We start from the raw sequence: 57,671 nt of genomic DNA on the forward strand, positions 1-57,671 counted from the left end.
TATGCCTTATGGACAATCTCTCGCTATATTGTGCCTGTCAGAATATTTACGTAGTTATATTTAATGTATTTTTACTGCCTATTGTATCTTCGTAGCGTTATCCAACTTCCCAATAATGACATCTTATTTTTTCGAAAATTATGATTAATTGATGAAGTTAGAGGGAAGAAGGAACGTAGCGATAACTGCTCCTATGTATAATGAAAAGCTTCGAGGTTTTAGTAAGACAGCTACAGTCCTGAAAACAATTTAATTTGACTAAATCATATTTGGAAGGATTAGTGATTTTTATGAGTGTAAAAGAGCGAAAATTAGAATTTATCAATTATTTTTCTTATGGTATAACCGATTTCATAGGCGCGGGAGCATTTGCATTAACGAGTGCGTGGTTATTATATTTCTATACTACATTTTGCGGCCTAACATTAGTGGAAGCGAGCTCTATATTTGCATTGGCACGTATCGTTGATGCAGTGGCTAGTCCTACTATGGGTTTTATAACCGATAATTTTCATAAAACCCGCCTAGGCAGAAGATTTGGCAGAAGAAAATTCTTTTTATTGATTAGCATTCCTCTGGTAATTTGTTATTCATTCATATGGATGACTGGTTTTTCCTACTTATATTATCTTATGACATATATATTGTTTGAAATTGTATATACCATGATATTAATCCCTTACGACACATTGGCAGCGGAAATGACGTCAAATTATAAAGTGCGTGCCAAGCTTACCAGCGCCAGAATGTATTGTGCTCAGTTTTCGGCATTTGTTGCGGCCTTCTTACCAGGAAGATTAATCAATGCTTTAGGAAAAGAATCTTCTGGATCCTTTCTATATGCTGGAGCCATTTTTACCGGTATTTTCATAGTTGTATTGATACTCGTATATAACTTTACTTGGGAACGATCTTTGGAAGAAATAAAATCTACAGAGTGTAAAGAACCTAAAGTAAGATTGAGCATTGGGCAAAACATACAAAAAATTTATATCGATTTAATCACAACACTCAGAATTCAAACATTCAGAGCTCACCTAGGAATGTACATAGGCGGATATCTGGCACAAGACACTTTCAATGCCGTATTCACTTACTTTATCGTGTTTGCTCTGTTTAAAGATGCTGTATTAGTATCCAATTTGCTGGCTACTATGTATATCTTTCAAATTGCTGGCGTAGGAATAGCCACTTATGTGACATTAAAAGTGAGTCCGGGTTCAGCATTTAGAATAGTATCGTCTCTGTTTATGCTAAGTATTTTTGGCTATTTGGCTATCTATGGGATTGGTGGTGGCAATAGTGTAATTGCCTTGTACGTGGTATCAGCTGTTGCCGGCCTTGGAAGAGGCGGAATTAACTTCATCCCTTGGAACAATTATACTTTTGTTCCTGACGTTGATGAAATTGTATCTGGAGATAGAAGAGAGGGCGTTTTTGCTGGATTTATGTCTTTTTTAAGAAAGGCATCGCAAGCTCTTGCAATCTTCGTGGTTGGAATCATACTGCAAGAATTCCATTTTGTTTCTGGCGTAAAAGAGCAGTCGCATGAAGCCTTGGTAGCTATGGTGGTTATATTGGTAGTAGTACCGTTAGCATTTCTCATATTAGGTATTATCGGATCTTATAAGTTTAAAATCACAGATGCATCCCATTCTATACTCAAAAAAGAAATTGAACGGATAAAAAATGGCGGTCTTAAAAGTGACGTAGATGATGTGACTCGCGCTACTGTTGAGGCTTTAACTGGATGGAAGTATGAAAATCTATGGGGCAATAATCCAATTGGATATGCAAATTGGAAAAAATACAATAAATTAGAGAAAAATCAATCAACCTATGATGCCGCTAACAGGGAAGTCTGAACAGGAATGAACTGTTAAAAATGGATACTACATATAAATGTGAGTCCGTTAAAATCTGATTAATCAGATTTGATGATGAAAAATAGGGGGAGAAAATCAATGAAAATTAAAATGAAACGACAAATTACTCTTACCATAGCGCTGGGATTGACAGCATTCAGCACCGCCTTTGCAGCTGCTGTAAGCCCCTTTGATGAAGTTCCAGAAAAAAATTGGACTTATAATTCAATGAGCAGATTAGCTAAAAGTGGAGTTGTGGATGGTTACAATGATACCTCATTTACCAATGGTAAGATCCTTACACGTTATGAAATGGCATTTCTTGTGGCAAAGGTCATGTCAAAAGTCAACAAATCTGATGCAGCAGTTAAAGCTGAAACGAAAACCGATCTTGAAAAGCTGGAAGACGAATTTTCTGCGGAGCTGAAGAATCTTGGTGTTCGAGTTCCGCGTCAGGATGGAAGTATTTCTGATGTCAAATTTAGTGGTGACGCTCGCATTCGTTATCAAATTAATCCTGTATTAACTGCTACCAATAAAAGCAGTTCAAATCCTTCACGCCTTCAAGAACGTTGGGACTTAAATTTTACGGCACCCGTTAGTGAAAAAATCACTTTTAATGGTCAAATTTGGACAGAAAATAGAGTATTGAGTCGTTCCGTAAATAGTGGAACTTTAGTCTCTGAAAATGCCGGAACTATGTTTGATAAAGGTGAATTTGTTTGGAAAAATGCGAATACTGCTTTAACACTCGGCCGTTTTCAGCCATTTTTAGGTCAAGGTATCATTTTTGCTGGTGGACCAGGTAACTTTATGGATGGTATTTATGGCACATATAAATTAGATCCGAGAACGGCCGTATCCGCTGGTTATGCCGATATGGGTGCCGAATTTGAAAATATCGGTACTAGTGGCTTGGCAAATTTAAACGGGAACCAACAAAGTGTCAAAGTAAGTATGCAGAATGTAAGCTATCAGGTTGACAGTAATGCTACTCTTACTGCTGCTCATATGAAGGTAATGAATCATCCGGTTTTCGGAACAGTTCCCTATAATTTTGATCAATATGCTGTTGGCGGTAAAGTAAAAACTGGCGAGATGACCATTATCGCTGAGGGCGTGGTAAATAATGCTGATAATCTTCCAGCTAATGCCCGAACCAAAGGTGGTTGGGGTAGAATTCAGTGGAAGGCTTCTGATCCCAAAAAACCTGGAACATACCAAATTTCTGCTGATTATTTGAAATTTGGCAATTGGGCCATTGATTCTACCTTCTGGAAAATTGTTCTGCCAGTGCCAGGTGGTAACGGCATTGGGGGCGATGGTGCGAAAGGTTTTGGACTCGATTTTGATTATGTTGTTGCCAAGAATCTTGATGTAGATGTTAAATACTATAAATTAAAACCCTATGATAGTAATGCAAGTACCTTTTCCTCCTATGAACCCTATTATGGTTTTATCACCAATTGGAGATTCTAGCTTATAGAAAAAGCGAAAGTTTTCAAATCAAAATTATAAAATTGCGAAGGTGCTAATCATGATGGACATAACAAAGGGTCAATACGAACAAACGGCAAAATTTATGACGGAAGTATTAAATTACAAAGGCTTTAATACCTATTATGCAAAAGATTTGCAGGAAGCAAAAAATCGCGTCTTAGAAATGATACCCCAGAATGCATCAATAGGACTGGGTGGTTCCGTTACCATCGAAAAAATGAATATTTTAGATATATTACGGTCTAACAAATATAAAATGATTGATCGTTATCAAGAGTGTTCTCATGAACAGCATATTAAATTTTATCAAGATGCACTGCTGGCTGATTACTTTTTAACTGGGGCAAATGCCATTACCAAAAACGGAGAAATTGTATGTACTGATTGTTCAGGTAATCGAGTGGCAGCAATGATCTTTGGGCCAGGAAAAGTGATTGTCGTGGTTGGAGTAAACAAACTTGTGAAAGATCTTAATGAGGCTTTTAACAGAATAAAAAGTATTGCTCCGCTAAATGCAAAAAGGAATCATCATAACACACCGTGTACTGTTACAGGAAAATGTGAACAGTGTAATCAGCCAGAAAGTATGTGTAATTATACAGGGATTATACACAATGGGAAGAGATTTGAGGGAAGAACAACCGTAATCGTTATTGCCGATGAAGTAGGTCTTTAGTAATATTCAGCCCGTTCCTTTATAGGAGCGGGCTGAATAAGGAGGAGATAAAATGCAGTACTGTGGAGATCGGGTGAATGATATTACAATTGCTTATATAGGTGGCGGATCAAGGGGCTGGGCATGGAGACTGATGAGTGATTTAGCTGTAGAAGAATGTATGTCAGGTACAGTTAAGCTCTACGACATTGATTTTGAAGCGGCTCAGGACAATGAAATTTTAGGAAATACACTTTTTGATCGTGAGGACGTAAAAGGGAAGTGGCAGTATAAAGCAGTAAAAACATTGGAAGCAGCACTATCTGGTGCTGATTTTATAGTAATATCTATTCTGCCTGGAACTTTTGCAGATATGGCATCAGATGTTCATTTACCTGAACAATATGGGATTTATCAATCTGTGGGGGATTCGGTAGGCCCTGGGGGATTACTGAGAGCTTTACGAACAATACCTATGTATGTGGAGATCGCTAAGAAAATAAAAAAATATTCACCCAAGGCTTGGGTTATTAATTATACAAATCCTATGGCTTTATGCACCAAGACCTTATATGAAGTATTTCCCGAAATAAAAGCATTTGGCTGTTGTCATGAAGTCTTTGCGACACAAAAACTTCTCGCTTCAGTTTTAAGAGAATTAAAGGGTCTTGATGGAATTGAAAGGTCGGATATTAAGATTAACGTGCTTGGCATTAATCATTTTACATGGATTAGTGAAGCCAATTATAAGAATATAGATGTGTTTGCATTGTATAAAGAGTTTGTGAATGCTTTTTACCAAGAAGGATATGAAGATGGTACTCAAAAAGGGCACTGGATTAATGATTCTTTTTCTTCGGCAAACAGGGTTAAATTTGATTTGTTCAAGCGTTTTGGGATTATAGCGGCGGCGGGGGATCGCCATTTGGCGGAATTTTTTCCAAGTAATTGGTATCTAAAAGATCTTGATACTATTAAAAAGTGGAAGTTTAATCTAACTCCAGTAAAATGGAGGATACAGGATTTAAATAACCGCTGTGAAAAAAGTAAAAACCTAGTCAATGGTAGAAACAAATTTGAATTGAAGGAATCTGGTGAGGAAGGTGTCAAACAAATAAAAGCACTTCTTGGCCTCGCAGATTTAGTTACTAATGTTAATATACTTAATAGGGGGCAAGTAACGGGGGTGCCAATAGGCGCAGTGGTCGAAACCAATGCTGTCTTTACGCGAGATAGTCTTAAACCAGTAATGGCTGGCCGATTACCTATTGCTATTGAAAGTTTGGTAGTGAGGCATGTTTATAACCAAGATACTATTTTGAAAGCTTCCTTTAACAAAGATAAAGAATTGGCTTTAAGTGCATTCTTAAATGATCCGTTGGTAACTATACCAGTTGATGATGCAACTCAATTATTTAATAAAATGATTGATAATTCACGAGAATATTTATCGGAATGGAAGTTATAATTATCTCACCATATAGCGTTTATTCTAGCCCCCAAATGGGCTAGAACTAAATTTCTTATATACATGGATGATCTGGATTAATTTTAGAAAGGAATAATTGCCTTGAAAAACATTAAAATAACTGTTGCTTTCCTCATTCTTGCCATCCTTTCTATTATCGCCGTTATTTCAATTAGCCTTTTTGGCATTAAAATAGTGAATGTGGCTAAACAACTCCAAATAACGATGTATCATGAAAGATATCTTCCTACTAGTAATATATTGGATGTGAAAACGGATTATACTCTTATACGAATAAACTATCTCAAGACACTATATGAAGGATATAAACCTGACAGTGAAAAGGAAGTAGTAAATAGGACCAAGTTAGCCATGCAAAAATTGGATGCCGCAGAAAATTCTGCAGAAAATGAATCAGAGAAGAGGTCCATCAAAGAGCTAAAACAATTATTGCAAAAGTATCAAGAAAATCTTTTGCAGTTAATGCATATAGTCAAAGATGGGCAACAGCTTTCTGAAGAACAAAAGCAGCCTGTATTCTTTATGGGACAAGATGTTGTAAACAAGATTGAAGAAATCGTTAAATATGAGTTAGAAGCAACTGAAACTTTGAACAAACAATCGGAAGTACTGGTTTCACAAAGCAAATCAGTATTTATAGTAACAAGTGTTATGACCATTTTGATATTGCTGCTGTTTTCTGGGATGATAATCTTAAAGATAAAGCGCGAAATGAATGCCATTTTACTGTATTTTGATAAATTGGCAGCAAGTGATTTCTCCGCTGATTTGCCCAGCGAGTTAAGAAATAGTAAAGATGAGATCGGGTATATTACGGAAAAGGCAGATCGAATGGTTACGTCGATCAGGGAAATTGTGCAAAATGTAGTTGTAGAGTCTAAGAATATTAAGGCTTCAGCCGATGGAACGAATACAGAAATCAATCAACTCCACTGCCAAGTTAATGAAATATTGGGTATTACACAAACTTTATCAGCAGGTATACAACAAACTGCCACAGCGGCTGAGGAAATGAATGCAACATCTTCTAAAATTGAAAAATCATTGACAGGATTTGTTAGGCGATCGGCAGAAGGTTCTTTAAGTACAAATGTGATTAGTGCTAAAGCAAGTCAACTAGGGCAATTAGCAGAAGAATCTCACGATGAAGCCAATCATATTTATTCAAGTACGAATGTGAAACTAAGAAACGCTATTGAAAGTGCGAAAACAGTTGATCACATTGATGTCCTCTCAAATTCAATTTTAGCGATTACTGAACAAACTTCCTTGTTGTCTTTGAATGCTGCTATTGAGGCAGCAAGGGCGGGTGAACAGGGAAAGGGGTTTGCTGTTGTTGCTGACGAGATTAGAAAACTAGCCGAAAGTTCCAAGAAGTCTGTCACAGAAATTCAAGATGTGACAAAAACTGTAGTTGAAGCTGTCAAAAATTTAGTCGATAGTTCTGAACAAGTATTGGGTTTTATTGATAAAAGAGTAGTAAAAGATTATGAAAATCAAATTGAAACTACGAAAAATTATACCAATGATGCGCAATACTTTAATAATATTGTCACAGAGTTTCAAAATAGTTCAGAAAATATTTTGAAATCTGTTCAAAACATGGTTACAGCAATTGATGAAATTTCTTTATCAGCCAACGAAGGTGCTGCAGGATCCCGGACTATTGCGAGTAAGACTTTAATTATCGCGGATAAAGTAAACAGTATTATTAAGCAAGCCGAGGAAGAACGGGTTAGTTCAGAGAAACTGCTATCGGTTGTGAATAAGTTTAAAATATAGTTAACCTTTTGGGGATTAGAATAATATTGGTAATGATAAAGGGAATGGAATTACTCTATTAAATAAAGAGTGGTTCCATTCTTTCATATATAAATATTTAACCATTCCTGTATGTATACTAATTTTTCAATGAGGCATAAATTTTTACCCACCCTTCAGCCTATGGAATTTTAGTAGATATCGGTTGCCGTACTAAATGTACCTTGTATAAAGAATGAACGGTATAAAGTAGAGGTATGTTGACAAAGGTAAATATACAGTATATGATTAAAAATTAATATAATCATGTACTGTAACTTTATATATAACATAGCTTCACTAAATCAATTGGAGAGTTGGAGGAGAACATGAACATAATACGGACACTAAAGGCATTAAGCGATGAAACTAGATTAAGAATTATAAATTTGTTATGGGTTGAAAATTTGTGCGTTTGTGAGATTGAAGCCATTCTGCAAAGCAGTCAGTCCAACGTATCTAGGCATTTGGCGAAACTTCGCGATGCAGGAATTATCTATAGCGAAAAAAAGTCTCAGTGGGTGTATTACGGCATGAGTAATGAAGCTATAAAACACTACGCCTTTATAAAGACATTATTAGATGAAGATGTTGCCCAATATCCTCAATATAAAGAAGATATAGCAAAACTGAGGATCTACCGAGAGCAAAATATTACCTGCGCTTCTTTGGAAGATTCGCATTAAGGTTTCTTTGTTCTTTAGAATGAAAATATACCCTTTCCTAACATTTCTGGCGGTTACAAAGAATTTAAAATGGAAGATCAGTAAGAAATATACAGGCTTGTATATTTCTTAATAAAGTGCTATCATATGTGTGAAGACGATTTAACTGAAAACTTAATAAATAGAGATAGGTGCCCTAAGGGGCTTAATAGGGAAGTCCGGTTTCATGCCGGCGCGGTCCCGCCACTGTAATGAGGAGCGAACCCAAGGTATACCACTGAGACGAAAGTTTTGGGAAGGTTTGGGTAAGCAATGATCCAGAGCCAGGAGAACTGCCTATTTGATAATCACCGTTTTACCCACGAGCGATGGGGAGGGGATTAAGTGCACACCAAGGTTGTATTGTACTTATTTCCCGGCGTATATAGTGCCGGGATTTTTATTAGATATAACTAGATGTTCTTAATGTTCTCCCGACTTGTGGTCGGGAGATTTTTATTTGTTATGTGACTATTTCGTATTTGGGTGCGAAATAGCTAACATATGCTTCAAACTTTCAAATCCATATTGTTGTGAGCTGCCCTAGGGAAGGACAGCTAGTTCCGTGGAAGCGGAACTCCTTTTTTCAGTCAAGTGTAATGTAGTGTAGTTGCTTAATTATCCGAGTGCATTACATACGCTATAGTATATAAAAGTATAAAAACTCTTACATTGTATTTAAGTAATTTGGCTGAAGTTTTATCCGATGACAAAACCGCTCTAAGACTCCCATCCTTATCTCGCTAGCAGTCTGTAATTCCCTGCCCTTTATGGTCAGGTAAACAGGCTGTAAACTCGAAATAAGTTCGCTCTAAGGGACTCCGGACCCAAGGATCACTTATATAAGTGGGAGTTAAGAACGGCTAAGTCCTGGATAAGTGCGACTAAGATTCAGGTGGAGTTAAAACTCCTTCTGAATCAAGTCTTCTTTATTTTTGATGAGTGAGGTGAATTAAGCTACTAATCTAATAAGCAGTAAATTTTAATTTAGTAAATATGAAAGGTTAGGTGTAGTGTTATGAATAAAATCATGAGAGTACTTGGAATTTTATTTTTATCCATTGCCATTATTGGAGGCTTTACCATGAGGCAAACAGCGAGTGCTGCAGACTTGACAGATAAGAAGGCTATTTTAGTTGTTAGCTTTGGTACTACTTTTGCGGATACACGAAAAGTAACGACTGATGCTGTGGAGTCTAAAATTCGCGAAGCTTTTCCTGAGTATGAAGTTCGCCAAGCGTTTACTTCTCGAATTATTATCAAAAGATTAGCTGAACGGGACGGTATTAAAATTGATACTGAAAAGCAAGCACTCGATAAGTTGAAAGCAGAAGGATATACGGAAGTCATTGTTCAACCCCTGCATATGGAAGCTGGCGATGAATATGCAAAACTAACTCATGTTGTTGAAAAGTATGAAGAAAGTAAAGCTTTTAATAAAATATCTATTGGGCACCCAGTTCTTTACTATACAGGACAAGAAGGGGAAAAACCGGATGATTATGCAATTGCTATCAAAGCGTTAGAAAATCAATTGCCAAAACTAGGTAAGCAAGAGGCCGTTGCTATGATGGGCCATGGTGGTGTAAATCCTTCCAATGCAGCTTATGCTGCACTGCAAATGAAGATTAACGATGCTGGTCTTAAAAATGTCTTTATATTCACAGTTGAAGGATATCCAACAGTAGAAAATCTTATAACTGAATTGAGAGCAAATAAGATTAAAAAAGTAACGTTAATGCCTTTTATGCTGGTTGCTGGTGATCATGCCAACAACGATATGGCTGGGGATGATAAAGAATCGTTCAAATCCCAGTTGATAGCAGCTGGGTTTAAAGTAGATACTTATCTTCACGGTTTAGGTGAAAATGTAGGCATACAAGATATTTATGTACAACATGTGAAAGATGCCATCGAAGGAAAGTTTGACAAAAGCAAAAGAAGTAAAGACCGCCCAGTGATTCCAGTCATTGAGTAGGAATTTATAGAGTAATAAAGAACGCACCTTACAGCCATGGGATGGTCTGTAAGGTGCGATTTTTTAAGAGTGACTAAAATAGTATTGCTACAATATCTTTTACTTGTTGATTGGCTACCTTATAACAGATTTCTAACCCTTTTCGTTCTCCTTCAATAATCCCTGCTGACTTTAGTTTTGCTAGATGCTGGGAAACTGTGGATTGGGGGAGATTCAGACATTCTTGCATCTTTGTTACGTTACATTGGTTATTAATTAAGCCTCTAACAATACAAAGTCTTACGGGATGGGCGATTGCTTTGAGTACTTCGCTTTGCTGAATATAGTTTCTCATATCTTCCATATTATCACCCTCAATTTCTACTGTATTAGATAAATAAATTGGTATCGGCTAATTCTGCAGCGCTAAGATACGTAGCAACACCGGCGACTTCAATGCCGTCTATTAGCTCCTCTACTTTGATGCCCATTACATCTAGGGACATGCTGCAAGCTACGATTCGAATGCCTTGTCTTTGGGCCTGCTGAATTAGATCTTCTAAAGAAGAAACATTTTTTTTGTTCATAATATACCGTATCATTTTACCACCAATACCACCCATATTCATAGTGGATAAGCCAAGTTTTTTAGATCCTCTAGGCATCATCATGCCAAACATAGCTTCTAGCAGTGTTTTACTAGTATTTACTTTAATTGGTTTTCTAAGAATATTAAGTCCCCAAAAGGTGAAAAACATAGTTACTTTTCTTCCCATAGCCGCGGCTCCATTGGCAATAATGAAGGCAGCAATTGCCTTATCTAAATCACCACTGAAGACAACCATCGTTTTATCATTGTTAGGGGAATTAAGGTTCGTACTTTCCTTTTGTAATGCAGTGCCTTTTTTTATATAAGCTTTGACAAGCTGATTTGAGGTATTTACCTCTAGCAAAAGGTTACCAGTGCTTACGCACCAAGCCTTTATGTCGGAGCCAAAAGCCAGATCAGTAGTTATTACTTCTAAAACTTGACCAAGCTGCATTGTATTCAGGGTATTATAAACTTGCATAATCGGACCAGGACACTGTAATCCACAAGCATCAATGGTAACGTCAACTTGTTTGCTTTGGGGTGATGTGGTGGTTTGCTGTACATTTTCTTTCTGCAATTCTTCATAACGGAAAATATCCCGATTGGATTGTTCTTGCATGGCAGTAGTATAGGTTTTATAACCGCCACTTAAATTTTTCAGATTTGTAAAGCCATTTTGGACTAGGATTCTATAAGCCAAATAGCCTCTTAATCCGATCTGGCAAAAAAGAATGAGTTCTTTATTTTTAGGAATTTCCTGGAGTCTGCCTCTTAGTTCATCGAGGGGAATGTTGATGGCATCTTCTATCGAACCCATACCAAATTCTATAGGGGTTCGTACATCGACTAAAAGAGCATTTTCTTTATCTACTTGCTTGATTTCGTCCCAATGAATAATTTTGTGATCTCCTTTTAATATGTTGGATGCAACATAACCAGCCATATTGACAGGATCTTTTGCAGATGAATAGGGTGGTGCATAAGATAATTCCAATTTCTCTAAATCATAAACTGTCATACCAGCACGAATCGCTGTCGCAATGACATCAATTCTTTTTTCCACGCCTGCCTGGCCAATTGCTTGAGCGCCGAGTATTTTTCCATCGATTGGAGAAAAAAGGAGCTTTAGAGAAATTGTGGTCGCACCACGGTAGTAACCTGCATGGGATAAAGAATGGGTGTAGGATTTTTCATAGGGAATTTGAAATCTCTTTAGTATTTTCTCATTATTTCCTGTAGAAGATACTGTTACATCAAATACTTTGAGTACAGAAGTTCCTTGTGTTCCAGTATACTCATCTTGCCTGCCTAAAATATGATTGGCAGCAATTCGTCCTTGTTTATTGGCGGGCCCAGCTAATGGAATGAGAGTAGGGTGACCGTTTACATAATCAATTACTTCAATGGCATCACCGACAGCATAAATATCAGGATCTGAAGTTCTTAAATTTTTGTCAACTTGAATTCCGCCTCTTTCTCCTAAAACTAAATTCGCTGATTTTGCCAGTTTAGTATCTGGAATAACGCCAATGCCTAATAGAATGATATCTGCTTTAAGCTCTGTATTGCTCGTAAGTGAAACAATGGAATAATTCTCTTCTTGACGCACTGATGTTACGCCATCTTCCAGATAAACTTCCATGCCTTTTTCTTTTAAATATTGATGCACTAAAGCTGCCATTTCAAAGTCGATGGGCCCCATTACTTGATTGGCTAATTCCACTAAGGTAACTTTGATGCCTCTTTCTACTAGATTCTCAGCTAATTCAATACCGATGAATCCTCCTCCTACGACAATGGCTCGTTTGGGTTGATGAGTGTCAACAAAATCTTTAATAGCATAGGTATCCGGAATATTTCTCATGGTGAAAACATTCGCCGCCTCTAAGCCAGGGATCGGAGGTTTAATTGGAGCGGCACCTGGCGAGAGAATTAATTTATCATATGATTCTCTATAGTTAGTGCCTTTTCTAAGATCCTTTACCACAAGTTCTTTTTTCTCAGTATCAATACTTAGGACTTCGCTAAAGACTCGCACGTCAATATTAAATCGTATATTCATTGCTTCTGGTGTTTGTACGACAAGCTGTTCTTTTTCGCGAATAACTTCGCCTACATAATAAGGCAAACCACAGTTAGCAAAGGAGATATGTTCTCCTTTTTCAAAAAGAATAATCTCAGCTGTTTCATCTAAACGTCTTAAACGTGCCGCTGCACTTGCGCCTCCAGCTACTCCGCCAACGATCAATATCTTCATAAATTTCATCTCTCCTCACTTTTAATATCATTATATCTATATATTACGATATAACGATGTAACGTGCAAGAGAAAAACAATTAAATAATATGGAAAATAGAGGAAACTTGCTTTAGATAAGAGTTTGAAGATAAGAGAGGAAGGTTTGGGTTGCAATCGATAAATTTTTTTTCTTATTAAATATTATGCCGATGGTGCGAGACGGAATGGGAGGGGAAACGGGAATTTCTACAAGGTTCCCATTGGCCAGATCTTGTTCAATAAAATTTTTAATTACAACGGTTACGCCTAAGCCAATTTTGGCAAATTCAATAAGAAAATCCATAGTATTAATTTCTATTTCAGGTTTAATAAATATATTATTTTCAATAAAAAATTGATCAATATATTGGCGTGTAATATTATCTGATTCGAGAAGCATGAAAATGGCTTTTGTGAAAATATCGTTAGGCGCCACCACTTGAATGCTTTTTAAATACTCTTTTTCAGCAACAAAGATGTCTTGGATAGTAGCTAATTTGATAAAAGTATAGGAATCCAGATTAAATGGGCGGCTGACAATACCAAAGTCAATCATTCCTTGGTCAATGTGCTGTAATGTATCAAAAGTGGTTTTATTAATAATTTTTATTTTAATTTCAGGATATTGATTCATAAAGGGTTTAAGGTGGGGGAGAAGAAAATGCTTACATAACGTCGTACTAACACCAATGGTAATTACACCTTGTTTTTTGCTCTTAAGTTCCGTTAGGGTATTTTCACCTTCTGAAATGAGATGGAGTGCCTTTTCTATATATTCATAGAAAAGTTTCCCTTCTGTCGTTAAAGTCACTCCCTTTGAACTGCGGGAAAATAATTTAATATCAAGAATTGCTTCTAGTTTTTTTATGGACTTACTTACTGCTGGTTGACTGATATACAATGCCGCTGCTGCATGGGAGATATTTTTATAGTATGCAACAGTATGAAAAATTTTATATAGTTCTAAATCTTTACTCATACTATAACCCCTCGTTATATTAAATATAATTAATATGTATTATTATTATAACACGTTAACTTTTATAATAGTAGAAAGGCTAGAAAGAGAGATGATTAAATTGATTAAAGGTAAGGTATGGAAATTCGGTAATGATGTAGATACGGATCAAATCATTCCGTCCCAATATTTGCTATTGCCCACCGTAGAGGAAATGAAGCAGTATACCTTTGAACCTTTAGACAAAGACTTTGCTTCTACTATATGTGCAGGTGACGTCATTGTAGGAGGAGAAAATTTTGGTTCCGGTTCTTCCAGAGAACAGGCTCCATTAGTACTAAAAGCCTTAGGGGTAAGTGCAGTGGTAGCAAAATCTTTTGCAAGAATTTTCTTTAGAAATGCGATTAATATTGGATTGCCGGTAATACTCTGCAAAGAAGTTTATGATGATGTACAAAATCAGGATACCCTCGAGATCGACGTGCAAAGAGGTAGCATCCGAAGTGTCAAATCAGGTGAAATTTTTACATCTACCACGTTGCCAGCTCACGTGATGAACATATTAAAAGCAGGCGGCTTGATCGGATTTTTAAATCAGAAATAAAGGGGGTACGACAATGGGAATGACGATAGGAGAGAAAATCTTGGCTCGGGCTAGTGGTAAGGATGTTGTGAAACCTGGGGAAATCATCACGGCAAAAGTAGATTTATGTATGAGTAATGATGGTACAACCCATTTAAATATTGATATATTTGAAAATCAACTGAAGGCAGAAAAAGTCTATAATCCAGATAAGGTAGTTTTTATTGTAGATCATAATGTGCCTTCAGAAAGTGCCAAAACTGCTGAGGTACACAAAAAAATGCGAATATTTGCGCAAAAACATCAAATTCCATTTTATGAAGGAACAGGCGTGTGTCATCAGATCATGATTGAAGATTTTGTTGTACCGGGACAGTTGATCATTGCGGCAGATTCTCATACCTGTTCTTATGGTGGGCTAGGAGCCTTTGGCACAGGGGTGGGCTGTACGGATTTTACTTCTGTAATGCATACAGGAGAAATATGGCTGATGGTGCCAGAGACATTAAAGTTTATTATTGAAGGTAAGTTTAAACCAGGTGTATATGCGCGGGATTTGATCTTAAAAATCATTGGTGACATAGGGGCAAATGGAGCTAACTACAAGATTATGGAGTTTGGCGGACCGGCCGTGAAAGATTTTACCATTGATGATAGAGTTGTACTTTGTAATATGGCGGTGGAGGCAGGAGCAAAAAGTGGTCTTATTGCGCCAGATGAAACTACTATTGAATATGTTACCTCCAAAGGGCGTCAAGATATGCATCTATTTACTAGTGATGAGGATGCAGTGTATGAGAAGATATATTACTATAATTTAGATGAATTAGAGCCGATGATTGCTATACCTCACTGTGTAGATGATGTCGTTCCCATAAAAGAGATTTCCGAAGTAAAGATTAATCAGGGATTTATTGGTTCCTGCAATAACGGAAGAATCGAAGAACTTCGTGCTGCCGCAGAAATTTTACGGGGAAATAAGGTTGATCCTTATATGAAACTACTGATTTCCCCTGCCTCGAAAGCAATATACTTACAGGCTTTATCAGAAGGGCTCATTGACATTTTCGTCGAAAGTGGCGCGATGGTACTTAATCCAAATTGTAGTGTTTGCTGGGGAAGCTGCCAGGGGGTAATTGGTGAAGGGGAAGTCTTATTATCTACAGGAACACGAAACTTTAAAGGTAGAGCAGGCCATCCTAATTCCAGTATTTACTTGGCTTCAGCAGCTACGGTTGCTGCTTCAGCTCTTACAGGAAAAATAACAGATCCCAGGGGGGCAGTACAATGAATAGAAAATTTACAGGAAGAGTTTGGAAACTAGGAGATGATATTGATACGGATATTATTATCCCTACCCAGTTTCTTGCCTTGAACTCAGTAGAAGATATGAAGAGATATGCATTTTATCCTCTAAGGCCCAGGTTGCCTGAATTGATTAATCCAGGGGACATTATTGTAGCAGGGAAAAACTTTGGTTGTGGTTCTTCACGGGAACAAGCGCCAGAAATTATCGCAGCATTGAAAGTTGGCTGTATTATTGCTAAATCTTATGCTAGGATATTTTATCGCAATGCGTTTAATAATGGTTTGCTGCTTCTTGAGAATGAAGACCTTTATGATTGTTGCGGAGAAGGCGATGAAGTTTCTGTAAATCTTGAAAGCAGTAAAGTATCCCTAGGGAAAAAAGCATTTAAGGTATCTTCCATACCCAGGGATTTACTAAAGATGGTAGAAGCAGGCGGACTAGTTCCTTTTATGAGAGAACGGAATGGCAAGTAGTGTAAAAAGGAGGTAGGATTATGGGATATACTCTAGCAGAAAAAATCATCATGAAAAATACTGGGAAAAAGTCGGTTACTCCAGGTGAACTGCTCAATGTTAATGTGGATCGGGTCATGGTTCACGACATTTTTGCCCCTTTTGTAGTTGAAAAATTTAGAGAAATGGGCTTTGAGAAAGTCTGGAATCCAGATAAGATTGTTTTTGTCTATGATCATCTTGTTCCCACTAGTTTTATTGAAGATTTTCGCCACCATAAAATAGGGGATGACTTTGCCAGAGAACAAAACATTAAGGCTGTTCATCGTTCTGATGGTGTTTGTCATCAATTGATGCCAGAGTTACGATATGTTGTTCCTGGTCAAGTGGTTTTTGGTACAGATTCTCATACGACTACCTATGGGGCAATTGGTGCTTTTTCTACAGGGATTGGTTATACGGAAATGGCGGCAATTTTTGGAACGGGAGAGTTATGGATAAAGGTTCCGCCAACTCTAAAGTTTATCATAAATGGTGATCTACCAAAGGGCGTATATGCCAAAGATATCATTTTAAGAATTCTTGGGGATATTGGAGCTGACGGAGCTACTTATAAAGCCATGGAGTTTACTGGCTCCACAATTGATGGTTTAAGTATATCTTCAAGAATGACGCTTTCCAACATGGCAGTAGAAGCGGGAGCTAAGGTCGGAGTAATTGCCCCTGATGAAAAAACTTTCGCATTTAGTGGCGTAGATGGCAATAAGTATCAGGATTTAAAAAGCGACCATGATGCAGGGTATGAAAAGGTTTTCACCTATGATGCATCCACATTAAAACCTGTTGTTGCCTGTCCATCAAATGTAGATAATATTAGTGATGTGGAACAATTGTATGGAACAAAAATAGATCAAGGTTTTATTGGATCCTGTACCAATGGCAGGCTTGAAGATTTGGAGATCGCAGCCGAAATACTAAAGGGACGTAAAATTGCCCCTTTTACAAGGCTTATTGTGACCCCTGCTAGCCGCAGTATCTACGCAGAAGCTGTGAAAAAAGGTATTATCGGTATTTTAGTGGAAGCGGGAGCCATTATGAATCCACCTTCCTGTGGCTTATGCTGTGGCAGGAGTGGCGGTATTGTATCAGATGGGGAGAAAGTCATTGCAACGAATAATCGAAATTTCTTAGGCAGGATGGGCAGTCCTAAGTCTGAAATCTTCCTTGCCTCCCCAGCGACAGTCGCTGCTGCCGTATTGGAAGGTAAAATTGTGAATCCAAGAAAGTATTTATCCGATGACTAAACCGCTCTAAGACTCCCAACTTCATCTCGTTAACAGCCTGTAATATCCTGCACTCTGGTTCGGATAACAGTCTGTAAAACTCGAAGTAAGTTCGCTCTAAGGATTTTCGAATCCAAGGCTCACTTATATAAGTGGGAGTTAAGAGCGGCTAAGTCCCTGGATAAGTGCGACTAAGATTCAGATGGAGTTAAAACTCCATCTGAATCAAGTCTTCTTTATAACTACAAAAAAAGCACTAGCTGCCGTTTCATTGGCAACTAGTGCTTTCTTATTGCGCTAGAGAGTATATGTTTTAGAATAGAGCGAGAAAAGAATGATTTAGCTACAGAGGCGCAGAGTCACGGAGGGGAATTTTTTAACCCTATTTATTTTCCTCTGTGCCCTTTGTGTCTCTGTGGTTAAAAATTTGTAAATTTTTCTTTTTACTTCTTACTAAAGGCAATGTCTTTTACGACTTCACCAGCGATGATTAGGCCAGCAACGGATGGCACGAAAGAGATACTACCAGGGATTTGACGGCGAATTGTACATTTTCGGGTAGTGCCTGAGGGGCAGATGCAACCTGTTGTACAACTCGACCCTTCTGTTTCTTTTGGGGTTATTGGCACTTCTTTTGAATAGACCACCTTTAAGGAAGGAATCCCACGTTTTTTTAATTCTTTACGCATTACTTTGGCTAAGGGGCATACAGAAGTTTTGTAAATATCCGCTACTTCAAATTGTGTTGGATCTAGTTTATTACCGGCACCCATGCAGCTTATAATGGGGATATTTTTCGCATTAGCCTTTTGAATTAAATCAATTTTTCCTGTTACTGTATCAATGGCATCTACGATATAGTCATAGTCATCAAAAATTAATTCATCGGCAGTATCTGGCATATAAAATTTTTGTAAGGTTGTTACTTCTACGTCAGGGTTAATTTCTAAAATTCGTTCTTTCATAACCTCAACTTTAGCTTTGCCTACAGTTTTGCGGGTCGCAAGTAATTGACGATTAATGTTAGTTAAGCAAACACAGTCGTCATCAATGAGGACTAGTTTGCCTACCCCTGATCGAACCAATCCTTCTACAGTATAAGATCCTACACCGCCAATGCCAAAAACAGCTACTTTACTGTTCTTTAATCTATTTAATGCTTCCTCGCCAATTAGTAATTCAGTTCGAGAAAATTGATGTAACATCTTGTCACCTATTCCTATTCAATATTTTATGGATGAGCTATGTGAAGAATTCAGTCCAGCCCACTCTATTTAGACTTTGTAACTTAAAAATTTGTTTATAGATTAGTATTCGTAATCTATAATAAAAGGAAATTCGACTCACCAAATCTTATCAAAAATACGTATAAAATTCAACTGTATCTTATATTAAACTCTTTCTTTTAAAGTTATTACTTTTGTACAAGGAAATGGTCGTTTGCATATGGAATATACATAGGAGCAAAAATATGCCAGTAGTATCTGGTAAAACCAACAAAAGGAGTAGTTATTATGAAAAAAATTGCAGCAATGATTGCGTTCCTCTTATTATTTTGTCCGTCTTTTCTACGGGCTATGTCTGAAGTTACACAAAATGAACCAGTCATTAAGATTGACAGCAATCATGAATCGCAGCTTCCTAAAAATTTTAGAACAACAAGTAATTTAGAGAATTTTACAGAAAATATACCTTCTACGTTAGGGCTTACAGAACTGCATGAATCAGGGAGTGCTCAATTTTCAGAAAAAGAATTTACCCAAGTTTTAGGTAAAATATCTGGGAAAATCATTATTGTTGACTTACGGCAAGAATCTCATGGATTTTTAGATGGTACGGCTGTAAGCTGGTATGGGAAAAAAAACTGGGCAAATGTTGGTAAAAGCTTAGAGGAAATTGAGAAAGATGAACAAGAACGATTGCAGTCATCACTAACTACTCCCATAAACATAGCACCTTTTAAAGCAAACGAGGCAGGGAAAATCAGCAATGCACTTACGGAAGCTCAACTTGTTTCTTCTTATGGAGTACAATATTTTCGTATTCCCGTTACGGATCATATGCCGCCTAGTAATGAGAATGTAGATCAATTTATTCAGTTTTATAAGAGCTTACCTCAAGATGCTTGGCTTCATTTTCATTGTCATGCTGGCCATGGCCGGACGACTACTTTTATGGCTATGTATGATATTTTGCGAAATGGGAAAAAGGTTAGCTTTGAAGATATCATGAAACGTCAAGCTTTATTAGGTAATATGGATCTTCGGGAAATACCATCATCTAAAAAAGCTTGGGAACGGAAACTTTATGAAGATCGGGCACTCTTTATTAAACAGTTTTATGATTATGTAACTCAATCAAGTGATGATTTGCCCGTTATGTGGTCTGATTGGATTGGACAGCATCAATAAGTAGTCCTTAGAACAAACTGAACTTAGGACCTAAAGGAGCTATTCATGAACAATAAGGGGCTAAAAGCTAAGCAATTTAATAATACACCAATTACAATTTTATTAGTTCTGCTATATGTAATTGTTGCCATGAGTGATAACTTTAAAGGAATCTTTGTGCCCTTTTTTAAAGAAGATTTTCGGCTTAATAATACGGAAATTGGCTATATGTTAACAGCAGGTCTGTTGGCTTACGCAGTCTTTCAGTATATTGGCGGGATCTTTATTGAAAAAATTGGTTATAAGAAGGTCATAGCTCTTGGCTTTTTAATTGGTATGGCTTCCTTATTACTTTTAATTACCTGTAAAAGCTACCTGGTATTAATTCTTGGTTTATTTGGTTTAAATATTGGCATGGCCATGTTTAATGTTGGGGTAAATACCTTAGGGCCAGTCCTTACCGTTGCCTCAACCGCCGTACTGATGAATTTTGTAAATTTTTCTTATGGGGCTAGTAACACTGTAATTCAAAAAGTCGTTGGTAATCTTTTATCAAAAGGAGTAGAGTGGACCCAATTTTATGTTTTTATGCTGTTTTGTTCCGGGATTTTATTTGTATATTTGCTACTAATAAAAATACCCTATGCACCAAAAAGTGAAAAAGCAAATTATAGTAAAATGGATTTGCTTAAAAATAAAATGCTTTATCTTTATATTATCGCTTTAGGTTTTTACCTTGCCTCTGAATATGGGATAGGAAATTGGTTTGTTACTTACATGGGGGAAGAATTCAAATTAGATGCCGATGGTCGGGCGCTGTACGCAGCCTTATTCTTTGGGGCCGAAACAGTGGGAAGGTTATTTGGTGGATATATCGTTGATAGACTGGGAACTTTTAAGAGTATGCTGCTCTATGGATGTTTTGCTACTTTGTTTTCTACCGTCGGTATACTATTAGGTGAAGCCGGGCTCATTATATTCTCTATCGCAGGGTTATTTTATTCTATAATCTATCCTACCATTATAATGACGGCACATACAGTTTTTAAGGAAGCTGCATCCTATGCCACAGGGCTAATTTTGATGTGTGGAACTCTTATTGCTATGGTCGTTAATATGTTTATGGGTGTAGCGAACGATGTAATAGGTGTTTATTATTCTTATTATAGTATAGCTATCTGCATAGCAATCACTACATTATCAATTTTATTTATTAAGCGCAAAGTAGAAACTGTAGAGGTAAAGGTAGGAGAGAGTATCTAATGGGTGTGCAATTTTATCGTGATAAGGATTTGCCATATTTTGAATTAAAACAATGTGATACAAGTCAACTTTCCTATAAAAAACATGCTCATGAAGAATACTCTCTTGGAATTGTGGATAAAGGGAAGAGTTCTTTTTGGTATGAAGGAAAGTCCGAAGAGGTATCTCCCCGAACAATTGTCTTTATACCACCTGACTTAGTTCACTCCTGCAATCCTGAGCAAAAAGAGCAATGGAAGTATAACATGTTATTTATTAATGCTGCATGGATTGATAGCTTTATGAATAGTGAGGCAAAAGATTTATACCAATATCCAGTTGTAAAGAATATTTCAGATCCTGAAATATTTAGCATGACGAATAAAATGATAGAGAATTTAGTTCAGAATGCAAGCCCGCTAGAGAAAGAAGAAAGTATTATCGCTATTTTTGAAAAAATTGTTAGTCAAATCGATCCAGTAGATAAAGGAAGATGTAAGAAGGAATTACCTAAATTGCAAATCATTAAAGAGTATTTGCAAAGTAATTTCTTTGATAAAATTACTTTGGATTTGTTAGAAAAAGTATCAGGAATTAATAAATTCCATATCATTCGCCTATTTAAGGAGGAATTTGGTATTCCCCCTCATATGTATCAAACCCTATTGAGAATTAATTATGCAAAAAAACAACTACGTAAACAGCGACAAATAACAGACGTAGCATTAGAAGCTGGATTTTATGACCAAAGTCATTTTAGTAAAGTTTTCAAAAGCCATATGGGAATCACTCCTGATCGATACGAAAAATTAATATAATTAACAATTGATACTAACAAATTTGATTTTGATAGTATCAATTTTTTACAATACGCCTAGATTTTTCTTTGTTATGATAAAGAAAAACAGGAGGGCGTTATGAAAGAACAAATTTTATGGTACCAGAGAGGGATTAGTTTTTGTACTCAAAAACAAGTAATAGCCAATTTAATGATGGCCATGGTAGTGGTATTGTGGGGCGTTTCATTTGTAAGTATAAAAATAGCAGTAACTGAAATTCCACCGACTACGATGGCCTTAGTGCGTTTTACTATTGCTTCCTTACTTCTTGGCATTCTGCTGAAAAAAGTAGAACCAAGGGCAACCGTAGCTAACGTAGATCTGCCTAAAATGGTAGTGGGTGGAATTCTGGGTATCACGTGTTATTTTTATTTTGAAAATATGGGGGTTAAGTTGTCGACCGCTGTGAATGCATCTCTCATCGTAACCGTCATTCCGATTATTGCAATTAGTTTGGATGTATTATTTTTTCACAGTAAAATAACTGGATTAAAACTTTTGGCAGTTGGTATCGCGTTAATAGGAACTTATTTATCAGTAACGGCAAATGGGAAAATTGAATTTAACTCTGTAAATTTCAAGGGAAATATGCTCATGATTGGTGCGATGGTATCTTGGGCACTTTACACTTTGCTCAATAAGTCTTTGCAAGGAAAGTATTCCGGAGTATGCATGATAACTTACCAAACCGGTTTTGGAACATTATGTCTGTTGCCCTTAGCTCTCTTAGAATATCAAGAGTGGAGAGTGTTTTCTTTAGTGGCTTTTTGGCATATTTTATTCCTTGCTGTCTGTTGTACTGTTGGTTGTTATCTGTTATATATGTACGTCTTAAAGCATTTAGATGTTGCCATTACGACGATCTATCTGAATGTAGTACCTATTATCGGAGTGCTAAGTGGTCAATATTTTTTAAATGAGAGTGTATTTCCTATTCAACTTGTAGGTGGAATACTAACAGTCATAGCCATATTGGCAATTAATATAGATATGATAATGCAGAGAAAAGAAATTTAGAATCCCTAAAGTGAAAAAACAGCCCACTCTTTTTTAGAGGGGCTTTTATTGTTATGGATAACAATAAATAGATGTAATAGTATTTTTGTGCTAAAATAAGAAAACTTATGCAATAAATAGTGTTTATATCCGTCATATAAATAGTGAAGAAAATTATCAGTAGGTGTGAATGCCTGGGTGAAATTAATAGTTAGCTATTTTAAAATGGAGAAGCTTACATATGGATGAAGAACAAAAATACTTTAGTAAAAAGATTGAACATGAGCGAACAAAATTCATACAATATGTACGCCGCAAAGTAACAGGGATATCACAAATGGATGCTGAGGATATTGTCGCTGATGTCATCTTTAATATATATAACAAAGTAGATTTTCAGCATCATATAGAAAATCTTATTGCATATATGTATCGCTCGATTAGAAATAAAATTGTCGATCATCTTCGTCAATCGCGGCCAGTTTTGTCACTGGATAAGATGGATGAGTCCACAGGTGCGCCTTGGGTGGAAAATATGATTGATCCCAATGGCGACATTGAGACCAATTTACAAAACAAAGAGTTTCGTGAATATTTTTTTGCTGCACTGATGAAATTAGAACCTAGACAGCGAGCGATTTGGATAGCGACGGAAATAGAGGGTTATACCTTTAAAGAACTTTCAAAAAAATGGGGAGAACCAATTGGGACGTTATTATCACGCAAAAGCAGAGCAACCAAATCATTAAAGTATATGCTTACCGATTTTAAATTTTGAGGAGGTTTTATATATGAAAGGAAATTATGATCAATGTAAATCCAAGGGTAAAATTATTCTTATTCATGTTGTTGTAGGTATTCTTATGGCCTTGGGATTTGGTCTAGTTTTTGGTTATTTTGTAATGTTATTATGGAATTATTTGATGCCAGATATTTTTAGCCTGAAGGTCATTACATTTTGGCAAGGAGCAGGCTTAGTATTTATGCTGCGATTACTTTTTGGAACCTATGGGAAAGATATACATGGGCATCATGCAAAGAAATGCCATCCCTATAAAAGAACCACCCAAGGTATTGGAGCGTCTGAAAGCAGTGAGCATTATCAGAGTTGGTGGGAGGAGCAAGGAAAGGATTCGTTTGAAAAATACGTGAAAAATAAGTAAGTGTATGTAGCAGTAAAATTTTTAACCTGCGCTATTTTGCATACACTAGCTTTAATGATTTTATTTATAAAGGGAGTTATCTAATGCGCATTCGCTTTGGTTATGTAGCAATGGCTTTGGGGATTCCAGAGGGATCTCCCAATAAAACGGTGACTGCGAGTACTTTGAATAAGCTTGCTGATCCATTTGATCGTTTTAGTAAGCTCACACGGCTGGTTAAAGAGAATTTATCGACTCAATTACGTGTGCTGCGTTATAACCTTGCCCATGATATTAAAGTCTTTCGATTTACTTCTAAATTAGTGCCTTTAGCGACTCATCCAATAACATCTGGGTGGAATTACTGTGAAAAATTTCAACATGAACTAGTCGAGATTGGCACCTTGATTAAGAAAGAAGGTATACGGGTTAGTGCCCATCCTGACCACTTTGCAATTCTCAATAGTAAAGATGCGAATGTACTGGAAGCAACATTAGCAGACTTATGCTACCATGTAAATCTTTTTGAAGCTATGGGTTTAGGTGTTGAAGCAAAATTGGTTCTCCATGTTGGTGGGGTTTATCAAGATAAACTTCAGGCGTTGCTTCGTTTTAAATCAGAATTTAGTAATTTGCCTAGTAGGATAAAAGATAGAATCATTATCGAGAATGATGATAGATCCTACAATGCGAATGAGGTTCTCAGTCTTTGTGAAGATTTGAAAGTACCAATGGTCTTAGATATTCATCATCATAGTTGCTGTAATGATGGCACGTCCCTTACTGATATCCTGCCTGCGATCTTTGCCACTTGGGGTAACATGATTCCTAAAATTCATGTTTCTAGTCCAAAAGGGACGAACAATGCTAGGGCACATGCAGATTATATTAATGTCGATGAGTTTGTAGCTTTTTTAGATATTGCGAAACAATATAATCAAGATTTTGATGTTATGATTGAAGCAAAACAAAAAGATCTGGCCTTACTTTCTTTAATGAAAGAATTGAAAGACGTTAAGGGAGTTACAATTATCAACCAAGGGGCAATTGAATATTAGTAGTATCTAATACTTGACAAGATAACTTGGTATAATGTAGAATTTGATTAATAATGATAATCATTATCTATTGAGGTTAAAAGATATCCATTAAAACACAATCAATTATATGCGAAAATAATGGAATGATAGGGGAGTGGATATATGACGCTTTTGATAAAAGCAGATGAACAACAAGTTTATATGAATATAAATGGTGATGTTTATTCAGAACATGTCAATTTTTTGCAAGATAGCCTAATAGAACGCTTGCATTATGGGTATCGGCACATTGTTCTTGATGTTAATGATGTTAGCCAATTCGATGACAAAGGAATTGCTATGCTGACATATATTCGTTCGAAGCTACATAAGCTGGGAGGGAAATTGATTATTAACGATAAGAATGGAGCAGTTTCTGACTTGGTTTTTGACAACCACAAAATTTTATGAAATCTAGCTTCCGATAAATTGGAAGCTTTTTTATGTTCTATGTTAGATCTCTATTCTGAAGCCATCAAAGAGTGTAAAGTTGATGGAGCGGGATAGAAAATTTATAAAAAGCTATTGGCAGGGCCAGGCGACTATGTTATTATAAGAGAAATAAAATATTTGTTAGTTGATCAGTAAACTGAAGGCTAAAACGATCGCTGCTGGCGGTCCTTTTAGCTTTTTATTTTTTTCAAGGTGGAGGCGAAAAAAATAGAAAGATCCGACAGCTATTTTAGAAACGTTGGTATTAACTAAAGACGTGATGAATAGAATGGGTTATTCATTGACAGTTTGCTTTTAAGCCCAATGGAATTATTTAAAAGAAAAGGCAGGGGAAATTATGAGTTCTTATTCAACAGTAATTACTAACATTCTAGCAATGCTGGCGCTTGTTTATAGTTTGTATTATATGCAACGTAAAGGAGTTAATTTTGGGATACGGGTTATGGTAGGAATGGTTCTGGGTATTTTGTTTGGTGGGGTACTTCAGAGCTTATTTGGTGGCTCATCGACGATTATAAAACAATTAAATAGTTGGTTCGATTTAATTGGATCCGGTTATGTGCGCTTATTGAAAATGATTGTTATGCCTTTAATTATCGTGTCTATTATTTCGGCTATTACGAATATTAAAGATATGAAAATCCTTGGTAAAGCTGGTGGATTAATCATTGGTATCCTGTTATTCACTACCGCTATTGCAGGTTTAATCGGAGCGGGTTCTTCCTTAGCCTTTCATTTGTCGGCAGAGGGATTGCAGGTAGGAGAAGCAGAATTGGGTGCCACAAAAAGTGTCGAGGGTAAATTAACTGCCTTTCAGACAAAACCAATACAGCAGCAATTAATAGAGATTATTCCAACGAACCCTTTCTATGCATTGACAGGTCAAGGAAGTGCGGATACATTGTCAGTAGTTTTCTTTTCGGCTCTTATCGGCATTGCTGTGTTAAGCATAAAACAAAGCAAACCTCAATCAGCAGAATTTTTTATGAAAGTTATGAAGACTGCAAACGATGTTGTGATGCAACTAGTGGACTTTGTATTATTATTGACACCTTATGGTGTATTAGCACTCATGACTAAATTTGTTTCCACAAGCAATTATGCCGATATTTATAAATTAATTCAATTTGTAGTAGCTTCTTATCTAGCCCTGATTCTTATGTTTATCGTGCATTTAATAATATTATCCTTTATGGGATTCAATCCTTTTACTTATATCAAAAAGGTTATACCTGTCCTGATTTTTGCGTTTACCTCTCGGACCAGTGCCGGAACACTTCCTCTCACCATTGAAGCATTGATCAATAAGTTAGGCGTTCCTTCTGGTTATGCTAATTTATCAGCTTCATTCGGTGTAAGTATTGGGCAAAATGGGTGCGCCGGTATATATCCAGCCATGCTGGCTGTGATGGTTGCTCCGACTGTAGGGATAAACCCACTTGAAATATCCTTTTTGCTTAAATTAGTGATTATTGTTGCGATTGGTTCTTTTGGTATTGCTGGTGTAGGTGGTGGTGCAACTTTTGCTGCACTGGTTGTTCTTTCTACTATGGGATTACCAGTAGGCATTGTAGGTTTACTGATTGCTATTGAGCCATTGATTGATATGGGCAGAACGGCATTAAATGTAAGCGGAGCCATGATAGCAGGTATTGCTAGTAGTAAATTGATGGGTGAAATGGACACTGAGACCTATCATCAGGAAATATTAGAAACAAAACCAATGTAAGATAAAAAAATTACTAAAAAGCTTCCGAGTATTCGGAAGCTTTTTGACTTTTGAAATCGTGGAGCGTAAGACGTTACGATTTTTTCCTATAAATAAGACTAACATAGGAAAAGATCTTTGTGCATAGAGTCTAATAGCATCATTTTTTAATATACTTACAATCTTAGGGAAGTAGAAGAAGTAGATAGTAGGAATTCTACCTATTTTACGGAATCAGAAAGTATAACACTTTCTTGATTCCAAGTAAGAACGGCTAAGGCTTCTGCCTGCGTCCGAGGACTTGGCACAAGCCAAGTCTATTCTTATGAAATAAGAATAGGATCTTAACCAGAAAGGGTGAAAAAAATGAAAATCTTAGTATGTTGCAGTGGTGGGCTTGATAGCAGTTCTATAATTGAAGTGAATATTAAAAAGATACTAAAGGAATTTGAGGTTGAAGCGCAAGTAGATCATACCGATTTATCCTCAGCATCAAGCATAAAAGCAGATGTCTATGTAGGTACTAGAGAAATTGTAGGGCAGCTATTATGTTTAGGCGGTAGAGTTATTTCCCTTAATAATATAATTGACATGAAAGAATTGAGAGATAAATTAAGTGTAGTGTTACAGATACCCCTTCCCTTACCAGGGGAAGAAATTAGTTCATAACTACCCATTCACGATAGTACCGCCATTGACATGAAGGATTTGACCGGACATATAGACAGAATCTTGTGAGGCCAAAAATACGTAACATGGAGCCACTTCCACCGGTTGACCAGCCCGCTTCATTGGGGTATCCTGACCGAACTTGGTTATATCTGGATCGGCAAATGAGGCTGGAATGAGTGGTGTCCAAATCGGTCCAGGGGCAACACCATTGACGCGAATGCCTTGTGGGAGTAAGGAAAGAGACAAAGAACGAGTGAAGGCAACGATGGCACCTTTTGTTGCGGAATAATCAATAAGCTGCTCATTCCCTTTGTAGGCAGTAATAGACGCTGTATTAATAATGACACTGCCTTTTTTTAGATGAGGTAATGCTGCTTTGCTAAGGAAAAAATAGGAGAAGATATTGGTGCGAAAAGTTTTCTCCAATTGTGCGGCGGAAATGTTTTGAAGACTTGTTTGTACATGTTGTTCAGCAGCATTGTTTACGAGGATATCTAATTGACCCAATTTACTTACTGTATCTGCAACTACTTGTTGGCAAAATTGCTCATCACCAATATCACCAGCAAGGGTTACACACCTTTTGCCCGTTTCTTCAATTAGCTTTTTTGTTTCTGCAGCGTCATCGTGTTCATTAAGGTAGGTGATTGTTACATTAGCTCCTTCTTTAGCAAAAGCTAAAGCTACAGCTCGACCAATGCCGCTATCCCCGCCGCTAATTAAGGCTACCTTATTTTCCAGTTTACCACTTGCCCGGTAGTTAGCATCCATAAAAACTGGCAGTGGCTTCATTTGTGATTCAATTCCGGGCTGCTGGTTTTGATGTTGCGGTGGGAAGGATGTTCCCTGAGAACCCTGTTGTTGGCTCATCGTGATGCTCCTTTCGAAATGTTATGATGTCATAGTTTTTCCGAATTGCTGCGCTACAATACAAAAAAGTGTGAAACAGTAATTTACTGCTAATAATTCCTGTAAAATATTTTGCAGGAATTTTGTATTTGGTGGTCAATAAATATAAAAACAGGCAACTATTAATATAAGAAGAGGAAGGGGATGGACAAAGGATGAAAATATATAAAATAGCTGTAATTGCAGGCGATGGAATTGGACCTGAAGTATTAGCAGAAGGCGTAAAAGTTTTAAAAGCAGTGGCGCAGCTGGCTGGAGATTTTAACTTTGAGTTTACATACTTTCCTTGGGGCTGTGAGTATTATTTAAAACATGGAAAAATGATGGATGAAGACGGTTTAGATACTTTAAAAGCTTTTGATGCGATTTATTTAGGGGCGGTAGGTTATCCAGGAGTTCCTGATCACATATCTCTTTGTGATTTATTACTTAAAATTCGTAAAGGCTTTGACCAATACGTAAATCTACGTCCCATTCAACTATTAGAAGGGGCACCTTGTCCATTAAAAGATAGTAGACGTGATCAAATTGATATGCTGGTGGTTCGGGAAAATAGCGAAGGAGAATATGCGGGAGCTGGGGAGTGGTTATTTCGAGGTCAACCTGAGGAAGTTGTTTTGCAGACAGGAGTTTTCTCTCGTAAAGGTACCGAGCGTATTATTCGTTATGCTTATGAAATCGCTCGCAAAACAAAAAAAACATTAACAAGTATTAGTAAAGGAAATGCGTTAGTGTATTCTATGGTATTTTGGGATCAAGTATTTGCCGAAGTAGGACGTGAATATCCAGACGTTGTCACTCACTCTTATTTGGTAGATGCAGCATGTATGTTTTTTGTAAAAGAACCTGAGCGATTTCAAATTGTGGTTACTTCCAATTTGTTTGGCGACATAATTACAGATTTAGGTGCTGCCATAGCCGGAGGGATGGGGTTAGCTGCAGGTGCTAATATAAATCCAGAAGGTAAGTATCCTTCTATGTTTGAACCCATTCACGGGTCTGCACCAGATATTGCTGGGCAAGGAATTGCCAATCCCTTGGCTTCGATTTGGTCAGTAAGCCAAATGCTTGATTTCTTTGGTCAAGAAGAATGGGGAAAGGTAGTCCTACAGGCGATTGAGCAGGTCATGGTAGAAAAGAAATCTCTGACTAGAGATATGGGCGGGACAGCCAATACCCAAGAAGTTGGCAATGAAGTTGTGTCCATACTATCCAAGATATGTGGATAAAGTTTGTTAGAATAATGTAACCGTCAGGAATTTGTATTTGGATGATAAATAGGGTATATTAGATTTATCGCAATTTATTTAATAAGTAAATCTAAAGGAGGAAACAAAAATGAAAGAACTAATTAGAAGTCTAAATCAGCGTTTTTTCTCTTTTATGGATTTAGGCTTGTTAATTTTTCGTTTAGGAATTGGCAGTATGTTTATGTGGCACGGATTCCCCAAAATTACTGGTGGCGTTGAAAAATGGGCGGAACTAGGAAAATCCATGGCGGTCCTCGGTATTACCTTTGCTCCAGCGATTTGGGGGTTTATGTCTGGCTTCGCAGAGTTCTTTGGCGGTTTATTTCTTGCTATCGGTTTTCTTTACCGACCCATGTGCTTACTATTAGTTAGTAATATGTTAATTGCATTTTCCACCCAAATGTTAGAAGGAAAGGGCATGTTGAAGGCGGCCCAATCACTGGAAGATGGTTTTAGTTTCTTAGGAGCATTTTTTGTTGGTCCTGGTAAATATAGTGTTGATGAATACTTGGGTTTGCAGTCATCTAAGCAGAAGGGATATTCTCGATTTTAAAAGAACAGAACTACTAAATACATAATGAAAAAGGCATTGCCATTCTTTTGAGTGGCAGTGCCTTTTTTTATGGTATCAGAACTTATAGGTTTCTAGTTAAAAAGATTGAAACACAAAGACACAATGCTGCTATCGCGGCATACAAAAAAGATGGAAATGAAATGGTTAAAACCCCTTTGTGACCTTTGTGTCTTTGTGGTTCAAAAGGACGCGTAGCGTTTTTTTTATTTACTTATCATATTTCTTCTTAGTAGTGGCAATAATAAAGTACATATGTATCAGGTATAAAATATGGTAAGGAGAATCAAAAAGCATGGAAGAAAGAGAAGTGGAATGGAAAACCCATCCTATAGTCAGAATTACAGGTATCTTAATTTTATATACGATTGTTAATGCAATTATTGCGCTAGTAAGGTTTTAGGCGAAAAAGAAACCGCTCCGTAAGGAGTGGTTTTAGTTTACTTATTTAGTATTTATAGCTTATATTGCGGGTAATATAGGAAATGAGGAGGGAGATTAGTGGATACTAAAAATAGTAAATACAAAATTAAGGACGAAGTGTCCTTTGAAAAGCGTAAACTTTTCGGGAGTTCTTTAATTAGGGGAATTATTATTAGCTCTAGATTGATAAACTATAACTGGGTATATCTGGTGCAATGCTGTGACGATAAAAAACTAATAGTAGTCCCGGAGGATGATATTTGGCTGTTGGAAAACAATGAGCTATAATACATCTGTCATATCGATAACATAAGATAGGTGACTTGTGAGAAGTAAGTTAGCTAGATTGAAAAGTAAAAAAAACTGTCATTGACAAGAATACTTCAATAATAAAGTGTAAGGTAAGCATATCAATGACAGTTTTATTATTATAGATTGTCGTATTAATATTTTTGTATATAAGCCTTTTTATTTTTGCTAATTTGATGTAATAAATCAATCAATATATCAACTTCGTCACTATTATTATATAATCCTAAACTCATTCTAACTAAGCCAGGGCAAGGTACGTTAGGATTTTTTTGAATGTCAGAAAGTTTTTGATTTGTTATTCCCAAAAGCTTTTCTATATAGGGATGAGCGCAGAATAGACCATTCCGCACGGCAATCCCAGCTTCGTGGGATAAAATATTCGCTAATAATTCGTGATGGATTCCAGGAAGGTCAAAGGCTATAATGCCTAGGCGATCTTCTTTGTTTCCAGCACAGCAATATAATTTTATATCGGGAATTGATGTTAATCCAGCGATAGCATAATGAATTAGATTTTGTTCATAGTTATCAATAACTTGCATTCCAATAGAACTTAATGTTTTTATGGCAGCTAATAAAGCCACAACTCCCATAACATTAGGGGTGCCAGCTTCTTCTTTGTGGGGAGGGGTATCCCATGCTATAAATTGATGAGATACTAATTTCACTGCACCTCCTCCCTTACAGTAGGGTTCCTCTCCTTCAAAGGTTTCTTTTGGTCCGATAAGGACACCTATACCAAAAGGTGCATACATTTTATGAGCAGAAAAAACAAGATAATCAAGATGCTCTAGCGATTCATAGTCTTTCATATCAATAGGACAGTGAGGAGCCAGTTGGGCTCCATCTACAAGAATTTTTGCTTCGTATTTATGAGCAAGTTTTGCAATTTTGTAGATAGGGTTTTTGTAGCCAGTTACATTTGAGGCACCAGTGACTGTAACTAATTTTATCCTTCCGCCATAATGTATTAATTTCATCTCTAAGTCTTCTAGGGAGAGCTTGCCAAATTCATCAATAGATACATAATCTACTAAAAACTTATCTCTCCACGGTAAATCATTTGCTAAATGTTCCATATCTGTAGAAAGAATAACTTGTTTATCGTCTTTTTGCTCTAGAATATAAGATAGTAGATTTATTGCTTCTGTTGTATTTTTCGTATAAATGACGACATCTCGGGTGTGGTCTGCATTGACAAATTTCTTTATAACGTCTCTTCCTTCTTCATACACATCTGACGAAAGTATTGATTTATACCCTGCGCCACGGTGAATTGATGAATACCAAGGAGCAAAGTCTCCAAGTTCTTCCATGACGGAATGAAGGGGTGGAGTTGTAGCCGCATTATCAAAATTAATCCCTGTAACATATTTACCATTTACTAAAGGCAGTTTGCGATCCACTCCGACAACTAGATTTCTAAAAGGTGAGTGTATTGCCATCTTGTGTCCCCCAATCATGTTGGATACTCACTTACCATATAGAGTATTTGCGCTATATAATATTCTATGCATTGCTGCAGATCTAGTTCCTTTAGTAGCTACTGTAATCTTACAAAAATCCTTTATCTTTAAAAAAGCAACAATAAGTGTTAATGATTTATTATAATTTTAATAAATTAAAGGAAAAATGTAATTAATGGAAGAATAATTATCATAAAGTAAAAATTTCATTCAAATCAAAAATAATAGTAGAATGCAAAGGAGATTGTTAAACTTTATGGTAACATGGGAAGATAAGTATGCTATAGGAGTCGAATCGATTGATGAACAACACAAAGAGCTATTTGAGATAGCGAATCGGATTTACGATCTTTTAAAGAATGATCTCATAACGGATAAATATGACTCGATCATTGAAATCATTGAAGAACTAAAAAATTATACAATCTATCATTTTGAGGCTGAAGAAGAATATATGAAAAATATTGGGTACAAAAAACTTCTCTCACAAAAGGTTGCACATAATGATTTTTTAGAAAAAATGGAAAGCATTGACTTAGACCAAATTGATAATGGACATAATGAATACTTGCTTGGAATTTTGGATTTTGTCTGTGAATGGCTTGTTGAACATATTATAAAAGAAGATAGGTTGATTGTGGGTAGTAATTAACTTATGCATATAAGAAAAGACTTGGCTTGAGCCAAGTCCCCGGGCGCAGGCAGAGCCTTAGCCGTTCTTTCTTGGAATCAGAAAGTGTTATACTTTCTGATTCCGTAAAAAAAAAGCACTGAAAAATTCCAGTGCTTTTACTTACTAAATGGTGACCCCGGAGGGATTCGAACCCCCGACCTATTGATTCGAAGTCAAACGCTCTATCCAGCTGAGCTACGGAGCCATTTAATTGAATAATTTCAATTGTAGCAAATGTAAAATGAAATGTCAATGAAGGGGGAAATTCGGTACTAAAAGATCGTAACCTTATGATTGACAATTTTTTCATGGAAGGGTAAGATTATTTTAGACGGCAGAGAGGCCTTTACCATGAGAGGTGAAGGCCTCTTTGATATTAAAGAAGAGGCGATGATAATATGACAACTATCGGAGTTATTGCACAGAAACACCATAAATCGGTTATAGAGTTAAGAAGATATCTTCATAGATTTCCTGAGCTTAGTAATCAAGAGTTTAATACTCAGAAGCATATAATAAAGGAGTTAACAGCGATTGGCCTTGCGTGTCATTCCATTGCTAAAACAGGAGTAATTGCCGAGCTTGAAGGCGGTAAACCTGGTAAAACCATTGCTATTAGAGCGGATATGGATGCTTTAGAGATAGTTGATGAATGTGGTAAGTCTTATCAATCTCAAAACCATGGTGTATGTCACGCCTGTGGGCATGATGGGCACGTAGCCATGTTGATTGGTGTTGCTAAGATCTTGGTCGAAATAAAAGAAGAAATTGAAGGGAAAATTCGTTTTTTATTTCAACCAAGTGAGGAACACTTTCCTGGTGGAGCAAAATTTATGATTGAGGAAGGCGCCTTAGATGGAGTCGATGCTATTATTGGTGCTCATCTTTGGGAACCTATGAAGGTAGGCACGATTGGTATTACTTTTGATCGGCTTATGGCTTCGCCGGATGAGTTTACTATTAAGATTAAAGGGCGAGGCGGGCATGGGTCTATGCCGCAACAAACTGTAGATGCATTATTAGTTGGTGCACAATTAACAGTGGCTTTACAGACAATTGTCAGTCGCAATGTAGATCCTCTTGAACAAGCTGTAGTTTCATTAGGCTATTTTAGAGCTGGAGAAACTTTCAATATTATACCGGACACAGCCGTGATCAAAGGAACTGTTCGGTCTTTTGAACCATCGATTCGTGCTCTTATTTTTGAAAGAATTGAGCAAATTACCAAAGGAATTTGTGAAGCTAATAATGCATCCTACGAATTTGAAAAAGTATTAGGCTTCCCTGCTTTGATTAATCATCCTGAATATTCGAAAGTGATTGGTGAGGCAGGCGTCATAGTTCTTGGCAAAGAAAATGTTCTAACCATTAATCCGGTCATGGGTGGGGAAGATTTTTCGTATTACTTAGAAAAAGTACCTGGAGCGTTCTTCTTTATTGGTGTAGGTAATGTTGAGAAAGGAATCATTTATCCGCAACATCATCCTAAATATGATATAGATGAAGATGCTTTATGTTATGGTATGGAAATTATGGCAACTGCTGCCCTTGCGCTGGCTCATAAATAACTTTATATGTAACGATTAAAAAAAGAAATAGAAAAAACACTACGCGCCCTTTTTGAACCACAAAGACACAAAGGTCACAAAGGGGTTCTAGCCATTCCTTCCCATCTTCTTTGTGTGCCGCGATAGCGGCATTGTGTCTTTGTGGTTCAATCCTTTTAACTAGAAACTTATAAATTTTGATACCATAAAGAAAACGCTACTAGCTCGCCAGTAGCGTTTTCTTTGTTATTTAAAGGATAAAGATAATAAGTTATAGATTAACCTCGCTTTTTGCTTTTATAGGAGTATAGGTAACTAAGCTTACCAGAACAAAAACAATTGAATTAGCAAGCAAAGCTACAAAACCTGCGTTTAAATTCATACCAGCGAAGGGTAAAGGATCCATTTTTCCTAGAATCAAAGTGAATACGAGAATTTCCCCGATTATCAATCCTGAATAGGCTCCGAGCCTTGTGGCTTTTTTCCAATAAAGCCCTAGCACAATCATAGGAAAGAATTGTGTAACACCTGAGTACCCTGTAAGGAGTAAGTTAACAAGCATATTGGGAAGAAAAATAGCCAAACAAAGAGCAATGGTAGTAAGTGCTAGCAATGTAATTCTTGCAACATTGATTAGGTTATTCGGGGACGTATTCTTTCCAATGGTTTTGCTGTAAATATTGCGGGTAAAGAGCATTGAGGTAGACAGAAGTAAATCGGCAGCTGGAATCATACAAGCCAAGGCACCTGCACCGCCAACAAGGCCTAACGTCCAGCCGGGAAAAAGTTTTTGTACTATGGTCATGAAGGCCATATCAGGTGTTTTCAAAGGTGCTTCGAGTAAAAGCAGAGCAGCAAATCCCACTAGCATTGGGAATAGCAAACAAATTTGGTATAGGGGTAAGTAAATTGCATTATGGCGGAGTACGTCAGGATTACGGGCGCTAAAACTATTGGTGGTGAAATGTGGCCACATGTAAAACCCTAGGCTTGTTACGACTAAAGTAGACATTACCCAACTTACATCAAAGTTTTTTGTTCCCCCTGGCAAGGCAAGAAAACCTGGTTTGGCAATTTCGATTGCTTCAAACATACCACCTAAACTGCCAAAATAGTGGATAGGTAGGTATAGGCCGAAGAAGACAACAGCAATCATTAATAGTATATCTTTTAGCACAGCTGTAGAAGCGACACCTTTTAGGCCACTCAAATATACAAAGGAGGCAACTAAAATGAAAGCAATTAACATTGCAGGAATTCGAGTAAGTTGTCCATAAGAGCAAGTCTCAATAATGAGTCCAAGACCAGTTAATTGTAGTTGTAAATAGGGAAGCAAAAAAGCAACGCCAATAATTGCAGTCAATAAGCTTAAGTTTTTACTGTCATATAAATGCTCAATTAAATCAGGTTGCGTCATTAGACCATGTTTGCGACCAATGGGCGAAATGGTAGGTAACAGATAGTACCCGACAATATAGGCTAAGGCACCATAACCTAATATGTAAAAAGTTGGGCCTCCACGAGAATAAGCCCAGCCACTAGCACCTAAAAAGGCAAAAGCAGTATAAATTTCACCTGCTAAGATAAACCAATTTAGCCATCTGCCAAAATTACGTCCGCCAACGGCCCATTCTTCAAGATTCATCTTCTTATTCATGCCAGGAATTAACCCGATAATTGTTGCTGTAATAATAAACAAAAATATAATTAAAAGTGAAACTGTTTCATTACTCATGTTGCACCATCCTTTTTGAAAGTTAAGAGTCTTGCTTATGTCTTGAATCAATGAAATAAATAGCCTGTAAGCAAAGGAAAGCAAGGAAAATCCCAGCGACAAACCAAAAAGCTAAAAAGGGTAATCCTAGCACAATCGGAAAAACTTTGTTTGCAAAGGAGACCATACCAATTGTCCAAACAAAGGGAAGAAGGGTTAGAATTATTTTTAAGGTATTCATCTTTTATTCCTCCTTATAAAAAAATAGAGCATCCCTCAAGGGATCCTCTGCATTGAGGTAACATTTATTAATATGTCTCAATGAATATAGTATAGTACCAAAAGAAGAAAATTACAATTGTTTTTCCGATAAAGACTTGTAAATATTGTTGCGTGATATGTTGTAAAGGGTGTTCTATGTTAAATGAATGAGAGATTTACTATATGTTAGTATTGCCTCTAAGAATATCCAAAGGACAAAATCCTGCAAAAGGTAAAAACTTGCAGGATTTTTGTATTTTAATGGCAAATAAAACAGTATATAGGATATCTGAATGAATAGTCGAGGCGGAAATTCTTTGAGGAGTGGAGAGCATGAAAACTCAAACTTTACAACGCCAATTTAGATTATGGACAGTTATTCTTGTTGTTGTCCCCAGCTTGTTGATTATGGCTATTTATACCATTAATCAAATTAACATTGTTAAACAGAAAAAGCTGGAATTAATCAGTCAACGAGTCGATTTTCAGAGACGATTGATCGAATATTGGTTAGAAGAAAGAGCTACAGACGTTCATATGTTAAGTCAGTTAAAAGCTTTTCGTACCTTAGATGAGGAACAAATGAAGATGACTCTCGATCTAACACAACAGAACAGTAAGGAGTTTGATTCATTATCATTCATTGACCGGGATGGGTTATTCAAAATATCTACATTGCCTGGGGGGATTCAATTTCCATCAGCAATTAGCCAACCTTATTTTCAAGGAGCGTTGGCGGGGGAAGAGTATATATCTGATATAGTAATCGGCCGAAATAGTGGATTACCGATTATTAATTTTTCTTCTCCTATTTATGACAATGAAGGAATTTTTCAAGGAATGTTACTTGGTTCCGTACGAACGACGAAGATTGAGACACTGTTGCGTGAGAATTGGATGGGAGAAACAGGAGAAATACTTCTAGTAAATCGCGCAGGGAAATTGATTGCCCAGCCACGATACGTTACCACTCTAATTGATGAAGGAATTTTAGAGGGTGATTCAAAAAAAGAAGTTAAACTTTCTAGTGAGGCTTTGGCGAGTATACATATTGGCGAAACTGGTAAGGCCAGTTGGACGGATTACTTGGGCAACAAGGTAATGGGTGCTTACCAATATATGCCTGAACGCGGATGGACGCTGGTTGGTAGTGTTAATGAGAAAGAGGTTCTTAATTCAATTTATGTTCAGCTTGGAAAAATGGCAGGTGCAACAATTTTTCTCATTTTTTTGATTTTACCATTGGCTACAAAGCTAACGAATTCTGTAAAAAAACCTATTAATTGGTTGATCGACCAAGCCAACTTAATATCAGTGGGAAATTATGAAAGAATAGAGCGGGATAAAGATATAAAAAAGATGCCTCAAGATCTAAGTAAACTTTGTAAAGCTTTCCTAGAAATGAGCTATAAAATTGAGAATACTGTAGGTCTCCTCAAAGAAAATGAAATGAAACTAGAGAGTAAAGTAGTTGAGATAAGAGAGATTAATATTTCTATGGAAAAGGAAATCATAGAGCGAAAAAAAGCGCAAGCAGATCTTCAATGGCTGAATGCTAGACTGGAAGACGAGGTCAACTATAGAACACAGCAATTGCAGCAGAGTGAACAGCAATATCGAAAGTTAGTTGAGAATAGCCCGGATATTATCTGTCAATTTGATAAGAATTATCGTTTTATCTATGTTAATCCTGCATTTTCGTTGATTACAGGTATATCTCTTGACCAAGCTGTTGGTAAAACATCACTAGAAACGGGTGCACCTGAGGAATACTGTTCTAGTTGGGTGAAAAATTTGGATACTGTATTTAATACGGGCTCTAAATTAGAACTTGACTCATGGAGTGTTCGACTATATGATCAACATTTTTACTCTATACGTCTTATACCAGAGTTTAATAAAGATGGACAGGTAGAAAGCGTTTTATGTATTGCCCGTGACGTAACGGAAAAACAGCAGCTTGAGAGGAGAATGGCTCAAATAGACCGTCTTAATATTGTCGGTGAAATGGCTGCTGCAATTGGTCATGAAGTACGTAATCCTATGACTACAGTGAGAGGGTATCTACAGTTGTTTCAAAAGAAAGAGCAATTTTTAAAGTATGGTGAGAGCCTAGGCACTATGATTGAGGAATTGGATAGAGCAAATAGCATAATAACGGAATTTCTCTCTCTTGCTAAAAATAAGACTGTAGATATGAAACGTGGGAATTTAAACAAAGTTATACTAACTATACTTCCTCTTCTCCAGGCGGATGCTCTTTGTTGGGGGCATGAAATTAATGCGGAATGTAGTAAGATACCAGATAGCGATTTTGATGAAAAGGAAATACGACAGCTTATTTTGAACCTTGTGCGAAATGGTTTCGAGGCAATTGAAGATAGGGGAGAGGTCATAGTTCGAACCTATTTACATAATGATAATATTGTTTTAGAAGTGCAGGATACGGGAAAAGGAATCCCAAATGAAGTGATGGATAAGTTAGGTATACCTTTTGTTTCTACGAAAGACGGAGGAACAGGACTGGGGCTTTCCGTCTGTTACCGTATTGTGGATAGGCATGGGGCAAAGATTGATGTCAGTACAGGAAGGAATGGAACAATTTTCACTATATATTTTAATCTTTCTAAATCCTATGTTGTTGAACAAGAGATAGCATAAACTGTTTTAAAGGGCTCTACAATACAGGTTAGCCTATCAAAAAAATATTAATGATTGGAGTAAAGAGATGAATTAGACAATTGGTTCATCTCTTTTATTTTTAATAGTCTGGTTAAATTTGGTATAATTAAAGTATCTGAGTATGTAGTCGATAGATGAGAGGGGAACTGATATTCATGCAGGAATATGTAATTCAAATTGATTTTATAGATTACCCTGGATTAGGCTATGAAATATTTAAATGTACAGAACAGAATAATATCGACAAAATAGCTATGGAAGTACTGCCAAAGCACGGTATGGTAATTAAGTTTCGTTGTGAGATAGATGGTCAGGTTAAAAAACTAATGGAGGATCTAAAATCAGTAGTAGGGGTAAATTCCCTCAAATTTTGTGCGCAAATGCCATACGAGGAAAGAGAACATGAATTACGAACTATTCTGGATTCTGTGAGCGAAGGTATTCTTGCAATTGATAAGGAAGGGAAGATTACCCACGTTAATGAAGTTGCCTGTAAGATATTTTATTTCAGCCCTAAAGAGTTGATCGGATTAGGTGCTGAAGAACTTTTAAGTCCTAATTCTCCGATTCTTGATACTTTGCAAAGTGGCAAGACCTATAAGTTAAAGGAACAAAAAATTAAAATAGACGAAAAAATAATCCATTATCTTATGAGTAGTGTAGCCGTCAGAAATGACCAAGGTAAAATAATCGGGGCTGTCTCTACGATAAAAGACTTTCATCAAGTAGAGAATATTATCTCTAGAGTGGGGAATATGCACAGATTAACTACATTTGACGATATTGTGTATCAAAGCCAAAAGATGAATCAACTTATTGCTTCTGCTCGCACGGTGGCTAAAAGCAGCTCTACCATTCTACTGCGTGGAGAAAGCGGGACAGGAAAAGAATTATTTGCAACGGCGATTCACGCAGATGGCCCTAGATATAAAGCTCCGTTTATTGCGATAAACTGTACAGCTTTAGCGGATACTCTTCTAGAAAGTGAGTTATTCGGCTATGATGAAGGTGCTTTTACAGGTGCATTGAGGGGTGGGAAGAGAGGACTGTTTGAGCAAGCCAATGGTGGTACATTGTTTTTAGATGAGATAGGTGAGATATCTCATCGGTTGCAAGTGAAATTACTACGAGTATTGCAGGAAGGTGTAATTCGAAGAGTAGGTGGAAATAAGGAAATACCGATTGATGTTCGCATTATAGCTGCAACACATCGTAATCTGGAAGATTTGCTGGAAAAAGGAGAATTTAGGAGAGATTTATATTATAGGCTAAATGTAATTCCTCTTACCATTGCTCCACTTCGAGAAAGAAAAGAAGATATCCCTCTACTAGTACAACGCTTGATTCGTAAAATTTGTGAGAAATTAGATAAACCAGAGGTTCGATTATCAAGAGAGAGTCTTGATCTTTTTATGGCGCAAGACTGGCCGGGTAATGTACGACAATTAGAGAATACTTTAGAGCGGCTTCTCAATTTGACTAGCGCCACAGAAATTACTTCTGAGCACGTTTTAACCTGGACTGATTTAAGGGATATTACGAGCCAGATTACTTATAAAGAAGAAGGCGAAAATATTTTGCAGTTTGAACTTCCTAGTGATGGACAATGCCGCCCGCTAAAAAATATTGTCGCTGAGGTTGAAAAAGAAGTTATTAAGAAAGTTTTAAAGAAATATCCTTCCTCTAGATTAGCTGGACAAGCTTTAGGGGTTTCCAATACGACTATTTTAAACAAGATGAAAATCCATAAGATTATGTATTATCTTCAAAGGTAAAGTACTAGGTAAATATTATAAAGAGCGTATATATATTATGGTTGTCAGAGTGAGAAGAAATGTTTTCAGTGAGACGAATTCTTGACATGAAAAATTATCAGAATACTGAAACCATATATATAAATAAGCAATTACATATAATTTCCCACATTATACTTTGGCATGGCAATTGCAAAAGTAAGTTGGTGCAGAGGTCATTATAATAATGGGGGGACTTAATATGAGTAGAGAAGCTGAGCCTTATCGCATCAAAATGGTGGAACCATTACGTAAAATTTCAAAAGCGGAAAGAGAATACGCATTAAAAGAAGCTGGTTATAATCCTTTTCTGTTAAAAGCGGAGGATGTATATATTGACCTTCTAACAGATAGCGGCACGGGAGCGATGAGCGATCAGCAGTGGTCTGCTTTGATGGTAGGAGATGAAGCTTATGCTGGAGGTCGATCTTTTTATAAGGTTAAAGATGCAGTAAAAGATATTTTTAATTATAACGATATCATTCCCACTCACCAAGGGCGTGGAGCTGAACAGGTTCTGTTTCCTCATTTGATTAAGCGTAAGGGACAGTATGTTTTAGGTAATATGCATTTTGATACAACGATGGCCTGGATTGAATTAAATAAGGCAATACCTGTGAATCTTGTCATAAACGAGGCTTTTGCTACGGATAAAGAACATCCCTTCAAAGGTAATTTTGACTTGGAGCGGTTAGAAAGTTTCATAGTTGAGAAGGGAGCAGAAAATATAGCCTTTATTATTATAACGGTTACTTGTAACTCAGCTGGTGGTCAACCGGTTTCTATGGAAAATGTTCGTGGTGTAAAAGGTATAGCAGATAAATATGGTATAAAGATTAACTTCGACTCCGCTCGTTTTGCAGAAAATGCTTATTTCATTAAGCAGCGTGAGGTTGGTTATACTGATAGAAGCATTAAAGAAATCGTTAGGGAAATGTATGCTATGGGGGATTTCTTGACGATGAGTGCCAAGAAGGACGCAATTGTAAACATGGGTGGGATGATTGCTATAAAAAATGATCCTGATCTTTATGCCGCTGCCTGTGCCTCTTGTGTACCAATGGAAGGATTCGTAACTTATGGCGGTTTATCAGGTCGTGACTTGGAATGTTTGGCTGTTGGTCTTCGCGAGGGAATTGATGTCGAATTTTTAGAAAGCCGGATTGGCCAAGTGGAATATTTAGGAGAAGAGCTTCGCAAGAGAGGCATTCCCATTCAGTGGCCAGTAGGCGGGCATGCCGTATTTGTTGATGCGGGGAAATTTCTACCTCATATTCCTGCGGAGCAATTTCCTGCACAAGCCCTTTGTAATGAACTTTATCTGGAAGGCGGCGTCCGGCCTGTAGAAGTTGGCTCTTTACTGTTAGGTCGTGATCCTGAAACTGGTATACAGAAAAAAGCTGGTGTGGAATTTATGAGATTAGCGATTCCACGCAGAGTTTATACGGATCGCCATATGGATGTTGTAGTAAAGGCATTATCAAACATATGGGATCGCCGTGAACAAATTAAAGGTTTAGAATTTACTTATGAGCCTAAAGTGCTTCGTCATTTCCTATGTCGTCTAAAACCTACTGGAGAATAAGATTTTATACAAAGCCAGTGAAGCACAGTGAGATAACATCACTGTGCTTCATTGGTTTGTATAAATTAAGGTGAAAAAGTCTAGTGGAAAAAAATCAAAATAAATAGTTTTGCAGGAATTTGCATTTTTATGGTAAATAGGATTACTAACGTTATCTCTTTTGATATGAATAAATAAAAAGAATAATAATAGGTGGTTTTTGAAATGAGTAAATACAAAGTAGTAATAGCTGGTAGCTTAATGGCTCCTGCTTTAGAACGAATTCAGAAATTTTGTGACGTGAAACAATGGACGAAATCAGGGGCAATTCCACAAGAACTTTTATTCGATTGGCTAAAAGACGCAGAGGGACTTATTGCGACTGCAAGTATTAAGGTCGATAAAGAACTCCTAAAGCACGCGCCAAAACTGAAAGTAATCTCTCAAGCGGCAGTCGGTTATGACAATATTGATATAGGAGCTTGTACCGATAAAAGTATACCTTTTGGCAATACGCCGGGAGTGTTAGTAGATGCTACGGCTGATCTAGCATTCTCTCTCCTATTGTGCTCAGCACGGCGGATTCACGAGGGGTGGGATTTTGTACGTTCTGGTGCTTGGCGCTCTGGATCAAATATACCTTTTGGCATCGATCTTGCCGGTAAGACCCTTGGCATTGTCGGTATGGGACAGATTGGGGCGGCGGTAGCCAAAAGGGCAGGGGCTTTTGGTATGAATGTCATTTATTACAATCGGAATCGGCGTCCTGATGATGAAAAGATCGGAGCCACATATCAACATTTTGATACGTTGTTAGAGGAGGCGGACTGTATCATCGTATTGACACCTCTCTCTAAGGAAACTAGAGGGTTGTTTGGGCGAGAACAGTTTACCAAGATGAAATCTACGGCTTATTTTATCAATGTTTCACGGGGGCCGGTTGTCGATGCAAATGCGCTTTTTGACGCTTTAAAAACAGGTCAGATTGCCTATGGAGCACTTGATGTGACTGACCCTGAGCCAATACCGATTGATCATCCCTTATTAACACTTCCTAACATTCTTATTACCCCTCACATTGGTAGTGCAACCACGGAGACTCGTACTGCAATGGCTCAACTTACAGTTGATAATTTGCTTGCAGGGTTAGAAGGTAAGCCATTACCCGCCTGTGTGAATACCAATTTGATTATGGAGAAGCAAAAGGGTTAAATTAAATGTAACAAAATCCTGTAGGGTAATCGCACCTTACAGGATTTATATTTTAATCACAGAGTGCTTAAAAGGCATACGCTGTTGATGAAAAAAATACCAGATCGAGATTCCGTTACCTTTTGTATTGTGCGACGTTAAGATAAATGAAAAGGTTAAGAAAAGAGGCGTTACAATGAATTCGAATAAGAAAAAATTGATTGCTAGTATCTTGTTGCTAGTAGTTCTCACCGCTTTAAGCGGATGTGTGAGTTTTGGGGCAAAATCTATAAATGAAACAGCACAGCAAAAGATAAGTGAAACTAATATAAATAAAGACAAGGCCATCATTGATGAGTTTAAGCAAATGACCCAGAGAAATGATTTTACAACAGAGGAACTTATTAAATTTATTAATGAAAAAATTTCTGCTGTTTCCTCTGACAGTGCATCTATGATGATTCTGATATTGGAGAAGAATCAGCAACTTGATTTAACCAAGCTGGAAGAGAAGTATGGGAATGATAAGATCCAAGAAAAAATAGCTAAGAATTTTCGGGGAGATTTCTCTGAAGGTTATATAAATAACGTACAAGATAAAGCAATAAAAGACTTATTGTTGGAGACTAAAAATAAGGGGTTTAAAATTGAAACAGCGGAAGGGTTTTATTTTCCTGTTATCGACTATTCTTTTTATAGGAAATACCAATCAAATGTGACTTCGGATATTGCTGCCTATATTGATATTATGTCAGTAGAATCAGACAAAGCAGCAGTAAAAGATGCTGGCCTCATGATCAGCTGGGATGAAGTGGTCAAGCGAGCGACCAATCAGGAGCGATTTATTAAAGAATATAGTAATTCAGCGAAAAAGGAAGATGTAAAAACTCTACTCAAGAGATACCTTATTTTTGCTTTGTATGGAACAAATAATACGCCTCTGTTTAGTTACGAGAATAAACTAATGATTCCAGCGGCTAAGAAAAGTTATCTTGAGACTATAACTAGTAATGGGAACGAGGGGAGCTTTTCTAGGATCATGAGTGATTATCTTACCCTTGTAAAGAAAAATGATTATAAATTAACACAGGATGTTGATGAATATAGAAAAAAGGCGATAGAAGGATTCTAGCAAAAAAAACAGCACCATTAGGTGCTGTTTTTTTACGAAATCAGAAAGTATAACACTTTCTTGATTCCAAGTAAGAACGACTAAGGCTTCTGCCTGCGTCCGAGGGCTTGGCACAAGCCAAGTCTTTTCTTATATAAGTAAGTTGACTTCGCAGGTTAAAAATTAATAAATTACCTCAATTTTATTGGCTTGAAATAGTTCTACCCAATTACTGTCAGGTTTCCGGTCAGTAATTATATAATCGACATCACTATAGTCAATGAGTCTTATGAATCCGGTTTTATCGAATTTCGTATGATCTGCCAACAAGATTACTTTTTCTGCCTGCTTGATCATACTTCTTTTAAATTCACTCTCTGGTTCATTAGATTCCATGATACCCTTATCCAAAGACAAGGCCTTGCAACTTAGGATCGCCATATTAACGTAGTAGTTTTGAAGGGCATTTTGCGCGACAGAACCTACTAGTGCTAAAGAGTGGGCCCGAAGATTCCCACCAGTTGAAATAATATTAAAATTGGAATTGGTAAAATCGTAGGGAATTTTAATAGAGTTAGTAATAATAGTAAGCCCTTTTTTCCCTTGAAGTGCTTGTATTAGTTCTAAGCATGTAGTGCTGGCATCTACCATAATGGTGTCATTGTCATTTACTAAATTAGCCGCTTTTATTGAAATATTTTGTTTGAATTCATGATTCATTGATGTTCTTGTTTGGAATGGTAGATCTTCTAATGTATTTTGACTCAAAATAGCGCCACCATAGGTACGGGTTAGCATGCTTTCATTTTCTAATTTTTCTAAGTCACGACGGATTGTTTCTTCTGTAACTTTAAATAACTGGCTCAAATTGGAGACATAGACTTTCTTGTCTTGTTGAATGAGTTCAATAATCTTTTGTCGGCGTTCAATTCCAAGCATAATGGATCCTCCTCTGGGTTGTGGCATGCAAAAAAGAGACTTTCACATTGCCTTAGTATACAGCTCATAAATTGTCTAAGTAAATATCTGTAAAAGAATCATTTTAGTGGCTTTATATGCTGCTTTGTTTCTTTAAGTTATTATAATTCTATCGAAAAACAAAAGAGAAGTAAATGAAAAAGAAGAAAAAGTACTAGGGAAACAACAATAAATTTATTGATGACGTAGATGATGGTGGTAAAAAAGAAGATGAAAACAGATGAAACCTTATAAATACAAGGAATATATGTTTGATTCAAAGAATAAGTTGTATAAAGGAAAGGATTGATGTTGTGGATGAAAAAGTATATTGCTGTGGATATTGGTGCCTCCAGCGGACGCTTGATGGCAGGAGGGAAACAAGATGGAAAGATTCAGTTAGAAGAGATTTACCGTTTTGAAAATGAAATTAAGGGTGAAAATGGCAGTTATTTTTGGAGTATTGAAAAATTATTTAATGAAATTGTTAATGGTCTCAAAGTTGCAAAACAAGAAGGTATTGAAGAATGTACCTTAGGGATTGATACCTGGGGTGTGGATTATGCACTGATTGATGCCAAAGGAAATCGGATACAAGAAGTTTATGCTTACCGCGATGAGCGAACCAAAACAGCGATTCAAGATATCAGCAAAAAAGTATCTCTTGAGAAAATTTATAAAAAAATAGGGATTCAGTTTTTAAGTTTTAATACCTTGTTTCAGTTGTATGTCCATGATAAGGAGGAGCTGGCAAAGACCGATAAAATACTCTTAGTGCCTGATTATCTTTATTACCGGTTGTCAGGAATTTTAATTAGTGAAAAAACGAATGCTTCTACTACTCAATTATTAAATTTAGAAACAAAAGAGTACGATGGAGAGTTGTTAAAACTCATAGGTGTAGAGAGGGCGCAATTTGCTACACTGATCGAACCTGGAGAAGTCATAGGACCTATTTTAGAACCCCTAAGAAAGCAGTACGATTTACCCAAATGTGAACTAATTTGCGTTGCAAGTCATGATACGGCTTCTGCTGTGATTGGAGTTCCTGGTGTGGAGGAACATTTTGCCTATCTTTGCAGTGGCACTTGGTCATTGATAGGGGTGGAAAATATGATTCCCATAGCCACCCAAGAGTCATTTCGTAAAAATTTTACTAACGAGTGGGGTGCCTATGGTACCTATCGCTTTTTAAAAAACATTATGGGTCTTTGGCTGATTCAGGAAGTTCGCCGTACCCTAGGTAATAAACTTTCCTTTGCTGAGCTTGTCACAGAAGCCAGCAAAATAAAGCCCTTTCAATTTTTGATTCATTGTAATGAAGATTGCTTCTTAAAACCAGAAAATATGGTTTTGGAAGTTCAAAATTATTGCCGAAATACAGGACAGTCAGTACCAAAAACATCAGGAGAGCTTGCCCGCTGTATTTTTGACAGTCTTGCACTTACCTATCGTAAAATCTTAGGTGAAATATCTTCTATTACTGGACACCCTGTCGATTGTCTACATATAGTTGGTGGTGGAGTGCAAAATGAATTACTATGCCAGCTGACGGCAGATGTTGTTGAAATACCAGTTGTAGCAGGGCCTGTAGAATCTACAGCCCTTGGCAATATAGTAGTGCAGATGATTAGTACTGGTGAGTTAAGAAATCTGAAAGAAGCGCGGAATATGATTATGGATTCCTTTGAAATTAAAACTTATCAGCCAGCTGTTATTACTAATTTAGAGGAAGCTTACCAAAGATTTAATCAATTAGTGTCTATGGATAAGTAATAATATAAAGTGGAAATCAGACAACTAAAACAAATAAGGAGGTAGCAGCAGTGGTTAATAGTTTAGCAAAACGATATGAAGAAGCAAGAATGATTTATAGTCAATTAGGGGTAGATACGGATTTAGTCCTAGAAAAATTAGCGCAAGTAAAAATTTCCTTGCATTGTTGGCAAGGGGATGATGTGCATGGGTTTCTTAGAAATGAGGAATTATCCGGGGGAATTTCAGTTACAGGTAATTACCCAGGGGCTGCTCGTACCCCTCAAGAACTTCGTCAAGATTTAGAAAAAGCCCTTACTGTAATTCCAGGAAAACACAAGGTTAATTTGCATGCCATTTACGCCGATACCGATGAAAAGGTGGATCTTGATGCATTAGAACCAAAACATTTCAAACCTTGGGTAGAATGGGCTAAGGAACAGAAACTGGGACTAGATTTTAATCCTAGTTGTTTTTCCCATCCAAACTTTCAAGATGGTTTTTCCATAAGCCATCCTGATGAAAAAATACGGAAGTTTTGGATTATGCATTGCAAAGCAACACGTAAAATATCTGAATATTTCGGCAAGGAATTGAAGCAAACTTGTGTTACTAATTTTTGGTTTCCTGATGGCTATAAGGATGTACCTGTTGATCGTATGGCCCCCAGAAGACGGATGAAAGAAGCTCTAGATGAAGTATTTAGCGAAAAAATTGATTCTAAATATAACGTAGATACAATTGAAAGTAAATTATTCGGTATTGGCTCAGAAAGTTATGTAGTTGGTTCCCATGAATTTTGTTTAAGTTATGCGATTAAACATGACAAAGCTATTTGCTTAGACGTAGGTCATTTCCATCCAACAGAAACCATTTCAAATAAACTATCAGCTATAGCACTATTTGATACCGAAATTTTATTGCATGTGAGCCGTCCAGTTCGCTGGGATAGTGACCATGTAGTGATTATGGATGATGAATTACAAGAAATTGCCAAAGAACTAGTACGCAACAATTTGCTAAATAAGACACATATTGGACTGGATTATTTTGATGCTAGCATCAATCGGATTGCTGCATGGGTAATTGGATCACGTAATATGATAAAGGCAATACTGCGTGCTATGCTTGAACCTACTGAATTATTGAAGGAAGCAGAAGCCAAAGGTGATCTTACCACTCGTTTGGTACTGTTAGAAGAGTTGAAATCTTTTCCTTTTGGTGCAATTTGGGATTACTATTGCGAAAAGATGGGGGTTCCTGTAAGAGAATCATGGTTGGTTGATGTAAAAAGATATGAAACAGATGTTTTGATGAAACGAAAATAATAGATAAAAATAGCTGCATACCGTAGTAGTGGTAATTGCAAGCAAATAATTGGAGGATTTACGATGAGTTTAACTTATATTCAACATAAAATTCCTTTTGTGCGAGAGATGATGGAGGTTACCCGTAATCTTTGGGAAATGGGCTGGGGTGAACGTAATGGAGGAAACATCAGTTATCTTTTAGCGGAGGAAGAGGTAGAGACATACATTGATGTAACGAATGTGAAGCGCAGTCTTGCTTTAGAATTTCCTGTCGTGGATTTAGCAGGCAAGTATTTCATTGTAAGTGGTACTGGGAAGTATTTCAAAAATGTAGTGTTTAATCCAGAGGAAAACTTAGGTGTTATCCGTGTTGCAAAGGATGGTAAGGCGATTGATATTGTATGGGGATATGAAGATGGTAGTCGTCCGACAAGTGAATTGGCAGCCCATTTTATGAGTCATATGGAGAGGCTAAAACAGGACCCGAATCATCGCATTATTCTCCATACCCATGCCACAAATTCATTGGCTATGACATTTGTCCATGATCTTGATGAAAAATTGTTTACCAAGACATTGTGGCAAATGTGTACAGAGTGTCTAGTTGTTTTTCCAGATGGAGTTGGTGTCATTCCATGGATTGTACCAGGAACTAATAAAATTGGTGAAATCACAGCGGAGAAAATGAAAGATCATCGGGTAGTTATATGGCCACAACATGGAATCTTTGGTGCAGGTAGGACAATGGATGAAACCTTTGGTTTGATCGAAACAGTAGAAAAGGCTGCTCAAATTTATATGCTGATTAACTCCCATCAAGGTGGCATTAAACAAAGTCTTACGGATCAAGAACTTCTAGATTTAGCTGAGACTTTCAGTGTCATTCCTGTAGCTGGAATACTGGAGGCTAAGTAAGGAAGCTATTTGTAGGGGAATTTAATCTAGACTTGAAATTGGAGGGGAATACCTTGGCCTCAGAATATATCATCAATCTAAAAAATATTAGCAAAACATTTGGCGGTGTAAAGGCATTAGATGGTGTTTCACTAGATATTAAGCGTGGTGAAGTTCATGCGTTGGTAGGGGAAAATGGTGCTGGGAAATCCACATTAATCAAGGTATTAGCGGGTGTTCATTTTCCAGATGATGGTGCTGAGATCTATATTAATGGGGAACGAACCATTATAAAAAATCCAATGGATGCCATTCGCAAGGGGATCTCGGTTATCTATCAAGATATTAGCTTATTTCCTAATTTAACGGTTGCAGAAAATATTTGTATTGGCAATGATGCTGTATGGAAGGCAAAGCTTAACTGGCCAAAAATTAAGGAATTGGCACAAATCGCCATTGCCAAAGTAGGTTCAAAGATTGACCCAGGCATGTTGCTAAAAGATTTAAATTTGGCTTCACAGCAGATTGTTGCTATTGCTAGAGCAATCAGTTTCAACGCTAGTTTAATTATTATGGATGAGCCTACCTCCGCATTATCCTCAGGGGAGGTTGAAAACCTATATCAGATTATAGATAACCTCCGCAAGAACAATATTGCTGTTTTGTTTATTAGTCATAAATTTGATGAAGTATATCGTGTGGCGACTCGTGCAACAATACTCCGAGATGGTAAATTTATTGCTGCCCACAATACTGAAAATGTGAATCCGCAAGAGCTAATACGTTTAATGGTTGGGCGAGATGTACAATATATCTCCATGAATGCAGAGAAGATTTCCAGCGAAGAAATTTTGAAAGTCAAAAATTTGAGTAAAAAAGGTAATTTCCGTAATATCTCTTTTGAACTTAGAAAAGGTGAAATTATTGGAATTACAGGGTTAGTTGGTTCAGGGCGTACGGAACTAGCGAAGGCGATTTTTGGACTTAATAAACCAGACTCGGGAGAAATCATTTTAGGCGGTCAACTTGCAACCATTGCGTCCTCTAATGACGCAGTAAAGTATGGAATAGGATATGTTCCAGAAAATAGACAGTTGGAAGGGCTGATTGGTAAAAATACTGTCTGTCAAAACATTAGCTTATCGATTTTGGAACAGCTGTGCGATAAATATAATTCAATTGATGTAATCAAGGAAAGAAAACTTGCTCAGGAATATATAGAGAAATTAGATGTTAGGCCTACTGATATGGATAAATTGGTTGGGCAATTAAGTGGCGGTAATCAGCAAAAAGTAGTATTGGCTAAATGGTTAGTTACAAACCCGAAGATTTTGATTACAGATGAACCAACAAGCGGAGTCGATATCGGTGCAAAAATTGAAATACATAAAGCCCTCAGGCAATTGGCGAATAGCGGTATAGGTGTTATTGTAATTTCCTCTGAACTGCCTGAGATATTGGCAGTGAGTGATCGAATATTTATAATGCGGCAAGGTAGTATCGTTAGTGTTATTGATAAAAACCAAGCAACTCAGGAAGTTATTTTAGCAAAAGCTTTAGGTGCATAAGAGGCATTGCATTATAAGAAAAGACTTGACTTGTGCCAAGTCCTCAGACGCAGGCAGAAGCCTTAGTCGTTCCTACTTGGAATCAAGAAAGTGTTATACTTTCTGATTCCGTGAAAAAAGGAGGATGCAGGAATGAAAGATTTGCTTAAAAAACGTGAGTTTCTCATGTTTATGATGCTATTGATTATCAGTTTATGTATATCTCTTATCGCCCCCGCTTTTCTGACGCCGTCTAACTTGCTCAGTATTATTATGAATAATGTTATCTTGGCAATTATGGCGATGGGCATGACCTTAGTTATTGTTACCTCAGGTATTGACGTATCAGTTGGCTCGCAGTTAGGGTTTGCTGCCATATTTGTTGGTATGTTAGCTTTACTGCCCAGTTCAAACATATTCACAGTGTTACTAGTAGGCATACTTTGCGGGACTTTATTAGGTATCTTAAATGGTATATTAATTGCTGGAGCCGAGATACCAGCTATTGTAGTTAGCTTAGGGACAATGAATATTTTTCGTGGAAGTTTATTGCTGTATACAAATGGTAAGTGGGTAACATCCCTACCTACTTGGTATACAAGTCTTTATAACACGTCAGTTTTAGGTATGCCAACTCCAATTCTGATTTTGCTATTGGTGATTGGTGTTACTTACTTTATTGCTCAGCACACTCGATTAGGGCGAAGTATCTATGCCTTAGGAGGTAATCCGGCAATTGCTTCAAGAGTTGGTATCAACACAGGGAAGGTAACCTTGTTTGTCTTTGCTTATATGGGAGCGCTAACTGGCATCGCCAGTATCTTGTATGGTGCTCAATTGGCGACAATTGATCCCAATGCAGGCACATCCTTTGAATTAATGGTTATTTCTGCCGTTGTCATCGGTGGTGCGAATGTGCTTGGAGGAAGTGGCAGCTTACTGGGAAGTTTGATTGGTGTATTAATTCTAGGTGTTTTGCAAAATGGCATTATTCTGATGCGTATCGAACCTTATTGGCAGAATGTAGTTGTGGGTTTAATCTTAATTACCGCAGTAACATTGGATGTCGTGAACAATCGTAAAAATGAAGCAAGTAAAAAAGTAATTTATGTCGCCGAGGACATAAAGGCAGGTGTTAAAGCATGATAAAAGTAAAGCGATCTCACGAATTGACGCTGCTGCTATTTTTTATCGTTTTAATGATTGTTATGAGTATTTTGGCACCATCCTTTTTAACGGTTGACAATCTCCTTTCTGTTACACAGCAGATGTCAGAATTCGGCATATTAGCATTAGGTGTTACGGTGATTATTATTACTGCAGGCATTGACCTTTCCGTAGGCTCAATTGCCGGTTTGACTACTATCGTTATTGCCATGACTTATGGCATGTCTGGTAGTTTAGTGCTGGCAGTTATTTTAGGAATAGTAACAGGAGCGTTGTGTGGTGCCTTTAACGGAGTGCTGATTGCCAAGATTGGTGTTCCGCCTATATTAGTAACATTGGGAACCATGACCTTTTTTAATGGTATTGCATTGGTACTTAGTAAAGGAAATGCGATTTCTGATTTACCAGAGGAATTCTATTTTATTGGGCAAGGTTACTTGTTTGGGAATATTCCCGTACAAACAGTTATTTTTGCTATATTGGCTGCTGTTACCTCCCTTTTGTTATCTAAGACACCTTGGGGACGAAGGGTGTACGCGGTGGGGAATAATCCAGTAGCCTCCATATTTTCTGGTGTTAAGGTTGAACAAGTACTTCTCTATGTATACATTTTTGCTGGTATTATGGCTGCAATTTCTGGTTGGATTATTTCTTCGCGAGTTTCTACTGCCAGAGCAGATTTGGGCGCTGTATATCTAATGCAGAGTATTTCTGCTACGGTTTTGGGAGGAACCAATATTGCTGGTGGTTCTGGTACCATTTTTGGAACAGTAATCGGTGTTTGTGTTTTTGCAGTTCTTGCGAATGGTCTTAATCTTATTGGTGTCAGTCCTTTCGCGCAAAACTTATTAATGGGCTTAGCTTTGATTGTAGTACTTTTAATTAACAATATGGAAATTATTAGAAATAAAATTTCTCTATATATCAAATTAAATTTTAACTCATGATGGTCATAGAGATTTCCGGTTTTAACAGGAGGTCTGCATATTTTAAAAATAAGAAAGGAGGGTATCAGTTATAAGGAGCCTTAGGAATATGCCGAGCATTTCGAAAAATAAATGATGGGGTGATTTGGAATGAAGGTTAATAGAAAGATTACAACGTTATTGATGTTGGTTTTTGTTGTGTCTATGCTGCTAGTAGGATGTGGCAGTAGTAATTCAAATACTGCTGCAAAACAGGATAATCAAGGAAAGTCAGGTAAGAAAGTGGTAGCAATGGTACCTAAAGTAATTGGTAGCCCTTATTTTGATACTTGCGCAGAAGGTGCCAAGAAAGTAGCAGCTGAATTTGGTTTTGAACTTTTATATACTGGACCAACGGCTGCTGATGCTGCCCAACAAGTAAATATAATTCAAGATTTAATTAGTAAAAAAGTAGACGTGTTAATTGTTTCTGCTAACGATGCACAAGCTGTTGCTCCTGTACTTAAGAAAGCAAAAGCAGCTGGTATTAAAGTAATAACATATGACGCTGACACCACTCCAGATGCTCGTGATCTATTTATCAATCAGACAACTCCTGAAATACTTGGTCGTCATATTATGGACAATATAGCCAAAGAAATTGGTGGCAGTGGCGAGTATGCCATTTTAACAGCTTCCTTAACAGCTTCCAATCAAAATGTCTGGATTAAATGGATGAAAGACCAACAAGCTGCTAAGTATCCTGATATTAAACTGGTAACGATTGCACCAAGTGAAGAAGATCAGCAAAAAGCTTTTGCACAAACACAAAACCTAGTGAAAGCCTATCCTAATTTGAAAGGAATTGCGGCTTTATCCACTGTTGCTGAACCAGGCGCAGCACAGGCTATCGAACAAATGGGTTTAATAGGCAAAATCAAATTAATTGGTTTAGCTACTCCTAATGGAATGAGACAATACTTAAAGAGTGGTGCAGCACAAAGCGCTACCTTATGGGATGTTGGTAAACTTGGCTATTTAAGCATGTATATGGCAAAACAACTTCTTGATGGCAAAACTCCTACCGATGGAATGGAGATTCCTACTGTAGGTAAGGTTGCGTATAAGGCAGATACTAAGGAAATCATCATGGGTGAACCTTTAGATTTCACAAAAGAGAATGTCGATACTTTTAATTTCTAATTCATTTTTAAGACCATCTGGAAAAGGTAGGTTTATTAACATGATTCGTAAAGCATGCATTATGAAGGTATTTCCTAATTGCCATGAAGAGTATAGAAAACGTCATGAGGGCATCTGGCCAGAAATGGTGAATATGCTTACCGAATATGGAGCTCACAATTATTCCATCCATCTTGATCCAACTACTAATTCCCTATTTGCTTATTTGGAAATTGAAGAAGAAGGAAAATGGAGTAAAAGTGCTGAAACTCAAATTTGCAAAAAATGGTGGGCCTATATGAAAGATGTCATGGAAACCAATCCAGACAATTCTCCGGTAGTAGTTAACTTACAAGAAGTTTTCTACCAAGCATAAAATAAACGCCCATATCCTTACTAAGGATATGGGCATTCTTTATTCGGGAGATAAAGATGAACATTCAGAAAATGTTTTATGCTTTTCCTGAATCAACGATGAATACTTTTACATCCTTCTTGCCAAAGTCTAGGGCATGATCAACAGAAGTTTTAGCAATGTCAATACGGTTTCCTTTAATGGCTCCTCCAGTATCTTCCGCTACGGCGTATTCACCGTGGCCATCAGGATACTGGATAAATACTTTAGACCCTAAGGGGATGACATTAGGATCTACGGCGATGACTCCAGGGCGGATATCAGTACCTAAAAATGTTTTATCACCCCATTGGTCATTGTCGTGAGCGCCTGGTGCATAAGCCGTTGCCTTAATATCCAGTACCTTTTCATAATGTGCTGGGGCTTTTCCAGAAGAGTCTTTATTTTGATCATTCGTATCTTTGGAATCTTGATGTCTTGATTGAGCGGAAGGAGTTGATTTTTCGGTAGTTGAATTGTGAGTTGAAGGAGTGTCTTTGACTTGTTGGGAGACTTCAACTGGAGCGTTGCCAGCAGCATTTGGGTCAGCGGAAGCATGGACAGTAGCTGCTGGTATTCCTGGTAACATTGCACCAGATAGTATGGTAGCTCCCGCGACTGCCGCTGCAAGACCTTTGAATTTTTTCTGTAACCGTGCAATAGTATGGTTTCGTCTATGCTTATGACTCATACTTATCATCCTCCTTGACGAGGTTATTATTTCTAGTGTTTGCAAAATAGAAAATAAAATCCTTGGAATCTTTTAGTATGTTTAATTGTCAAGATATGAGGATTGGAGTTAGTTGATAAGCTAAGAATATTAAATAAGTAACGCGCCTCTTTCTTTATAACGGGTTATTAAGAATTCAGAATCTACATTTGTAATGCCATCAATGGATTGTAGTTTGCGGATACAACAATTTGCATGTTCTTGATCGTCAAATAGGGCATGAACGTGTAAATGGGGGGGGCCGCTCATTTGGTAAACATTTGTTATCTCGTCGAAGGCCAAGAGTTTTTCTGCAACAGAATCTATTTTAGACCACTCTACATTAATATTAAAATACATAGAGAGCATTTTTCCAGCCTTTAAAGGATTGACGACAATCGTAAAACGATCAATGATTCCATGATCTACAAGTTGATTAATACGTTCTCTAACAGTCGCGCGAGTTAAATTTACAAGACGGCCCAGCTCGGCATTACTTAGCCGGCCGTTTTCTGATAAATATTTTAGTATCTGCCTATCAATTTCATCTAAGTTCTTAAACTGCATGGTTAGCCTTTCCTTTCTAGATAAAATAAACTAAAGAATTAGGATATACTTATTTAAAATTCCTATTTATATTATTTACCCAAAGTGATACATTCATTTTTCCTTACAAAGTAAAAAATATATATATAAATATTGATCGAATGTATTTTATATATTATACTTGTGAATGTACATAAAAGGAAAGCTTAAAATGTTTTTTAGAAGATAAATTTTTGATATATAAATAAACTTATGATTGGAGTGAAGTTATGTGACGATTGTAGCTATAAAGATACTGCTTATTTCTATTTCAGCAGGAATTCTTGGCTCTATTTTAGGTCTTGGTGGAGGAATTATTGTTACACCAGCATTAACCTTCTTGTTTGGGGTGGATATTCAGCATGCTATTGGTGCAAGTCTTATTTCTGTTATTGCTACTTCCAGTGGGGCGGCAGTAGCCTACATTCGAGATGGAATTACCAATATCCGGGTAGGAATGTTTTTAGAAATTGCAACAACAATAGGGGCTATTACAGGGGCCATGATAGGTGGGATTATTTCGCCTAACTTATTGTACGCACTGTTCGGTTTCTTTATTTTTTATTCCGCTGTACTTATGCTGAAAAAGGTCAAAGAAGAGCTGCCTGGTGAAGTAGCTTTACATAGTGTAGCAAGTAAACTAAAGTTGCAAGGCGAGTACTATGATAAAGCATTAAAGAAAACTGTTCCCTATAATGTGGATAATGTGTATGGTGGTTTTGGCGTTATGTATGGGGCTGGAATTATATCAGGCCTTTTAGGTATCGGAAGCGGCAGTTTTAAAGTAATGGCAATGGACGTTTTTATGAAGCTGCCTTTAAAGGTTTCTAGTGCAACTAGTAATTTTATGATG

52 protein-coding genes, 1 tRNA gene and 1 riboswitch (2 of these 54 running past the window's edge) are annotated in these 57,671 nt (G+C 37.1%); of the genes, 41 read left to right on the forward strand and 12 right to left on the reverse strand.

The window, feature by feature from the left end:
- The 8 genes from bglB to QSJ81_RS00775 form a co-directional block, all read left to right on the forward strand.
- A protein-coding gene (bglB, locus tag QSJ81_RS00740) for a beta-galactosidase BglB (protein ID WP_285715499.1) crosses the window boundary here: on the forward strand, positions 1-64 show its 3' portion. Its footprint begins 1,046 nt before the window's first position; only the last 64 of its 1,110 coding nucleotides appear in the window; its start codon lies beyond the left edge, outside the window; the stop codon is at positions 62-64.
- Positions 65-290: 226 nt separating this feature from the next.
- The gene (locus tag QSJ81_RS00745; RefSeq protein WP_285715500.1) at positions 291-1,865 is read left to right on the forward strand and encodes an MFS transporter; all 1,575 of its coding nucleotides are present in this window, start codon (positions 291-293) and stop codon (positions 1,863-1,865) included.
- A gap of 99 nt (positions 1,866-1,964) precedes the next feature.
- Positions 1,965-3,344: a hypothetical protein gene (locus tag QSJ81_RS00750; protein WP_285715501.1), complete on the forward strand. Its 1,380-nt coding sequence runs from the start codon at positions 1,965-1,967 to the stop codon at positions 3,342-3,344.
- Positions 3,345-3,402: 58 nt separating this feature from the next.
- Positions 3,403-4,041 (forward strand): lactate utilization protein, encoded by a 639-nt coding sequence (locus tag QSJ81_RS00755; protein WP_285715502.1) that lies wholly within the window; start codon positions 3,403-3,405, stop codon positions 4,039-4,041.
- Positions 4,042-4,093: 52 nt separating this feature from the next.
- A complete protein-coding gene (locus QSJ81_RS00760) occupies positions 4,094-5,488 on the forward strand; it encodes a family 4 glycosyl hydrolase (RefSeq protein WP_285715503.1) in 1,395 nt (464 codons plus the stop codon).
- A gap of 102 nt (positions 5,489-5,590) precedes the next feature.
- The gene (locus QSJ81_RS00765) at positions 5,591-7,291 is read left to right on the forward strand and encodes a methyl-accepting chemotaxis protein (RefSeq protein ID WP_285715504.1); all 1,701 of its coding nucleotides are present in this window, start codon (positions 5,591-5,593) and stop codon (positions 7,289-7,291) included.
- 347 nt (positions 7,292-7,638) lie between these two features.
- Positions 7,639-7,995: an ArsR/SmtB family transcription factor gene (locus QSJ81_RS00770; RefSeq protein ID WP_285715505.1), complete on the forward strand. Its 357-nt coding sequence runs from the start codon at positions 7,639-7,641 to the stop codon at positions 7,993-7,995.
- A 151-nt stretch (positions 7,996-8,146) separates the two neighbouring features.
- A riboswitch (cobalamin riboswitch) is annotated at positions 8,147-8,328 on the forward strand.
- Positions 8,329-9,031: 703 nt separating this feature from the next.
- Positions 9,032-9,991 (forward strand): sirohydrochlorin cobaltochelatase, encoded by a 960-nt coding sequence (locus tag QSJ81_RS00775; RefSeq protein WP_352230856.1) that lies wholly within the window; start codon positions 9,032-9,034, stop codon positions 9,989-9,991.
- A 73-nt stretch (positions 9,992-10,064) separates the two neighbouring features.
- On the opposite strand, the gene QSJ81_RS00780 is transcribed toward QSJ81_RS00775, so the two are convergent.
- From QSJ81_RS00780 to QSJ81_RS00790, 3 genes are all read right to left on the reverse strand, one after another.
- Entirely contained in the window at positions 10,065-10,334 is a 270-nt protein-coding gene (locus QSJ81_RS00780; protein ID WP_285715506.1) for an ArsR/SmtB family transcription factor, read from the reverse strand.
- A 25-nt stretch (positions 10,335-10,359) separates the two neighbouring features.
- The gene (locus tag QSJ81_RS00785) at positions 10,360-12,819 is read right to left on the reverse strand and encodes a DsrE/DsrF/DrsH-like family protein (protein WP_285715507.1); all 2,460 of its coding nucleotides are present in this window, start codon (positions 12,817-12,819) and stop codon (positions 10,360-10,362) included.
- A 112-nt stretch (positions 12,820-12,931) separates the two neighbouring features.
- The gene (locus tag QSJ81_RS00790; protein ID WP_285715508.1) at positions 12,932-13,819 is read right to left on the reverse strand and encodes a LysR family transcriptional regulator; all 888 of its coding nucleotides are present in this window, start codon (positions 13,817-13,819) and stop codon (positions 12,932-12,934) included.
- A gap of 91 nt (positions 13,820-13,910) precedes the next feature.
- Here QSJ81_RS00790 and QSJ81_RS00795 point away from each other — a divergent pair, with 91 nt between their 5' ends.
- Genes QSJ81_RS00795 through QSJ81_RS00810 form a run of 4 tightly spaced genes read left to right on the forward strand, consistent with a single transcriptional unit; the run spans position 13,911 to position 17,446 of the window.
- Entirely contained in the window at positions 13,911-14,402 is a 492-nt protein-coding gene (locus tag QSJ81_RS00795; RefSeq protein ID WP_285715509.1) for a LeuD/DmdB family oxidoreductase small subunit, read from the forward strand.
- 13 nt (positions 14,403-14,415) lie between these two features.
- Positions 14,416-15,672 (forward strand): 3-isopropylmalate dehydratase large subunit, encoded by a 1,257-nt coding sequence (locus QSJ81_RS00800; RefSeq protein ID WP_285715510.1) that lies wholly within the window; start codon positions 14,416-14,418, stop codon positions 15,670-15,672.
- Positions 15,669-16,163, forward strand: coding sequence for a LeuD/DmdB family oxidoreductase small subunit (locus QSJ81_RS00805; protein ID WP_285715511.1), 495 nt, complete (start codon positions 15,669-15,671; stop codon positions 16,161-16,163). The genes QSJ81_RS00800 and QSJ81_RS00805 overlap by 4 nt, the downstream gene beginning before the upstream one ends.
- A gap of 20 nt (positions 16,164-16,183) precedes the next feature.
- Positions 16,184-17,446 carry a 3-isopropylmalate dehydratase large subunit gene (locus QSJ81_RS00810; protein WP_285715512.1) on the forward strand — a complete coding sequence of 421 codons (1,263 nt, stop codon included), beginning with the start codon at positions 16,184-16,186 and terminating at the stop codon, positions 17,444-17,446.
- 422 nt (positions 17,447-17,868) lie between these two features.
- Here the strand turns inward: QSJ81_RS00810 and QSJ81_RS00815 are convergent, their stop codons facing one another.
- Positions 17,869-18,630 (reverse strand): tRNA threonylcarbamoyladenosine dehydratase, encoded by a 762-nt coding sequence (locus QSJ81_RS00815; RefSeq protein ID WP_285715513.1) that lies wholly within the window; start codon positions 18,628-18,630, stop codon positions 17,869-17,871.
- Between the two features lie 309 nt (positions 18,631-18,939).
- Here QSJ81_RS00815 and QSJ81_RS00820 point away from each other — a divergent pair, with 309 nt between their 5' ends.
- The 10 genes from QSJ81_RS00820 (at position 18,940) to QSJ81_RS00865 (ending at position 27,943) form a co-directional block, all read left to right on the forward strand.
- Positions 18,940-19,836 carry a phosphatase domain-containing putative toxin gene (locus tag QSJ81_RS00820; RefSeq protein WP_285715514.1) on the forward strand — a complete coding sequence of 299 codons (897 nt, stop codon included), beginning with the start codon at positions 18,940-18,942 and terminating at the stop codon, positions 19,834-19,836.
- Between the two features lie 45 nt (positions 19,837-19,881).
- A complete protein-coding gene (locus QSJ81_RS00825; protein ID WP_285715515.1) occupies positions 19,882-21,078 on the forward strand; it encodes an MFS transporter in 1,197 nt (398 codons plus the stop codon).
- Positions 21,078-21,875, forward strand: coding sequence for an AraC family transcriptional regulator (locus tag QSJ81_RS00830; protein WP_285715516.1), 798 nt, complete (start codon positions 21,078-21,080; stop codon positions 21,873-21,875). The genes QSJ81_RS00825 and QSJ81_RS00830 overlap by 1 nt, the downstream gene beginning before the upstream one ends.
- A gap of 99 nt (positions 21,876-21,974) precedes the next feature.
- Positions 21,975-22,913: a DMT family transporter gene (locus tag QSJ81_RS00835; RefSeq protein WP_285715517.1), complete on the forward strand. Its 939-nt coding sequence runs from the start codon at positions 21,975-21,977 to the stop codon at positions 22,911-22,913.
- Between the two features lie 220 nt (positions 22,914-23,133).
- Positions 23,134-23,670, forward strand: coding sequence for an RNA polymerase sigma factor (locus QSJ81_RS00840; RefSeq protein WP_285715518.1), 537 nt, complete (start codon positions 23,134-23,136; stop codon positions 23,668-23,670).
- 13 nt (positions 23,671-23,683) lie between these two features.
- Positions 23,684-24,055, forward strand: coding sequence for a hypothetical protein (locus tag QSJ81_RS00845; RefSeq protein ID WP_285715519.1), 372 nt, complete (start codon positions 23,684-23,686; stop codon positions 24,053-24,055).
- 83 nt (positions 24,056-24,138) lie between these two features.
- Complete coding sequence (gene uvsE, locus QSJ81_RS00850) at positions 24,139-25,092, forward strand: UV DNA damage repair endonuclease UvsE (RefSeq protein ID WP_285715520.1); 954 nt, start codon at positions 24,139-24,141, stop codon at positions 25,090-25,092.
- 144 nt (positions 25,093-25,236) lie between these two features.
- Positions 25,237-25,524 carry an STAS domain-containing protein gene (locus QSJ81_RS00855; protein WP_285715521.1) on the forward strand — a complete coding sequence of 96 codons (288 nt, stop codon included), beginning with the start codon at positions 25,237-25,239 and terminating at the stop codon, positions 25,522-25,524.
- 379 nt (positions 25,525-25,903) lie between these two features.
- Complete coding sequence (locus tag QSJ81_RS00860; RefSeq protein WP_285715522.1) at positions 25,904-27,295, forward strand: L-cystine transporter; 1,392 nt, start codon at positions 25,904-25,906, stop codon at positions 27,293-27,295.
- Between the two features lie 345 nt (positions 27,296-27,640).
- Positions 27,641-27,943, forward strand: a complete 303-nt coding sequence (locus QSJ81_RS00865; protein WP_285715523.1) for a PTS sugar transporter subunit IIB — start codon at positions 27,641-27,643, stop codon at positions 27,941-27,943.
- Here QSJ81_RS00865 and QSJ81_RS00870 read toward each other — a convergent pair whose 3' ends face one another.
- Positions 27,944-28,816 (reverse strand): SDR family oxidoreductase, encoded by an 873-nt coding sequence (locus tag QSJ81_RS00870; protein WP_285715524.1) that lies wholly within the window; start codon positions 28,814-28,816, stop codon positions 27,944-27,946.
- A 194-nt stretch (positions 28,817-29,010) separates the two neighbouring features.
- On the opposite strand from QSJ81_RS00870, the gene QSJ81_RS00875 reads away from it, so the two are divergent.
- The 3 genes from QSJ81_RS00875 (at position 29,011) to QSJ81_RS00885 (ending at position 31,387) form a co-directional block, all read left to right on the forward strand.
- Positions 29,011-30,084: a tartrate dehydrogenase gene (locus QSJ81_RS00875; RefSeq protein ID WP_285715525.1), complete on the forward strand. Its 1,074-nt coding sequence runs from the start codon at positions 29,011-29,013 to the stop codon at positions 30,082-30,084.
- A gap of 109 nt (positions 30,085-30,193) precedes the next feature.
- The gene (locus QSJ81_RS00880) at positions 30,194-30,658 is read left to right on the forward strand and encodes a DoxX family protein (protein WP_285715526.1); all 465 of its coding nucleotides are present in this window, start codon (positions 30,194-30,196) and stop codon (positions 30,656-30,658) included.
- 519 nt (positions 30,659-31,177) lie between these two features.
- On the forward strand, positions 31,178-31,387 hold the full coding sequence (locus tag QSJ81_RS00885; RefSeq protein ID WP_285715527.1) for a hypothetical protein: 210 nt from the start codon (positions 31,178-31,180) through the stop codon (positions 31,385-31,387).
- A gap of 155 nt (positions 31,388-31,542) precedes the next feature.
- On the opposite strand, the gene QSJ81_RS00890 is transcribed toward QSJ81_RS00885, so the two are convergent.
- Positions 31,543-32,856 carry an aminotransferase class V-fold PLP-dependent enzyme gene (locus tag QSJ81_RS00890; protein ID WP_285715528.1) on the reverse strand — a complete coding sequence of 438 codons (1,314 nt, stop codon included), beginning with the start codon at positions 32,854-32,856 and terminating at the stop codon, positions 31,543-31,545.
- 277 nt (positions 32,857-33,133) lie between these two features.
- Between QSJ81_RS00890 and QSJ81_RS00895 the strand changes: the two genes are divergently transcribed.
- Positions 33,134-33,529, forward strand: a complete 396-nt coding sequence (locus tag QSJ81_RS00895; RefSeq protein WP_285715529.1) for a bacteriohemerythrin — start codon at positions 33,134-33,136, stop codon at positions 33,527-33,529.
- A 149-nt stretch (positions 33,530-33,678) separates the two neighbouring features.
- Here QSJ81_RS00895 and QSJ81_RS00900 read toward each other — a convergent pair.
- Positions 33,679-33,755: transfer RNA gene (locus tag QSJ81_RS00900), tRNA-Arg, on the reverse strand.
- 193 nt (positions 33,756-33,948) lie between these two features.
- Here QSJ81_RS00900 and QSJ81_RS00905 point away from each other — a divergent pair.
- Positions 33,949-35,118: a M20 metallopeptidase family protein gene (locus QSJ81_RS00905; protein ID WP_285715530.1), complete on the forward strand. Its 1,170-nt coding sequence runs from the start codon at positions 33,949-33,951 to the stop codon at positions 35,116-35,118.
- A gap of 250 nt (positions 35,119-35,368) precedes the next feature.
- Here the strand turns inward: QSJ81_RS00905 and QSJ81_RS00910 are convergent, their stop codons facing one another.
- Entirely contained in the window at positions 35,369-36,832 is a 1,464-nt protein-coding gene (locus QSJ81_RS00910) for a sodium:solute symporter family protein (protein ID WP_285715531.1), read from the reverse strand.
- A 22-nt stretch (positions 36,833-36,854) separates the two neighbouring features.
- Positions 36,855-37,052, reverse strand: a complete 198-nt coding sequence (locus QSJ81_RS00915) for a DUF3311 domain-containing protein (RefSeq protein WP_285715532.1) — start codon at positions 37,050-37,052, stop codon at positions 36,855-36,857.
- Between the two features lie 353 nt (positions 37,053-37,405).
- On the opposite strand from QSJ81_RS00915, the gene QSJ81_RS00920 reads away from it, so the two are divergent.
- From QSJ81_RS00920 to QSJ81_RS00940, 5 genes are all read left to right on the forward strand, one after another.
- Positions 37,406-39,733 (forward strand): cache domain-containing protein, encoded by a 2,328-nt coding sequence (locus tag QSJ81_RS00920; RefSeq protein ID WP_285715533.1) that lies wholly within the window; start codon positions 37,406-37,408, stop codon positions 39,731-39,733.
- Positions 39,734-39,909: 176 nt separating this feature from the next.
- The gene (locus QSJ81_RS00925; RefSeq protein ID WP_285715534.1) at positions 39,910-41,529 is read left to right on the forward strand and encodes a sigma-54 interaction domain-containing protein; all 1,620 of its coding nucleotides are present in this window, start codon (positions 39,910-39,912) and stop codon (positions 41,527-41,529) included.
- 220 nt (positions 41,530-41,749) lie between these two features.
- Positions 41,750-43,132 (forward strand): tryptophanase, encoded by a 1,383-nt coding sequence (locus QSJ81_RS00930; protein ID WP_285715535.1) that lies wholly within the window; start codon positions 41,750-41,752, stop codon positions 43,130-43,132.
- Positions 43,133-43,336: 204 nt separating this feature from the next.
- Complete coding sequence (locus tag QSJ81_RS00935) at positions 43,337-44,323, forward strand: 2-hydroxyacid dehydrogenase (RefSeq protein WP_285715536.1); 987 nt, start codon at positions 43,337-43,339, stop codon at positions 44,321-44,323.
- Positions 44,324-44,498: 175 nt separating this feature from the next.
- Complete coding sequence (locus tag QSJ81_RS00940) at positions 44,499-45,434, forward strand: hypothetical protein (protein ID WP_285715537.1); 936 nt, start codon at positions 44,499-44,501, stop codon at positions 45,432-45,434.
- A 162-nt stretch (positions 45,435-45,596) separates the two neighbouring features.
- On the opposite strand, the gene QSJ81_RS00945 is transcribed toward QSJ81_RS00940, so the two are convergent.
- The gene (locus tag QSJ81_RS00945; protein WP_285715538.1) at positions 45,597-46,352 is read right to left on the reverse strand and encodes a DeoR/GlpR family DNA-binding transcription regulator; all 756 of its coding nucleotides are present in this window, start codon (positions 46,350-46,352) and stop codon (positions 45,597-45,599) included.
- 336 nt (positions 46,353-46,688) lie between these two features.
- Here QSJ81_RS00945 and rhaB point away from each other — a divergent pair, with 336 nt between their 5' ends.
- The 8 genes from rhaB to rhaM all read left to right on the forward strand — a co-directional run bounded on the left by rhaB (position 46,689) and on the right by rhaM (position 55,506).
- Positions 46,689-48,146: a rhamnulokinase gene (gene rhaB, locus QSJ81_RS00950; protein WP_285715539.1), complete on the forward strand. Its 1,458-nt coding sequence runs from the start codon at positions 46,689-46,691 to the stop codon at positions 48,144-48,146.
- Between the two features lie 50 nt (positions 48,147-48,196).
- Positions 48,197-49,453, forward strand: coding sequence for an L-rhamnose isomerase (gene rhaA, locus QSJ81_RS00955; RefSeq protein ID WP_285715540.1), 1,257 nt, complete (start codon positions 48,197-48,199; stop codon positions 49,451-49,453).
- Positions 49,454-49,516: 63 nt separating this feature from the next.
- Positions 49,517-50,350: a rhamnulose-1-phosphate aldolase gene (gene rhaD, locus QSJ81_RS00960; protein WP_285715541.1), complete on the forward strand. Its 834-nt coding sequence runs from the start codon at positions 49,517-49,519 to the stop codon at positions 50,348-50,350.
- A 53-nt stretch (positions 50,351-50,403) separates the two neighbouring features.
- A complete protein-coding gene (locus QSJ81_RS00965; protein WP_285715542.1) occupies positions 50,404-51,897 on the forward strand; it encodes a sugar ABC transporter ATP-binding protein in 1,494 nt (497 codons plus the stop codon).
- 132 nt (positions 51,898-52,029) lie between these two features.
- Positions 52,030-53,022, forward strand: coding sequence for an ABC transporter permease (locus tag QSJ81_RS00970; RefSeq protein WP_285715543.1), 993 nt, complete (start codon positions 52,030-52,032; stop codon positions 53,020-53,022).
- A complete protein-coding gene (locus QSJ81_RS00975; protein ID WP_285715544.1) occupies positions 53,019-53,990 on the forward strand; it encodes an ABC transporter permease in 972 nt (323 codons plus the stop codon). The genes QSJ81_RS00970 and QSJ81_RS00975 overlap by 4 nt, the downstream gene beginning before the upstream one ends.
- Positions 53,991-54,119: 129 nt before the next feature.
- The gene (locus QSJ81_RS00980) at positions 54,120-55,151 is read left to right on the forward strand and encodes an autoinducer 2 ABC transporter substrate-binding protein (RefSeq protein WP_285715545.1); all 1,032 of its coding nucleotides are present in this window, start codon (positions 54,120-54,122) and stop codon (positions 55,149-55,151) included.
- A 40-nt stretch (positions 55,152-55,191) separates the two neighbouring features.
- Positions 55,192-55,506 (forward strand): L-rhamnose mutarotase, encoded by a 315-nt coding sequence (gene rhaM / locus QSJ81_RS00985; protein WP_285715546.1) that lies wholly within the window; start codon positions 55,192-55,194, stop codon positions 55,504-55,506.
- 76 nt (positions 55,507-55,582) lie between these two features.
- Here rhaM and QSJ81_RS00990 read toward each other — a convergent pair whose 3' ends face one another.
- Complete coding sequence (locus tag QSJ81_RS00990; RefSeq protein WP_285715547.1) at positions 55,583-56,215, reverse strand: 3D domain-containing protein; 633 nt, start codon at positions 56,213-56,215, stop codon at positions 55,583-55,585.
- Positions 56,216-56,344: 129 nt separating this feature from the next.
- Positions 56,345-56,800, reverse strand: a complete 456-nt coding sequence (locus tag QSJ81_RS00995) for an Lrp/AsnC family transcriptional regulator (RefSeq protein ID WP_285715548.1) — start codon at positions 56,798-56,800, stop codon at positions 56,345-56,347.
- Positions 56,801-57,050: 250 nt separating this feature from the next.
- On the opposite strand from QSJ81_RS00995, the gene QSJ81_RS01000 reads away from it, so the two are divergent.
- Positions 57,051-57,671: the 5' portion of a sulfite exporter TauE/SafE family protein gene (locus tag QSJ81_RS01000; RefSeq protein WP_285715549.1), read on the forward strand. 219 nt of this gene lie beyond the right edge of the window; only the first 621 of its 840 coding nucleotides appear in the window; it begins with the start codon at positions 57,051-57,053; its stop codon lies beyond the right edge, outside the window.

It is taken from the genome of Pelosinus sp. IPA-1, from assembly GCF_030269905.1.
In the GTDB taxonomy this organism is placed as follows: Bacteria; Bacillota; Negativicutes; order DSM-13327; family DSM-13327; genus Pelosinus.

Bases quoted from the DNA above. Each gene is read 5' to 3' on its own strand.
- QSJ81_RS00790 (WP_285715508.1), bottom strand. From the start codon at position 13,819: ATGAGTAAAGATTTAGAACTATATAAAATTTTTCATACTGTTGCATAC.
- QSJ81_RS00840 (WP_285715518.1), top strand. From the start codon at position 23,134: ATGGATGAAGAACAAAAATACTTTAGTAAAAAGATTGAACATGAGCGA.
- QSJ81_RS00805 (WP_285715511.1), top strand. From the start codon at position 15,669: ATGAATAGAAAATTTACAGGAAGAGTTTGGAAACTAGGAGATGATATT.
- QSJ81_RS00925 (WP_285715534.1), top strand. From the start codon at position 39,910: ATGCAGGAATATGTAATTCAAATTGATTTTATAGATTACCCTGGATTA.
- QSJ81_RS00820 (WP_285715514.1), top strand. From the start codon at position 18,940: ATGAAAAAAATTGCAGCAATGATTGCGTTCCTCTTATTATTTTGTCCG.
- QSJ81_RS00785 (WP_285715507.1), bottom strand. From the start codon at position 12,819: ATGAAGATATTGATCGTTGGCGGAGTAGCTGGAGGCGCAAGTGCAGCG.
- QSJ81_RS00830 (WP_285715516.1), top strand. From the start codon at position 21,078: ATGGGTGTGCAATTTTATCGTGATAAGGATTTGCCATATTTTGAATTA.
- QSJ81_RS00855 (WP_285715521.1), top strand. From the start codon at position 25,237: ATGACGCTTTTGATAAAAGCAGATGAACAACAAGTTTATATGAATATA.
- QSJ81_RS00800 (WP_285715510.1), top strand. From the start codon at position 14,416: ATGGGAATGACGATAGGAGAGAAAATCTTGGCTCGGGCTAGTGGTAAG.
- QSJ81_RS00750 (WP_285715501.1), top strand. From the start codon at position 1,965: ATGAAAATTAAAATGAAACGACAAATTACTCTTACCATAGCGCTGGGA.
- QSJ81_RS00760 (WP_285715503.1), top strand. From the start codon at position 4,094: ATGCAGTACTGTGGAGATCGGGTGAATGATATTACAATTGCTTATATA.
- rhaM (WP_285715546.1), top strand. From the start codon at position 55,192: ATGATTCGTAAAGCATGCATTATGAAGGTATTTCCTAATTGCCATGAA.
- QSJ81_RS00835 (WP_285715517.1), top strand. From the start codon at position 21,975: ATGAAAGAACAAATTTTATGGTACCAGAGAGGGATTAGTTTTTGTACT.
- QSJ81_RS00890 (WP_285715528.1), bottom strand. From the start codon at position 32,856: ATGGCAATACACTCACCTTTTAGAAATCTAGTTGTCGGAGTGGATCGC.
- QSJ81_RS00860 (WP_285715522.1), top strand. From the start codon at position 25,904: ATGAGTTCTTATTCAACAGTAATTACTAACATTCTAGCAATGCTGGCG.
- QSJ81_RS00910 (WP_285715531.1), bottom strand. From the start codon at position 36,832: ATGAGTAATGAAACAGTTTCACTTTTAATTATATTTTTGTTTATTATT.
- QSJ81_RS00775 (WP_352230856.1), top strand. From the start codon at position 9,032: ATGAATAAAATCATGAGAGTACTTGGAATTTTATTTTTATCCATTGCC.
- uvsE (WP_285715520.1), top strand. From the start codon at position 24,139: ATGCGCATTCGCTTTGGTTATGTAGCAATGGCTTTGGGGATTCCAGAG.
- QSJ81_RS00745 (WP_285715500.1), top strand. From the start codon at position 291: ATGAGTGTAAAAGAGCGAAAATTAGAATTTATCAATTATTTTTCTTAT.
- QSJ81_RS00875 (WP_285715525.1), top strand. From the start codon at position 29,011: ATGAAAATATATAAAATAGCTGTAATTGCAGGCGATGGAATTGGACCT.
- QSJ81_RS00810 (WP_285715512.1), top strand. From the start codon at position 16,184: ATGGGATATACTCTAGCAGAAAAAATCATCATGAAAAATACTGGGAAA.
- QSJ81_RS00755 (WP_285715502.1), top strand. From the start codon at position 3,403: ATGATGGACATAACAAAGGGTCAATACGAACAAACGGCAAAATTTATG.
- QSJ81_RS00845 (WP_285715519.1), top strand. From the start codon at position 23,684: ATGAAAGGAAATTATGATCAATGTAAATCCAAGGGTAAAATTATTCTT.
- QSJ81_RS00970 (WP_285715543.1), top strand. From the start codon at position 52,030: ATGAAAGATTTGCTTAAAAAACGTGAGTTTCTCATGTTTATGATGCTA.
- QSJ81_RS00895 (WP_285715529.1), top strand. From the start codon at position 33,134: ATGGTAACATGGGAAGATAAGTATGCTATAGGAGTCGAATCGATTGAT.
- QSJ81_RS00935 (WP_285715536.1), top strand. From the start codon at position 43,337: ATGAGTAAATACAAAGTAGTAATAGCTGGTAGCTTAATGGCTCCTGCT.
- QSJ81_RS00930 (WP_285715535.1), top strand. From the start codon at position 41,750: ATGAGTAGAGAAGCTGAGCCTTATCGCATCAAAATGGTGGAACCATTA.
- QSJ81_RS00905 (WP_285715530.1), top strand. From the start codon at position 33,949: ATGACAACTATCGGAGTTATTGCACAGAAACACCATAAATCGGTTATA.
- QSJ81_RS00990 (WP_285715547.1), bottom strand. From the start codon at position 56,215: ATGAGTCATAAGCATAGACGAAACCATACTATTGCACGGTTACAGAAA.
- QSJ81_RS00940 (WP_285715537.1), top strand. From the start codon at position 44,499: ATGAATTCGAATAAGAAAAAATTGATTGCTAGTATCTTGTTGCTAGTA.
- QSJ81_RS00870 (WP_285715524.1), bottom strand. From the start codon at position 28,816: ATGAGCCAACAACAGGGTTCTCAGGGAACATCCTTCCCACCGCAACAT.
- QSJ81_RS00780 (WP_285715506.1), bottom strand. From the start codon at position 10,334: ATGGAAGATATGAGAAACTATATTCAGCAAAGCGAAGTACTCAAAGCA.
- QSJ81_RS00945 (WP_285715538.1), bottom strand. From the start codon at position 46,352: ATGCTTGGAATTGAACGCCGACAAAAGATTATTGAACTCATTCAACAA.
- QSJ81_RS00795 (WP_285715509.1), top strand. From the start codon at position 13,911: ATGATTAAATTGATTAAAGGTAAGGTATGGAAATTCGGTAATGATGTA.
- QSJ81_RS00995 (WP_285715548.1), bottom strand. From the start codon at position 56,800: ATGCAGTTTAAGAACTTAGATGAAATTGATAGGCAGATACTAAAATAT.
- rhaD (WP_285715541.1), top strand. From the start codon at position 49,517: ATGAGTTTAACTTATATTCAACATAAAATTCCTTTTGTGCGAGAGATG.
- QSJ81_RS00975 (WP_285715544.1), top strand. From the start codon at position 53,019: ATGATAAAAGTAAAGCGATCTCACGAATTGACGCTGCTGCTATTTTTT.
- rhaB (WP_285715539.1), top strand. From the start codon at position 46,689: ATGAAAAAGTATATTGCTGTGGATATTGGTGCCTCCAGCGGACGCTTG.
- QSJ81_RS00865 (WP_285715523.1), top strand. From the start codon at position 27,641: ATGAAAATCTTAGTATGTTGCAGTGGTGGGCTTGATAGCAGTTCTATA.
- QSJ81_RS00815 (WP_285715513.1), bottom strand. From the start codon at position 18,630: ATGTTACATCAATTTTCTCGAACTGAATTACTAATTGGCGAGGAAGCA.
- QSJ81_RS00825 (WP_285715515.1), top strand. From the start codon at position 19,882: ATGAACAATAAGGGGCTAAAAGCTAAGCAATTTAATAATACACCAATT.
- QSJ81_RS00920 (WP_285715533.1), top strand. From the start codon at position 37,406: ATGAAAACTCAAACTTTACAACGCCAATTTAGATTATGGACAGTTATT.
- QSJ81_RS00770 (WP_285715505.1), top strand. From the start codon at position 7,639: ATGAACATAATACGGACACTAAAGGCATTAAGCGATGAAACTAGATTA.
- QSJ81_RS00915 (WP_285715532.1), bottom strand. From the start codon at position 37,052: ATGAATACCTTAAAAATAATTCTAACCCTTCTTCCCTTTGTTTGGACA.
- QSJ81_RS00880 (WP_285715526.1), top strand. From the start codon at position 30,194: ATGAAAGAACTAATTAGAAGTCTAAATCAGCGTTTTTTCTCTTTTATG.
- QSJ81_RS00980 (WP_285715545.1), top strand. From the start codon at position 54,120: ATGAAGGTTAATAGAAAGATTACAACGTTATTGATGTTGGTTTTTGTT.